The 57,671-nt window shown below is 71.8% G+C and carries 36 protein-coding genes and 1 pseudogene (2 of these 37 only partly in view); 21 read left to right on the top strand and 16 right to left on the bottom strand.

Features of this window, described 5'->3' with window-relative positions; all coding sequences use genetic code 11:
* Both WMF22_RS46535 and WMF22_RS46530 read right to left on the bottom strand, forming a co-directional pair.
* Positions 1 to 1,181: pseudogene (locus WMF22_RS46535) on the bottom strand (P1 family peptidase); it reaches 72 nt to the left of the window's first position.
* A gap of 330 nt (positions 1,182 to 1,511) precedes the next feature.
* Positions 1,512 to 2,126: an NAD(P)H-dependent oxidoreductase gene (locus WMF22_RS46530; RefSeq protein WP_437296261.1), complete on the bottom strand. Its 615-nt coding sequence runs from the start codon at positions 2,124 to 2,126 to the stop codon at positions 1,512 to 1,514.
* Positions 2,127 to 2,195: 69 nt separating this feature from the next.
* Here WMF22_RS46530 and WMF22_RS46525 point away from each other — a divergent pair, with 69 nt between their 5' ends.
* Together WMF22_RS46525 and WMF22_RS46520 are read left to right on the top strand one after the other, a co-directional pair.
* The gene (locus WMF22_RS46525) at positions 2,196 to 3,203 is read left to right on the top strand and encodes a LysR family transcriptional regulator (RefSeq protein ID WP_437296260.1); all 1,008 of its coding nucleotides are present in this window, start codon (positions 2,196 to 2,198) and stop codon (positions 3,201 to 3,203) included.
* A 213-nt stretch (positions 3,204 to 3,416) separates the two neighbouring features.
* Entirely contained in the window at positions 3,417 to 4,760 is a 1,344-nt protein-coding gene (locus tag WMF22_RS46520; protein ID WP_437296259.1) for a serpin family protein, read from the top strand.
* Between the two features lie 88 nt (positions 4,761 to 4,848).
* On the opposite strand, the gene WMF22_RS46515 is transcribed toward WMF22_RS46520, so the two are convergent.
* Positions 4,849 to 5,829, bottom strand: coding sequence for an HTTM domain-containing protein (locus WMF22_RS46515; RefSeq protein ID WP_438033932.1), 981 nt, complete (start codon positions 5,827 to 5,829; stop codon positions 4,849 to 4,851).
* Positions 5,826 to 6,527, bottom strand: coding sequence for a hypothetical protein (locus WMF22_RS46510; RefSeq protein ID WP_438033931.1), 702 nt, complete (start codon positions 6,525 to 6,527; stop codon positions 5,826 to 5,828). The genes WMF22_RS46515 and WMF22_RS46510 overlap by 4 nt, the downstream gene beginning before the upstream one ends.
* Positions 6,528 to 6,831: 304 nt before the next feature.
* Between WMF22_RS46510 and WMF22_RS46505 the strand changes: the two genes are divergently transcribed.
* From WMF22_RS46505 to WMF22_RS46480, 6 genes are all read left to right on the top strand, one after another.
* Positions 6,832 to 9,819 carry a beta-propeller domain-containing protein gene (locus tag WMF22_RS46505; protein WP_438033930.1) on the top strand — a complete coding sequence of 996 codons (2,988 nt, stop codon included), beginning with the start codon at positions 6,832 to 6,834 and terminating at the stop codon, positions 9,817 to 9,819.
* Positions 9,820 to 10,010: 191 nt separating this feature from the next.
* Positions 10,011 to 10,745 (top strand): hypothetical protein, encoded by a 735-nt coding sequence (locus tag WMF22_RS46500; protein WP_438033929.1) that lies wholly within the window; start codon positions 10,011 to 10,013, stop codon positions 10,743 to 10,745.
* A gap of 618 nt (positions 10,746 to 11,363) precedes the next feature.
* Entirely contained in the window at positions 11,364 to 11,900 is a 537-nt protein-coding gene (locus WMF22_RS46495; protein ID WP_437294639.1) for an IS630 transposase-related protein, read from the top strand.
* Entirely contained in the window at positions 11,839 to 12,594 is a 756-nt protein-coding gene (locus WMF22_RS46490; RefSeq protein ID WP_438033928.1) for a transposase, read from the top strand. The genes WMF22_RS46495 and WMF22_RS46490 overlap by 62 nt, the downstream gene beginning before the upstream one ends.
* 48 nt (positions 12,595 to 12,642) lie before the next feature.
* Entirely contained in the window at positions 12,643 to 14,229 is a 1,587-nt protein-coding gene (istA, locus tag WMF22_RS46485) for an IS21 family transposase (protein WP_438032050.1), read from the top strand.
* A complete protein-coding gene (locus tag WMF22_RS46480; protein WP_437296943.1) occupies positions 14,229 to 15,050 on the top strand; it encodes an ATP-binding protein in 822 nt (273 codons plus the stop codon). Before istA ends, WMF22_RS46480 begins: the two co-directional genes overlap by 1 nt.
* Positions 15,051 to 15,602: 552 nt before the next feature.
* On the opposite strand, the gene WMF22_RS46475 is transcribed toward WMF22_RS46480, so the two are convergent.
* Together WMF22_RS46475 and WMF22_RS46470 are read right to left on the bottom strand one after the other, a co-directional pair.
* Positions 15,603 to 16,841 carry a type I restriction endonuclease gene (locus WMF22_RS46475; protein WP_438033927.1) on the bottom strand — a complete coding sequence of 413 codons (1,239 nt, stop codon included), beginning with the start codon at positions 16,839 to 16,841 and terminating at the stop codon, positions 15,603 to 15,605.
* A 530-nt stretch (positions 16,842 to 17,371) separates the two neighbouring features.
* Positions 17,372 to 18,316, bottom strand: a complete 945-nt coding sequence (locus WMF22_RS46470; protein WP_438033926.1) for a hypothetical protein — start codon at positions 18,314 to 18,316, stop codon at positions 17,372 to 17,374.
* A gap of 764 nt (positions 18,317 to 19,080) precedes the next feature.
* On the opposite strand from WMF22_RS46470, the gene WMF22_RS46465 reads away from it, so the two are divergent.
* The 3 genes from WMF22_RS46465 (at position 19,081) to WMF22_RS46455 (ending at position 24,754) form a co-directional block, all read left to right on the top strand.
* A complete protein-coding gene (locus WMF22_RS46465; RefSeq protein ID WP_438033925.1) occupies positions 19,081 to 20,184 on the top strand; it encodes a glycosyl hydrolase in 1,104 nt (367 codons plus the stop codon).
* Between the two features lie 171 nt (positions 20,185 to 20,355).
* Entirely contained in the window at positions 20,356 to 21,825 is a 1,470-nt protein-coding gene (locus WMF22_RS46460) for a hypothetical protein (RefSeq protein ID WP_438033924.1), read from the top strand.
* A gap of 82 nt (positions 21,826 to 21,907) precedes the next feature.
* The gene (locus WMF22_RS46455) at positions 21,908 to 24,754 is read left to right on the top strand and encodes an AAA family ATPase (RefSeq protein ID WP_438033923.1); all 2,847 of its coding nucleotides are present in this window, start codon (positions 21,908 to 21,910) and stop codon (positions 24,752 to 24,754) included.
* Between the two features lie 9 nt (positions 24,755 to 24,763).
* Here the strand turns inward: WMF22_RS46455 and WMF22_RS46450 are convergent, their stop codons facing one another.
* From WMF22_RS46450 to WMF22_RS46440, 3 genes are all read right to left on the bottom strand, one after another.
* Positions 24,764 to 25,147, bottom strand: coding sequence for a nuclear transport factor 2 family protein (locus tag WMF22_RS46450; RefSeq protein ID WP_437296250.1), 384 nt, complete (start codon positions 25,145 to 25,147; stop codon positions 24,764 to 24,766).
* A 66-nt stretch (positions 25,148 to 25,213) separates the two neighbouring features.
* The gene (locus tag WMF22_RS46445; RefSeq protein ID WP_438033922.1) at positions 25,214 to 25,921 is read right to left on the bottom strand and encodes a hypothetical protein; all 708 of its coding nucleotides are present in this window, start codon (positions 25,919 to 25,921) and stop codon (positions 25,214 to 25,216) included.
* A gap of 50 nt (positions 25,922 to 25,971) precedes the next feature.
* Complete coding sequence (locus WMF22_RS46440) at positions 25,972 to 28,764, bottom strand: DUF4388 domain-containing protein (protein ID WP_438033921.1); 2,793 nt, start codon at positions 28,762 to 28,764, stop codon at positions 25,972 to 25,974.
* 281 nt (positions 28,765 to 29,045) lie between these two features.
* On the opposite strand from WMF22_RS46440, the gene WMF22_RS46435 reads away from it, so the two are divergent.
* The 7 genes from WMF22_RS46435 to WMF22_RS46405 all read left to right on the top strand — a co-directional run bounded on the left by WMF22_RS46435 (position 29,046) and on the right by WMF22_RS46405 (position 36,723).
* On the top strand, positions 29,046 to 29,252 hold the full coding sequence (locus tag WMF22_RS46435; protein WP_437296247.1) for a hypothetical protein: 207 nt from the start codon (positions 29,046 to 29,048) through the stop codon (positions 29,250 to 29,252).
* Between the two features lie 66 nt (positions 29,253 to 29,318).
* Positions 29,319 to 29,996, top strand: a complete 678-nt coding sequence (locus WMF22_RS46430) for a sterol desaturase family protein (RefSeq protein WP_438033920.1) — start codon at positions 29,319 to 29,321, stop codon at positions 29,994 to 29,996.
* A gap of 347 nt (positions 29,997 to 30,343) precedes the next feature.
* Positions 30,344 to 31,513 carry a hypothetical protein gene (locus WMF22_RS46425; RefSeq protein WP_438033919.1) on the top strand — a complete coding sequence of 390 codons (1,170 nt, stop codon included), beginning with the start codon at positions 30,344 to 30,346 and terminating at the stop codon, positions 31,511 to 31,513.
* A gap of 255 nt (positions 31,514 to 31,768) precedes the next feature.
* Positions 31,769 to 33,445, top strand: coding sequence for an ATP-binding protein (locus WMF22_RS46420; RefSeq protein WP_438033918.1), 1,677 nt, complete (start codon positions 31,769 to 31,771; stop codon positions 33,443 to 33,445).
* A complete protein-coding gene (locus tag WMF22_RS46415; RefSeq protein ID WP_437296243.1) occupies positions 33,442 to 34,611 on the top strand; it encodes a response regulator in 1,170 nt (389 codons plus the stop codon). Before WMF22_RS46420 ends, WMF22_RS46415 begins: the two co-directional genes overlap by 4 nt.
* A 186-nt stretch (positions 34,612 to 34,797) precedes the next feature.
* A complete protein-coding gene (locus WMF22_RS46410) occupies positions 34,798 to 35,829 on the top strand; it encodes a hypothetical protein (RefSeq protein ID WP_438033917.1) in 1,032 nt (343 codons plus the stop codon).
* Positions 35,830 to 36,072: 243 nt separating this feature from the next.
* A complete protein-coding gene (locus WMF22_RS46405; protein WP_438033916.1) occupies positions 36,073 to 36,723 on the top strand; it encodes a superoxide dismutase family protein in 651 nt (216 codons plus the stop codon).
* A gap of 117 nt (positions 36,724 to 36,840) precedes the next feature.
* Here the strand turns inward: WMF22_RS46405 and WMF22_RS46400 are convergent, their stop codons facing one another.
* From WMF22_RS46400 to WMF22_RS46375, 6 genes are all read right to left on the bottom strand, one after another.
* The gene (locus WMF22_RS46400; protein WP_438033915.1) at positions 36,841 to 38,808 is read right to left on the bottom strand and encodes a protein kinase domain-containing protein; all 1,968 of its coding nucleotides are present in this window, start codon (positions 38,806 to 38,808) and stop codon (positions 36,841 to 36,843) included.
* Positions 38,809 to 39,023: 215 nt separating this feature from the next.
* Positions 39,024 to 42,395, bottom strand: a complete 3,372-nt coding sequence (locus WMF22_RS46395; protein WP_438033914.1) for a protein kinase domain-containing protein — start codon at positions 42,393 to 42,395, stop codon at positions 39,024 to 39,026.
* Positions 42,396 to 42,462: 67 nt separating this feature from the next.
* On the bottom strand, positions 42,463 to 46,080 hold the full coding sequence (locus tag WMF22_RS46390; protein WP_438033913.1) for an FIST N-terminal domain-containing protein: 3,618 nt from the start codon (positions 46,078 to 46,080) through the stop codon (positions 42,463 to 42,465).
* A 120-nt stretch (positions 46,081 to 46,200) separates the two neighbouring features.
* A complete protein-coding gene (locus WMF22_RS46385) occupies positions 46,201 to 47,454 on the bottom strand; it encodes a PP2C family protein-serine/threonine phosphatase (RefSeq protein ID WP_437296237.1) in 1,254 nt (417 codons plus the stop codon).
* Positions 47,455 to 47,502: 48 nt separating this feature from the next.
* The gene (locus tag WMF22_RS46380; protein ID WP_437296236.1) at positions 47,503 to 48,525 is read right to left on the bottom strand and encodes a hypothetical protein; all 1,023 of its coding nucleotides are present in this window, start codon (positions 48,523 to 48,525) and stop codon (positions 47,503 to 47,505) included.
* Between the two features lie 231 nt (positions 48,526 to 48,756).
* Positions 48,757 to 49,620: a hypothetical protein gene (locus WMF22_RS46375; protein ID WP_437296235.1), complete on the bottom strand. Its 864-nt coding sequence runs from the start codon at positions 49,618 to 49,620 to the stop codon at positions 48,757 to 48,759.
* Between the two features lie 442 nt (positions 49,621 to 50,062).
* Here WMF22_RS46375 and WMF22_RS46370 point away from each other — a divergent pair, with 442 nt between their 5' ends.
* Entirely contained in the window at positions 50,063 to 51,787 is a 1,725-nt protein-coding gene (locus WMF22_RS46370; protein WP_438033912.1) for an ABC transporter substrate-binding protein, read from the top strand.
* 71 nt (positions 51,788 to 51,858) lie between these two features.
* Here WMF22_RS46370 and WMF22_RS46365 read toward each other — a convergent pair whose 3' ends face one another.
* Positions 51,859 to 52,950 (bottom strand): PEGA domain-containing protein, encoded by a 1,092-nt coding sequence (locus tag WMF22_RS46365; protein WP_438033911.1) that lies wholly within the window; start codon positions 52,948 to 52,950, stop codon positions 51,859 to 51,861.
* Positions 52,951 to 53,185: 235 nt separating this feature from the next.
* Here WMF22_RS46365 and hsdR point away from each other — a divergent pair, with 235 nt between their 5' ends.
* Positions 53,186 to 56,638 carry a type I restriction-modification system endonuclease gene (gene hsdR / locus WMF22_RS46360; protein WP_438033910.1) on the top strand — a complete coding sequence of 1,151 codons (3,453 nt, stop codon included), beginning with the start codon at positions 53,186 to 53,188 and terminating at the stop codon, positions 56,636 to 56,638.
* Between the two features lie 25 nt (positions 56,639 to 56,663).
* On the top strand, positions 56,664 to 57,671 hold the 5' portion of the coding sequence (locus WMF22_RS46355; RefSeq protein WP_438033909.1) for an N-6 DNA methylase. 417 nt of this gene lie beyond the right edge of the window; only the first 1,008 of its 1,425 coding nucleotides appear in the window; it begins with the start codon at positions 56,664 to 56,666; its stop codon lies beyond the right edge, outside the window.

The following is a 57,671-nucleotide window of genomic DNA, read 5'->3' as shown; positions in this document are numbered from 1 at the left end:
GGCGACGTTGTCGTCCTGTCCGAAGGTCGTCGTCGCCATGGTCATCGCGTTGAGGATGGCCTCTTCCACGGCCTCTTCGGCGCCCTGGAACATCGGGTTCAGGCGCGCGTCGTCCACCTCGCGGAGACTCCGTATCAGCCCGCCGGGCTCTACGGGCACCCGGTTGCCCGTCGCGAAGGCCAGGAACAGGTCTCCGCTCCCGTCGCGCGAGATCGTCCCTGTGCGCCCCACCGCGAGCGCGATGCGCCGCGCCATCCGCTCGAGCTGCCGCGCGGACAGGGGCGCGTCGGTCGCGACCACGGCGAGCAGCGAGCCTTCGCCGAGGAGTTCCAGCACGGGCAGGAGATCGCGGATCTCCAGCCCTACCGGCACCCCGTCGACCCGGAGCTCTCCGCGTGCCCTGAAGTTCGCCTGCACGATGGCGCCCACCGTGAACCCGCCCGCGGCCTCCGGCAGGACGCGCGACGCCGTCCCGATACCGCACTTGAATTCGTAGCAGATCACCCCCGTCCCGCCGCCGACCGCCCCTTCCTCGACAGGGCCACCCGCCGCGCGCTCCGCCGCCTCGAGGACGTCCTCGGCCGACACGTGCAGCCCGCGGATGTCGTTCAGCGCGCTGTCGTCGCACTCTCCGACGACCGGTGTCACCGTGGGCTCGTCCACGCCGATGCCCGGATAGCGCCGGAGCATGTACTGGATTGCCCGTCGAGCGCGCGCCCCACGGCGAGCGTGTTGGTGAAGACGATCGGCGTCTCCAGCACCCCGAACTCCCTCACATCATGGAGGCCGGTCATCTCCCCGTTCCCGTTCAGGACGAAGCTCGCGGCGGGGACCTTGTTGTGCCAGAAATCATCGGACGTCGGCAGGATGACGGTCACGCCCGTGCGCACCGGCCCCTTGCCCGGGTCGAGCCGGCCGGCGCCGCGGCGATGGGTCACGTGCCCGACCCGCACGCCGGGGACATCGGTGATCGCGTTCAGGCTCCCGGTGGGCAGGCGGCCTATCACGATGCCGAGATCCCGCGCGCGCCGGCGCGCCTCGCCGGCGGGCGCCGGGGGCGGCGGACCAGCGCTCGGCGCGGGAGGGGCGGGTCGAGCCGCAGGGCCGGCGCACGCGAGGAGCGAGGGCAGCAGGAGCGCCGCGGCGAGCGCAGCGCCAGCGGGGAGGCGGGGGCAACGCATCGGCGGGAGGATAGCTGACGGCGGTGTGCTCGAGCTCCGCTCAAAGAGCCGCAGAGGAGTCCTTACGCGATCTGCCCCTCCTGGATGAGCGACACCATCTCGACCCCTCATCCGCGCATCGAAGGCGCCACTTTCAGGTGGTGAGCATTCCCGCAGCTGCCGGAATGGTGAGGACGCCAGAAGACGCCAAAAGAAAACGCCAAAAGACGCCAGGATTATATAATTTTTATTCTCTTGGCGTCTCTTGGCGCCCCATGGCGTCTTTTGGCGTCCTCTGGCCTCTCGGGGCCCCAAAGACCCCAGCAACCCCCAACACCCCACAACCGACCTTCACGCCACAGCCAGCGTGCGGGACGATCTGGCGGGGAACTGCCGCGCGTCCCGCTCGCCGATGCGCTCCATCTCCCGGAGCCAGGCCGCTCGTTGCTCGGGGGTCCGCGTCTTCTGATCGAAGAAGGTGGTCTCGCGGACGGGCCCGAAGCCGACGAAGCGCAAGGTCGCGTTGATGAACGAGGTATGCACGGAGCGCCAGTGCCAGAATCGGTACCACCAGCCCGGGCTATCCATCGTGGTCACGACGCGCGCGCTGCGGCCGGCGAGCAGCCCCTCGGGCAGCGCGCTCCGCTTTCGGTAGGCGAACGACCATCCAGGCAAGAAGGTGCGATCGATGAAGCCCTTGACCAGCGCGGGTGGCGCTGCCCACCAGGTGGGGAAGAACCAGGCCACGTGGCTCGCGCGCTCGATGGCGGCCTGCGCCTGGCGGAGATCGGGCTCGAGCTCCTGCTGGCCGCTGAAGCCGGCGCGCAGGTGCGGATCGAAGGCGAGCGAGCGCAGGGCCAGGAGCTCGACGCGGGCTCCGCCTCTCTCGAGGCCGCTGGCGTAGGCCCGCGCGAGCGCGTCGCTCAGGCTGTCGGGGGCTGGGTGACCTTGGATGACGAGGTGCATGCGTCAAATCTTGGCCATGCAGCAGCGTCTGGGTAGACGGTTCTGCGCAGGCATGCCATGCGTGGGTGCATGGCACGCTCTCCCGCGCCGCCGCCCGCAGGCAGGCCGCTCGCCGACCTGGATTGGGCCGATCTGCGCCTCTTCCTTGAGGTGGCGCGCGCCGGCAGCTTCTCGGCCGCCGGCCGCAGGCTCGGCATCGAGCAATCGACGGTGAGCCGGCGCATGGCGACCTTCGAACGGACGCTCCGGGTGGCGGTCTTCGATCGGCTGCCGGGAGGCTCGATGCTCACCCCGCTCGGCGAGCAGCTCCGCCGCCACGTCGAGTCGATGGAGGCCGGCGCCGACCAGTTCGTGCGCGAGGCCAGCGGCCACGAGAGAGAGGCCGAGGGCCTGGTCCGACTGGCGCTCACGGAGTCGATCGCCGTGCACGGCGTCATCCCGCGCGTGCTCCCGGCGCTCGCCGAGAGGCACCCGCGCGTCTCGCTCCACCTGCTGACGAGCTACGAGGTGGCCGATCTGGGCCACCGTGAGGCCGAGATCGCCGTGCGCTTCTTCCGGCCGAAGAGCGGTGATCTGGTGGCCGCGCGGATCGTCACCCTGCCCACGGTGCCTATCGCCCACCGCAGGCTCTCGAGGAAGGGCCGCGACGAGCTCGACTGGGTCGGCGTCGATCTGGGCCGCACCCCCACCGTCGAGGACGACTACCAGAAGCGGCATGTAAAAAAGGCACCGAAGCTCATCGTGAGCAGCTACATCGCCCAGATCGAGGCCGTTCGCGCGGGGCTCGGCGCCGCGGTCCTGCCGTGCAGCGCGCTCGATCTGGACGACGACCTGGTGGAACTCGATCTGGGCCTGCCCGCAGGCCCGGTGCTCGAGCTCTGGCTCGTCACGCCGCGCGGCCTGCGCCAGGTGCCGCGCATCGCCGCCGTGTGGGGCGCCCTCGAAGAGCATCTCCAGTTCCTGAGCTCGCCGCGACGCGCGCGGGCGCGCGGGCGCTCGGCGGATCCTCAGCAGCGATCGCGGCTTCGGCCGGCAGGGCATGAGCCGGATGCGAGCAGAGGCCCGCCCGCCAGGTAACGTGTCCGCAGGCGAGCTTCTGCAGCGGGAACCCGTGGAAGAAAAGGGTCAGAGTCATGCTGGTCTTGTGCCAGAACGGGCCAGCTGTTCGCCGGATGTCAGGGTTCGGGGGCGCCCCGCGCGCGGCGGCTCGGTCGCTCCGCGCGTTTCGGCTCGGAAACACGAGCCCGCGATCGAGGCCGGCGCGGCACGGCCGATGCTGGACGGGGCGGCATGCGGCGAACCCTCCGAACCTGCGCTCCGCTCCTCGTCCTGTCTCTGACCGCGATCCTCGGTTGCGAGACGTCCACCGATCCCAACCCGGACTCGTACCTCGACCCTGAGGGCGAGGATTGCAGCGACGCCGACAAGCCCTTCTGCGTGGTCGCCTCGGACGAGCAGCGCATCTCGAGCCCGGACGTCCCTCCGGAGGACAGGACCGCGCTCGTCTCGGGCAACTCCGCGTTCGCGCTCGACCTTTACCAGCAGCTCCGCCAGGAGCCGGGCAACGTCTTCTACTCGCCCTACAGCATCTCGACGGCGCTCGCGATGACGTGGGCCGGCGCGAAGGGCGAGACGGAGACGGCCATGGCCGACACGCTGCACTTCGACCTCGGGCAGGACAAGCTCCATCCGGCGTTCAACTGGATCGACCAGGAGCTCGAGAGCCGCGGTCAGGGCGCCCAGGGCGCCGACGGAGAGGGCTTCCGCCTGAACGTCGTAAACGCGCTCTGGGGGCAGATCGGCTACCCGTTCGAGGCGCCCTTCCTGGACACGCTCGGGCTGCACTACGGCGCTGGAATGAACGTCGTGAACTTCTGGGACTTCCCGCAGGAATCGGCCGATCTCATCAACGGCTGGGTCAGCGACCAGACCGAGGGCAAGATCGAAAAGCTGGTACCCGTCGACGCGATCACCCCCGAGACGGTGCTGGTCCTCACGAACGCCATCTACTTCAACGCGGCGTGGCGCACCCCGTTCAAGGTCACCGCGACGGAGGACGGCCCGTTCGAGAAGGCCGATGGGACCGAGGTCACGGTACCCCTGATGCACGGCAACCTGGAGATGCCCTATGCCGAGGGCGACGGTTACCAGGCGGTCGCGATGCCCTACGACGGGGACGAGCTGTCGATGGTGATCATCCTGCCGGCGAAGGGCACGCTCGACGCGTTCGAGGCGTCGCTCGACGCGGCGAAGGTCGACGGCATCGCCGGCGCGATGAGCGAGCACCTGGTCGACACCACGATGCCCAGGTTCAAGTTCGACTACGAGCTGAGCCTGAAGAAGACGCTGGAGGCGATGGGGATGGAGATCGCGTTCACGCCGGGGGTCGCGGATTTCACCGGCATCAACTCCAGGGGACAGCCCTACATCCAGGACGTCCTCCACAAGGCGTTCGTCGGCGTGAACGAGGCCGGCACCGAGGCGGCGGCCGCGACCGCTGTCCTCGTCGGCGACAGGTCGGCGCCCCAGCCCGCGTCGCTCGCGCTCGTGAATCCCTTCCTGTTCCTCATCCGCGACAACGCGACGGGCAGCATCCTGTTCGTCGGCCGCGTCGCCGACCCCAGCGCGAGCTGACCCGCCAAGCCCGGTTCTGCGACGGACGCGGAGGCGTCCCCCGTGAGCGCGCCAACGTACGTGTGGCAGAGTGCCTGTACTGACGATGTCAGGCCTCGCCACGCCGAGCACAGCGTGCCGCAGCCGAGGGCGCTCGCGCCTGTCGCGGGTCCGCCTTCACGCCGAACGCGGCGATGGTGAACACCGACATGATGGCGCCGAAGACATCGAGCCTCATGAAGACCGCGATCCCGGCGTGCAATCCGACCGTGGCTGCCACCCAGAGCCGCCGGGTCCGGCGTGGCCAGATGAAGAACGGGTACCCGATCTCCACGAGCAGCACGAGCCACCCCGCGATCACGGCGATCCAGGCGTGGTGAGCGAGCCACGAAAAGTCGAACCGCCGGTACTCGGGCAGCATGAGCGAGCGCCATATCGCGTCGCCGTCCCACCACGCTGCGCCCAATGCCTTCTCCACGCCGCTCGAGAGGTAGACGAGGCAAAGGTGCAGCTGCACCACCCGCAGCGCGAGGCGCGCTGTCGCGCTCGGCTCGGGCGGCGCTCGCCCAGAGACACGATCGAGCGACAGCGCAGCGCCAGAAGGCATGAAGACGAGGTAGAACAGGAAGATGTTCGCGAATTGATCTGCTCCGTAGTTCGTCCTCTCCGCGGTCATCATCAACGTGAAATGCACGAGCCATGTGCACGCCGCGGAGAGCCTCGTCCTCCAGCCGAGCAGGAGGCCAGCCAGCGACAGCACGTAGAGCACACCCACGCCAGCGATGACCGAGCTCTCGCGGACCCCGAAGCGCGAGAATGCATCCACGAGGTGGCCGATCCGGGGGAAGCCGATCGCGCCAGACCCGTCGAGGAGCTGTCCCTGAACGATGCCCGAACGCGAGTACAGCTCCGAAGCGATGGGCGCGATCAGCGCCGCCTGCACCAAGAGCACCGCCGCGAGCCCTATCCGGAGCGCCGCCAGGGGCCGCGCCGACGCGGGCGCGAACGCGAATCGCCGCATCGGGCCCCACAGGCGCGCAGCTGCGTCTCTGGCGTTCGGCAGGAGCAGGGTGCAGGTCCGCAGCCTCATGGCGTCGTCTCTCTGTCGTTCTCGCCGGCAGCGAGCCGCGCCTTCAGGTTGAACTTGGCCTTGTATTCGACGTACCACCGCGGCTGTTTGCCCGCGCGATACTCCGCCATCGAGGGCAGGTCGTAGCTTTCGAGTCGGACGACGACGCTGTCCGCCGCTGGGTGCTTGGCGAACACCTTCGCTGCCCACGACGCAACCAGGGAGCGCCTTACGGCCGGGTCCTGCTCATCCCGGAACATGCCGATGATATTCTTGACGCGGAGGTCCGCTTCGCGGCTCGCTCCTGTCTCCAGCACCTCGGTCGTCAGCGCTCCCGCGCGATCCCTGACCTCGAAGGTGGCCCAGAGCAGGGGCCCGACGGTCGGAGCGAAGAAGGAATACGCGCTGCTGGCCCCGGAAAACGCGCCATAATAGCCCACCGCGCGCTCCACCCAGCCCTCGTACGGCAAGCGCACCTGCAGCACACCCAGCACGATCACCAGCCCGAGGTGGATCGCAGCGGCGGGCAGCACGAAGAGCGCGCGCTTTTCTATGTTTCCTGTCTCCTCCATGGAGCTCACCCCCATGGATCCGTCGTGCGCGCGGCGTGCCACCCGCTTTCGCCACGCACGTTTCCAATGGGTCGCCACCGGGCCGCAGAGCAGGCCGCGGTCGGACCGCTGCGGCATTGAGGCATCCGCGGCAATCCAGCCATTCATGGCCGTCGAGAAACTGCCCCAGCAGGGAGCCTCCAGGATCTCGGGAGACCCTGTTCAGGAACCTGCGCCGGCAGGTCAGGGGGCGGTCCGCAGGATAAGGATGTACGGCTGTGCCGACATGGGCCACCACTGCGGCAAGGATCCCGCGCGCACCGTGGCACAGGACGCGCTCACATCACCGAAATCACGCGGAATTCTCGCGAATGCGCCTGGCCCGCCGCTTGCTGATTGTGCCAGCGCGACGAGATTGCTGCGCTTTGCAGGGGCGCTGCGTCCTGCGTCTTGCTGTCAAGGAGAGGTGACCATGTCCATCCCGTTCAGAGCCGGCGCCAGCTGGGTCGTCCTCGCTGCGACCGCGGCATCGATCGGACTCGCCGGTTGCGAGCGTGGCGCTGGCACATCCAACCAGACCGGCTTCATCTCCGCCAATCCGACGGGTCCCCGCGGCGGCGATCCGGCGGGTGCTGGCTCGGGCGACGCCAGCTCGGGCACGGGAGAAGGCGAAGGCCCGGACGAGGAGCCGCCGGTGCCGCCGCGCGGCGGAGCCATCGCGGAGCGCGCTATCCGCGACGCGGACATCGTCCAGGAGAAGGACGGCAGGCTCTACGCGATGTCGAGGCACTCGGGGCTCAGCGTCATCGATGTCTCAGGACACGACGGGCCGCGCGTCCTCGGGACCCGCCGGATGTACGGCTCGCCCGCCGCGATGTACCTGCGCGACGGGCTCCTCTACGCCCTGTTCTCCTCCTGGTGGACGCCCGACGCGCCCGACGCGCAGGGGGGCGGGCCCATGAGCCATGTCGAGGTGCTGGATGTCTCCGATCCAGCGGATATCCAGCCCGTCGGCTCGTTCGATCTGCCGGGCAAGCTCACCGACGCGCGCCTCTCCGGCGACGTGCTCCACGCCGTGACCTACTCGCCCGGCTCCTGCTTCGACTGCGCCGACGCGCCGGACATCACCGTCACCTCCCTCGCCGTCGGCGACCCGGCGGACATCGCGGTCATCGATCAGCGGAGGCTCATCGAGAGCGCCCCTTCGGGCTACTGGGGATGGCCCAGCGTGAGCATCAGCGACGATCGCGTGTATGTCGCCAGCGCCGTGTGGAACGACGGCGAGGAGGAAGGGCGCGCCACCATCCAGGTCGTCGACATCTCCGACCCCAGCGGCGCCCTCGTCGAGGGCGCGCGCGTCGAGGTGGCCGGCCAGATCGCGAGCCCCTGGCAGATGGATGAGCACGACGGGGTGCTCCGCTTCGTCAGCCTGCCCGGCCCCTGGCAGCCCGACGCGAAGCCCGGCATCCAGACCTTCTCCATCGTGTCCTCCCAGGAAATCGTGCCCCTCGGCGCGACCGAGCTCGACGTGCATCCGGCGGCAAAGCTGCACTCGGTCCGCTTCGACGAAAACCGCGCTTACGTGACCACGAAGTACGCTTACCTGGTCGCGGAGCCCATGGACCCCGTGCTCACCGTCGACCTGAGCGACCCGGCGAGCCCCGCCCAGGTCGGCGAGATCGGGGGGCACCGCTGGATCAATCACGTGGAGCCGCGCGGAGATCGCCTGTTTGCCTTCGGGGCCCACCTCGACACCGGCGACGGAACCTCCCTGCACGTCGCGCTCTTCGACGTCTCCGATCTCGCGAACCCCGCGATGCTGGCGCGTGTCGACTTCGGCGGCCGTGGCGCGCGCGTCGTCGAGGAGCACGATCGCATCCACGAGGCGTTCGCGCTCTTCGACGGCCTCGGCACCCTCGCCGTGCCCTACAGTGAGCCGGGCCGCGAGGCCTCTTCTTGGGACTGCGGAACCCTCACGGCGGGCATCCAGCTCATCGATTTCACGCGCGACACCCTCGCGAAGCGCGGCGCCGCCGCCACACGCGGACAGGCGCGGCGCGTCCTCGCCAGCGGGGAGCGGCTCGTCGCCGCCTCCGACCTGGGCGTCGAGGCCTTCGGCATCGACGATCGCGGCGCCCCGGCCAAGGTCGCCGAGCTCGCGCTCGCGACGCTCGCCGACGGCACGGTCGCTGTCGACGACATCGTGGTCCGCATCAGCGGCACCTCGCTCGAGATCGCGCCGGCCGCGAGCCCGGGCCTCGCCGAGCCGATCGCCAGGCTCGACGGCGCGGCGCTGTACACGAATGCCCCCGGCTGCCAGCGCTACCTCGGCACTGCCCGCCTCTTCGCGCACGGACAGCACGTCTACGTGCTCGCGCAGACATCGAACGCCGCGCTCACGCGCCTCGCGATCGTCGATGTCGGAGACCCGGCCGCGCCGCGCGTGGTCGCCCAGCGCGATCTGCCCTTCAGCCCCGGCGCGCTGTACACGAATCCTTCCGGCGCTCTCGTGTCCGCGGGCGACTCCGTGGTTCAGGCCGGCAGCACCCTCGTGATCCGTGGCGTCAGCGATGACGGCTACTACACGTTCGAGGAGGACCGGCCGCCTCACGAGGCGTGGCTCGATCTGCTCGACCTCTCCGACCCGCTGAACCCGCGGCACAGCTCGCTGGCGCTCCCGGACGGCGCCGGCCACACGGGCCTTCAGCTCGACGGCACCACGGTGCTCGTCTCGCGCTGGACGCCGCTGCCCGGCGATCCCTCCAGGGCGCGCTTCTATCTCGATCGCATCGACGTCGCGGACCCGTCCTCGCCGGTGATACGGGCGCCGGTCAACGTGCCCGGCTCGCTGCTCGCGTTCGACGGCGCGTCGAGCAGGCTGCTCACGACGGATTACGAGACCGTCGAGACCCCGGTGGTGGGGAGGGAGGCGTGTGCTCACGCCTTCGCGTCGAACGCGGCGTTCACGCCGGCAGCCGCCGGCGATGATGCCGGTCCGGGCGTGTGCAGGGGCACGCGGAGGACGCTCAAGCTCCTCGATCTCGATGACACGGGCGCGCGGCTCCTGGACGAGAGTCCACTGGACGACACCGTGGCGGTCATGAAGGCGCTCGCCGGCGAGAACCGCGCCTTCCTGTCGGTGAAGGACGCCGCCCACGACGGAAGGTCCTCGATCCTCGTGGCCGGCGGGCTGCAGGAGGGCAGCCTGAAGACCGCGATGCAAGAGGTCGCGGGCTTCGACCATAGCGATGGCCCGCTGCTCCTCGCGGACGGAGCGCGCCTCCTCGTCGTCGACAACTACTGGCCCGCTCTCTCCATCCTCGACGCGACCGACCTCACCGCGCTCTCGTTCGAAAAGAAGAGCGAGCTCCCGGGGTATGTGGTCCACGTGACGCTCTCCGGCGACCGCGCGCTCTGCTCCTGGGGCTACGGCCTCGAGGCCGTGGACGTCGGCCCTTGATCCACGTCGCGCGGCCCGCGGCCGAACCGCGCCCGCGCCCGCCACACGAGGATCCGCGTGCTTCGGCCAAGCCGCGTCGACCCGCGCTGGTTCGCTTGAATGACCGTCCCAGTGGCATGTCTGGTGACAAGCCGAAGTGCATCGCGAGGAGGCGAACGATCATGCGCAGGGAATTGGAGTGTCTCAGGCCCATGAATGGACTTGCACAGATGCGAACGCTGGCGATGGGTTGCATCGCCGCGAGCGTCCTCGGCCTCGCCGCGTGCGGCGACGAGGGGCAAACGAGCAGCAACGCTGGAGGCGCGGGCGGGCAAGGAGGCGCTGGAGGCGCGGGCGGACAAGGCGGTGTCGGCGGCGCGGGCGGACAAGGCGGCGCTGGAGGCGCGGGCGGGCAAGGCGGGGTCGGCGGCGCGGGCGGGCAAGGCGGCGCTGGAGGCGCGGGCGGAGGGGGATCGAGCGCGTGCGAGCCCGGCGTTTCAGGAACGGCCACGCCCGTGACGATCCGCTTCCGAAACACAGGGGCGACCGAGCTCCTGGTCGGCGACACCCCGTGCATCTCGACGTGGATCGTGACCTCATCGAGCGGCGCCGAGGCCCCGAGGAACCTGGCAAGGCCGCTGTGCGACGACGGGACCCCGATCTGCCCCGCAGATTGCCTCGAGGCTGGCTATAAGCCGCTCCCGCCTCAAGGCGAGCTGACGTTCACCTGGAACGGCGTCATCTTCGAGAGCGTCGACGCAATGGCGGCGGGGTGCCCCGCGGCTCAGGCGGACGAGCTGTGCCCCGCGATGTGCGCGCGGCCCGTGGACGCCGCGCCGGGCAGCTATACGCTCAAGGCATACGCGTACGACGGATCGACGCCGATTGAAGAGACCGTCACGTTCACCTACCCCGAGTTGGCCGAGGTCGAGGCGGTGTTCCCATAGATTGAACGGCTCGCCGGCGGGTAGTGGTTAACTTTGCCCGGAGAGAGTCCAGATGAAGGCGGGAGGAACATCGAGCTTTCTTCCCACCTTCCCGCCTTCATGTTCAAACTTGACCACCACCCGCCGGCGCTCGCCGCAGACGCCGCCGCGAGGTGATCTCTCAGCCTGCGGCAGGGGCGCGGTTCCGGGAGCATCCGGGTGGCTTAGAAATTCAGCCTGAAAGCCCCGCATCCCCCGCGATTACGACAAGCTCATCTTTAGTTCCAGGGACGACGACGCCACTCGACGATCGGCGCTACGACCGGGTGCTCTACGTCCACATGGCGGCGCTCGCGACTGTGGAGGGGAGACCATTTACCGCCGAAACGCTGACCGGCAGCACGCTAGCCTAGGGCACCGGTCACGTTGAGCGAGCGAGAAGTGAACCGCCAAGGCGCCATAAGACGCCAAGATTTTTGTGATTCTCTTGGCGTCCTTGGCGCCTTGGCGGTTCGAATTCTGCTCTCTTCTGGCGGTTTCAACCCGTTTGTCGCTCTAGAGCGGCTTTCAGCCGAGTCTGCTACAGCCCGAGCTCGACCGCACCGGATCGTGGCACAGGACCTGCCCAAGGTCTGCCCCATGAGTCCGTACAGTCTCGATCTGCGCCGGCGAATCGTCGATGCCTACGTCAACGGCGAGGGGAGCATTCGCGAAATAGCGGAGCGTTTCTCGGTCGCGCCGAACACTGTGCAGAATTACCTCACCCAGGTGCGCGCGACAGGCAGCCTTGCGCCCTTGCCGCACGGTGGTGGAGTGGGGCCGAAGATCGACCGGGCGGGGCTGGATGAGGTGCGCAAGCTGGTCGAGGAAAAGAACGACCGGACGCTGGCCGAGTTGGCTGAGCAGTTCGAGCAGCGGCAGGAGGTGCGTGTCAGCATCCCGACGATGCATCGGGCGCTGCAGCGGCTGGGCATCACGAGAAAAAAAAACGCTTCGAGCGAGCGAGCAGTATCGGCCCGCCGTCCGCAAGCGCCGCGCTCAGTTCCGGCGGCGAGCACGAAGAGTAGGCGCACGCCGCATCACCTTCTTCGACGAGTTCGGTCTGCATCGCGGGATGGCGCGGCGGTGCGGTCGTGCGCGTCGCGGGCGTCGGGCGCACGGCAGGGTGCCGTGTAACACCGACCCGAAGATCACGCTCATCGTCGGGCTGAATCTCGGCGGCGCTGTAGAACCGATGGCCTTCGAGGGGTCCATGAACGGCGCCATCTTCGAGGCGTACATCCGCGACCGGATCGCTCCTCGAGTGCAGCCCGGCGATGTGATCGTTGTCGACGGGCTGGGTGCACACCGTGCTCCCGGTGCTCGCGCTGCCGTCGAGGAGCGCGGGGCAAAGTTCTGGATTTTGCCGCCTTATTCGCCTGACCTGTCGCCGGTGGAAGGCTGCGGCAGCAAAGTCAAGGAGCTCACCCGCGCCGCCGCCCCGCGCTCGGTTCCGCAGGTATACCGAGCCATGGGCCGAGCCATCGGTCTGGTAACTGATCGCGACGCCAAAGGTTGGTTTCAGCACGCCGGCTACATCCGTCCACCGCGTCGCCCACCTCCCTCGCGTGCCGGCGCAACCCGGAGGATGGCGCCGCCCGGCGAGCGCTCTCGCGCTCCGCCAGCGGGGATGCCCTGCAGCTGCCAGTTCGCAGGGTCATGGGGCCACCTGACGGCGTTTTTCGCAGGGTCATGGGGCCACCCCAATCGCAGGAGGATGGGGCCACCCGCGCGGGGGCGTGACCCAGTTTTTCGCAGGGTCATGGGGCCAGCTTTCGAGGTTTTTCGCAGCCTCATGGGGCCAGCTCGGGACGCCGCGGTCGGGATCTGAGACGGGCTCCTTCCGACGACGGCGCGGGTCGCCGTCGGAAGGAGCCCGATGCCCTACCGAGAGCTGATCATGGTTGACATCAAGGAAATGCTCCGCCGTCGTGCGGCGGGGCAGAGCGCGCGTCAGGTGGCGCGCGAGACGGGGTTCGATCGCAAGACGGTCGGCAGGTACTTCGAGGCCGCGGCGACGCTGCCACTGCCGCTCGACCGCGAGCCGACGGACGAGGAGGTCCATGCGATCGCCCAACGCGTGCAGGCGCGCCCGGTGCCCGACGCGAGCGACGAGAGGAAGCAGATCGACGCGCATCGCGTGCGTATCGAGGCCTGGCTCGCTCAATCTCGCCCGCTGAAGCTGCGGAAAATCCACACGCTGCTCCAGCGCGACCACGGCGTCACGGCGAGCTACGACACGCTCTGGCGCTTCGCCAAGGAGGAGCTCGCGTGGCGCAAGAAGACGCCGACGGTTCGTGTCGCGGATACCGAGCCCGGCGAGGTCGCGCAGGTCGACTTCGGCCTCATGGGCAGGCTGTTCGATCCTGCGACGCAGCGAGTTCGCAACCTGTGGGTGCTCGTGGTGACGCTCGCGTACAGCCGCTACCAGTTCGTGTGGCCGTCGTTCGAGCAGACCACCGTGGCGGTGTGCGCGGGCCTGGATGCGGCGTGGCGCTTCTTCGATGCGATGGCGCGCGTGATCATTCCGGACAACATGAAAGCCATCGTGCTGCGCGCCGACGAGGTCGCCCCCGTGCTCGCGCCGGCCTTCCTCGACTACGCTCAGACGCGCGGGCTGTTCGTGGATGCCGCGCGTGTCAGGTCGCCGAGAGACAAGGCACGTGTCGAGAATCAGGTCGCCTACGTGCGGGAGAGCTGGTTCGACGGCGAATCGTTCACGAGCCTCGACGACGCGCGCGCGTCGGCTGAGCGGTGGTGCCGCGACGTCGCCGGCGCGCGCGTCCACGGCACGACGCGCGAGGTACCGCGCGAGGTGTTCGAGGCGCGCGAGAGGAGCGCCATGAAGCCGGCGCCGGCAGCGCCGTTCGACGTGCCGCACTGGACCGACGCGAAGGTCCACCCCGATCATCACGTGCAGGTGCTCCGGTCGCTCTACAGCGTGCCCACCCGCCACGTCGGCAGCACGGTGCGCGTCCGCGCCGACAGCGCGTCGGTGAGGATCTACGCCGGCACGGAGCTCGTGAAAGTGCACGCGCGCGTCGCGCCGGGCAAGCGTTCCACCGATCCGAGCGACTACCCCATGGGCAAGGACGTCGCGGCGGTGCGCGACGTCGCCTCGCTCATCGCGAGCGCGAAGAAGTGCGGAGTGCACGTCGGCGTCTACGCTGAGCGACTGCTCGCGGTGCCATTGCCCTGGACGCGCATGCGGCTGGTCTACGCGCTGCTGCGTCTGTGCAAGAAGTTCGGTAACGGGCGTGTCGAGGCGATCTGCCAGAGCGCGCTCGCGTTTGATGTCGTCGACGTGCAGCGCGTGGCGCGCATGCTCGAGACGGCGAAGACGCCGGCGTCACCGTCCACGGGTCAGCGCACGGTCGTTGCGCTGCCCACGCCGCGGTTCGCGCGCAGCACGGAGCACTTCGCGACGCGCATGCCGGCGGCTGCCGCGACCAAGGAGGACTCGTGATGAGCGCGAGCGAAGTCGACCCTGCGCTCATCACGGCGCTCAAGCGCCTTCGTCTCGGCCGGATCGCGGCGACGCTGCGCGAGCGTCTCCTGGTCGCCGAGAAGCAGTCGATGGGACACGAGGAGCTGTTGCTCATGCTGCTCACCGACGAGATCGCGCGTCGCGAGGCCAGCGCGACGGAGAGCCGCGTACGCGACGCCGGGCTCGACCCGGCCATGCGCCTGGAGCTCTGGGACAAGACCGCGAAGGTCAGCTTCGACAAGCGTCTGCTCGGCGGGTTCACGAGCCTACGCTTCCTCGAAGAGCACAAGCACATCGTCATCCTCGGCTCTGTCGGCGTGGGCAAGACCTACCTCGCGAACGCGCTCGGACACCTCGCGTGCCAGCACGGCTACAGCGTACGCTTCTTGCGCGCGGACGCGATGCTGCGCAGGCTGCGCCAGAGCAGACTCGACAACTCACGCGACGCCGAGATGGTCGCGCTCACGACCGTCGACCTGCTCATCCTCGACGACTTCGCGCTCGAGGCGATGAACAAGGAAGAGAGCCGCGACGTGTACCAGCTCTTCCTCGAACGTACAGGCAACGCTTCGATGATCGTCACGAGCAATCGCGACACGGCCGAGTGGCTCGCGATGTTCGACGACGTACTGCTCGCGCAGAGCGCCGTCGATCGGTTCAAGAACGCGGCGTTCGACTTCATCATCGACGGCGAGTCGTACAGACCGCGGCTCAAGCCGAAGCTCGACGAGAGCACCACGGCCGCGCCGGTGCCCGCGCGCAGCAAGCCGCCAACCCACCCACGCGGCAGGCGGCGATGACCGCTGCGGCCTCGGCGAGGACGTCGAGCCCGGGGCCGCGCCTCTGACCCCTCGCTCCGATCGGCGTGCCTCGCCCACCCTCGTCGACGGGAGCGCGGGTGTCGCTGGGGGCGGGGTGAACCTGCCTGCTCCTGAGCGTCGCGGACCCTGCCGGGATCTGCCGGGGGCCTGGGTGGCCCCATGACCCTGCGAAAAGAGAGACGTCGCCGGTCGCTGCGCGCCCGGCTCCGGGGACCTCGACACGCTTCGCGGTCTCGGGCATGGTCGAGACCGATCACGGCGTCTCCCCCCTGGCCCCATGACCCTGCGACGGGGTGGCCCCATGATCCTGCGACGTGGCACTGCAGCATAGGGAATCAGTGAGCCCGAGCAGCAGCTTTTGTACCAGACCCAGCTGAAAACCGCTCTAGGGCACCGATCACGTTGAGCGAGCGAGAAGTGAACCGCCAAGGCGCCATAAGACGCCAAGATTTTTGTGATTCTCTTGGCGTCCTTGGCGCCTTGGCGGTTCGAATTCTGCTCTCTTCTGGCGGTTTCAACCCGTTTGTCGCTCTAGTGGGGCATGGCGACGCCAGCCGGCAACTCGTCTTCCTCGGGCACGTCGCCAGATTCGGCGCGACGAATCTCGTCCTCGAAGGCGAGCATCAGCAGAGGCCTCAGCCGCTCGAGGTCCTTCAGGCCACTAACATATACGCGGCTCTTCCCGACGTTTTCGCTCGGCGCGTCGACCTCAAATCCGGGCGCGAGCAGCGTTGCTCTGTCGGCGGGGACTTTGGTAACCACGGACTTGCGCTTGCCGTCGAAGAACAGGCGAACGAACCACTTTTTCGTGTTCCCGATGTTGATGCCGAAATAGTTAACCGCGTCTCGGTAGTGAACCTGGGCCTTGCTGGCCGCTGGAGAGTCGGCGCATATGCGACGAACGACCTCGTAGGCGTCCAACTCCTCTTGGGTCGTGACGACGCCTTTCCCGTTCTCCGGAGCTGAGTCTCTTGAAGGCGGCGCAGCCTGCGGGGGTGGTTGTGGTATGGGCGGGGGCGGGGGCGGCGCGGCCACTGCGATGTCCTGCGTCTCCTGCCTGATCGATCTGGTGGCCATGTCGAGCAGGGTTGTCTGGATAGCCTTGCGTACGATCGGTATGAATTTTTCGACGCGCTTCGCCGTGAGCTTGCCCGTCGTGATGTTCAACTCGCCGAGAATGAAGCGCGTGAACTCTTCTGTCGGGTTGCGTAGCACGTCGTTGATGTAGGCCGTCATTCGCCCGGTGAAGATTATGTCTTCCGCGCGCGTTCGCACAGTTCCAGCATCGAAGTTGTCCTTGGAGAACGCATCGAGCGTTTCGACGTCTCTTTCCGCGAATTCGAGCACATTGAACTCGAAGAACGGTCGCTCGCCCATGATGTTAGGTTCTTCAAGATCGGTGAAGAACATGTATCGAACGCCATTCGTGACAACCGCCACCTTGACGGACGGAGTCGAGTTGAAATACCGTGACAGCTGGCCGCTGTGCGTGTTCGGCTCCGCATCGGCCGGCTTGCACTCGATGAACATCACCGGCACGCCATTGATGTAGATCGCGTAGTCGACCTTCTCGAACTGACCGTTGCTTTTCTTCTTGGCGAAGTCGGCCACATACTCAGGGCGAACCTCCGTCGGGTCGAACACGTCGTAGCCAAGTGCTCCAAGAAATGGCATCACGAGAGCGTTCTTGGTCGCCTCTTCGCCGATCGTGTTTGGGAGCCTCTTCCGAACTTGCTCCGCAAGACGCCGCATGTTGTCAATAAGCGCCATCGTTGCCTCCTGCTCCAGCCGAGCCATACTTGGCTAGGAAGCCTGTAAGGCTACGCGCTCGGCGAGATGCCAGTCAACTGCGCGGTCTTGGGACAACGGTAGCCGTCGTGGTGGTGAAAGGTATTACCTGGGTTCCATTCTCCGCTTGCGCTCGGGCCGAACCAGCGGTTCCACTCGGGCGTCGTCCCGCTGGACCTCGCGCTCGCCGGCGGCTGCGCCGTATGGCTCCATGGGTTCGGCCGCGCGGAGGATCGACGCCTCGGCGGTGGTGGCAGAGGGGCGGGAGCTGTGGGGCGGGTGGGTGCGGCTCAGCGCCGAACGCTGGCCAGCGTGTCTCGTCGACGAAGATGGCCGACACAATCGGACGATAATGCAGATTTAATTTGAGGCTGCCACCGAAGTTCGAGCAGGAGCAGCAGAGGCGACGCCTGGAGCCGGCATGGCCCCACGACCCAGCGCCGTGCCAGCATGCACCAGCCCCGTCGCCGCTCATTCCTCGCGTGGGCTCGAGGCGGCTGGTGGCCCCCGGCTCACGAAGGGCTTCCCTCCACGCCCTCCGGGGAGGGCGTCTCCACCGCCTCTTCCCCGCCTGCCACGCGCCCGCTCCCGCCACCGTCGCTCTCCCGACGCCTGTCCGACGCACTCTCCTTCCTCGGTCGGCCCGAGTTCGGCCGGCCCGCGGCGAACAGCGAGGGGAACCGCTCCTGCACGCGCGCGCTCCTCCGCCACAGCCACAGCGCCGCCGCCCGCACCTCGTCGTAGCGCCGGCAGAGCAGCGTCCAGACCCGCACGTACCGGCCGTAGGCCTTTCGCGCCTTGGGCGTCATCGCCGTCGAGCGCCGCTGGGCCATCACCCCGGCCAGTTCCCGCGCGCGCGCCGCGTCCCCGGCCCGGTAGAGCTTCCGGTCGTCCTTCACCACGTCGGCGCGAAGCTCGTAGATCCGGGCGTATCCGAGCAGGTCGTTCGCGAGGTCGCGGTGCCCGGTGCCGGGCCGCAGACGATCGAGCTCCGGCCTGATCGCCGGGTCGTCCGAGAGGTGGTACTCGCATAGCGCCTGCATGCGCCCCTCGATCTCCGTCGCCTCGCTGACGATTTCGATGGGGAGCCGCGCGTCCGTCGTCGTGAGCGCGCCGGCGGCGCGGGCCTCGGCCAGCGCATGGAGCGCGGCGAAGCACACGAGCTCGAGCTCGTGGAGGTACGTCATGTCGAACTCCTCCCGGGGCAACAGCGCGAAGCGCGCACGAACGTCGGGCGAGGACACGAATCTGGCGACGCCGAGGGCCGCATACGTGGCCGCCTCGACGTCCAGCCTCACGGTCACGAGGTCGGCCTCGGCGAGGCGGTCGAGCGCCGGGGCGAGCGCCTCGAGCGCCTTCTTGCCGATCGCGGGAGAGTAGATGGGCGAGGGATACGTCGGCTCTCCAGCTGGCATGGCGGCCGCGGAGCGCTTCTTCGACTTGATCACGGCAGGCATATCTCTCCTCCTGAAGTCTCCTCGAAAAGGGAGTCTGTCGGCTGCGTTCGACCCGGGCCGTCGCCTCGCCACGCAAGCAGCGCGAGCGAACGATGGACCCGTGCCGGCGGGACCGAGCGCGCCGCGCGAAGGGGCTCCGTCGCCCGGCGTCCTTCCGTCCCGTCGAGGAGATAAATCGGGAGCTCGACCCCGATCGGGTCACGAAAATCGACCCGAGCCCGTCGTTTTCCTCGTCTCTCCGTCCGGCAGGCGCCCCTGCACGTCCGGAGATCCGTCGGCACGAGAAAGAGACGCCGGCGAGGCTCTCGGTGGGGGGCTCGGTCGACTGCGGTCAGGTCATCGTGCGCTACAGGCAATCTTGACCGTTGTGGGTCAACGTTGACCGTCACCCCCGGCAGCCTCCGTCCAGAGCTCGAGCTCTCCCCGGAGCCTCCCGACAGCTTCCAAGCAGAGTTTCAACTCACCCGGGTGGCTCCCGCCAACGTCCGGCCAGAGCTCGACATCTCCCCGGAGCCTCTCGACAGCTTCCAAGCAGAGTTTCAACTCACCCGGGTGGCTCCCGCCAACGTCCGGCCAGAGCTCGACATCTCCCCGGAGCCTCTCGACCGCTTCCAAGCAGAGTTTCAACTCACCCGGCGACTCCCGGTAGGCTCCGCTCTGAAGTTCACCACCTGCCGGTCGGCCACGACGTGCCGCGCTCGCGAGCAGCGCTCTATCCTCGTGCAAGCCCGGGATCGAACCCGAAGCCCCTTCACGAGGACCCGATGAAGCGCTGCACCCGCCTCCTCTTCCTGATCGCCGCGGCGAGCTTCGCCTCCGCGTGCGGCGGCGGCGACGACACCGGCAACGGCGGCGGCGATGGCGGCGATGGCGGCAACGGGAACGGCGCCCTCCTGTTCGGCCCCTACAAGGACACCGGCGTCCACATGAACTGGAACACCAGCGTGATCTCCACGAAGGTGTCAGGGACCCAGATCGTGTTCGCCGACGACTTCAAGGCCGCCGGCGGCGACGTCGTCAGCCTGGCCTTCGCCACCGGCGAGTGCGGCGACGAGCGCTGGGGCGACGTGCCCGGCGCGGCGATGGCCGCCGCCAACGTCCCGGTGCTCGAGGCCGCCGGCGTCGGCTACATCCTGTCGACCGGCGGCGCGGCGGGTTCGTTCACGTGCGGCTCCGACGCCGGCTTTGCGGCCTTCCTCGATCGCTGGGCCGGGCCGCAGCTGGTCGGCGTCGACCTCGACATCGAGGCCGGCCAGTCGCCACGGGTGATCGCGGCGCTGGTGCAGCGCCTCGAGGCCGCGCACGCCGCGTACCCGAACCTGCGCTTCAGCCTGACCCTGGCGACCCTCGCCAGCAACGAGGGCGCGCCGACGGCGCGCTCCCTCGGCAGCACCATCGGCTCGAGCCTCAACGCCCTCGGCGACACCGCCATGGCCGCGATCGCCGACGTCTTCGGCTTCGACGGCAGCGCGGCGACCTGGCCCAGCCACGTCACCGTCAACCTGATGACCATGAACTACGGCTCGCCCGGTCCCGGCGTGTGCGTCGTGTCCGGCGGCCAGTGCGACATGGGCCAGTCGGCGATCCAGGCCGCGTACAACCTGCACGATCACTTCGGCGTGCCCTACGCCAACATCGAGCTCACCCCGATGATCGGCGGCAATGACGTCCGCGGCGAGCTCTACACGCTCACCGACGTCGACGAGACCGCCGCCTTCGCCAGGTCCCAGGGCCTCGCCGGCGTCCACTACTGGTCCTACGACCGCGACGTCGACTGCCCGATCGGCGCCGCCTCGCCGGTGTGCAACTCCCTCGGAGACGCCGGCACCCGCGGCTTCCTCGCCCGGTTCCTCGCCGCGGGGCTCTGACCACAGCGCGACCGCGCGCGGCGGAGCGGCCGGAGTACGGGGTGAAGCGGCCCTGCGCCCCGGACGCCGCCCGGCCGTGGGGCCAGAACGACCCTCCCGATCCCGGAAAACGGGTGATGGCGGCGACGAGGTGCGGCCACACAGCCTCGACCATCACCTCGGAGGTACCGGATGCGATGCGGGACATGGCTGTCACTCTTCGCTCTCCCTGCGCTCGCGACATGCGCGGCGGTTCCAGACGAGCCGCCCGGCGCGCTCTCGGGGCAGGAACCGCCCGCGGCCTCCGGCGCCGGCGAGGCAGCCGCCTGCAGCGCCCTCGCGCCCGCGGGGCCCGTGCTGAGCCTCGCGCAGCCGGGCACGGACCTGCTCGATCCTCAGTGGGTCCTCGGGGCCAAGGACGCGCCGGTCTATCTCTACACCTCGGCGGCGACCCCGGCGGGGGATCGGATCGTCCAGCGCGTCACCCTGGATCCCTGGTCAGCGCAGCCGCCCGCCTTCAGCGAGCCGGCGCGGGTGCTGGACGCAAACCACCAGACCATCCCGGGCGATGCCTTCGCGGCGGCGCAGCTCTATCCGCTCGACGAGGATGACAACTTCGAGTCCGTGGTCGTTTACCGAGCGCGCGATACGACCCGCTTCCCGGATCCCCTGTCCCCAGGCGGCATTTTCAGGGTCGCGCGCGCCTGGAGCGAGGGCAGCGAGCCCTTCTCTTCATGGTCGCGGCACATCGGCATGCACTACGGCGAACGCATGGTGTCGTTTCGTTCCTCAGGGGCGCAACAGCTCGCGATCGCCGAGTTCCGCGAGCCGGGCCCGCGGTACTGGATGGTGGTCAACACCGTGTCGGAGGGGGTGGGCCGCTCGACGGGCGGGATGCACGTCGGGTGCGCAACAACGCCCGTCGCCTTCGATGCGGCATGGTGGAAGCGAGTGGATGAAGAGGATACGGGATGGGTGCTGCGCGACTGGCTCTTCGGCGCCGCGCTGGGCGCGCCCACCGATTGGAACCCCAAGGGGCCCCTCTGCGACGTCAGGTTTCCAGGCGTCGGACCGGCGACGACCATTTACCTGGGGCGGTATTCCGCAGATGGCATCGGCATCGGCTACAATGGCATCGCGATGGCCTCGAAGGAGGCGATCCACGAGGCCGCGCCGGTCGCGCGCCTCCGCATGGCCCCCCGCCCGGACGGCGCGTGGCTCGCCTGGACCCTCGCGCCGCTCGAGGACGCGCCGAGCGCGCTGCGCGTCGCGCGCATGACCCCTTCGGCGGAGGTCGCGCTGCCCCCCATCACCGTCCCCTCGTGCTCCACGCCCGTCGCGGAATCGCTGGCCGCCGAGCAGGTGGACGGAGACCTGGTGGTCGCGGTCGTCGAGACGAACACGCGCGGCCAGGACCGGATCGTGCTCCGCCGCCTCGACACGGAGGGCACGTTGACCTGGATGACCACCCTTTTCCCGGGAGGGAAGGTCGAAGGCAGCCTGTCGATGCTCGCGCAGCGCGGTCGCGGGCTCTTGATCGCGTGGGCGGAGCGGCCGTCGAGCTCGTCCGCCTCGCGGCTGCGCGCGGTGCGCCTCGGGTGCGCCGAGGGGTTCGCCGCCGCCACGCCCGTCTGCAAGACCGAGGAGGTGATCCCTCAGTGACGCGGCGCGCGGCCGCCGGCCTCCGAAATTTGGCCCGCCCTCGCCCGGCGTGCGAACCCCGAGCCCGGAGACCTCTGCAAGGATGACCAGCCCTCGCTCCCACGCCGAGCTCGTCACGCTGCGCAAGCTCGCGCAGGACCTCGCCGCCCAGCGCAAGGAGCGCCTGTCGAGCGTGCACCTCCTCGCGGCCATCGCCATGAGCGGAGGCCCCGCCGCGGATCTGCTCCGCGATCGGCGGCTCGACGACGAGGCCCTGCTCAAGGCGACCCGCTCGGTCGACGACGAGGGGCCCGACCCGATCGGCCGGGCGATGGGGGGCGCGCGCGACGTCGCGAAGCGAGCGACGGCGAAGGAGCCCGCGGCGCTCCACCTGCTGCTCGCGCTCCTGTCCGACCGCAGCTCGGCCGCGCACCGCGCGCTCACCCAGTCGGGGGTCGATCTCGCGCGGCTGCGGACCGCGGCGCTCCAGATCGCGCTCGGCGTGGTGCAGGCGCGGCGGACGCCCGCGCGGCTGCTCCAGGACGGCGGCGCGCCGGAGACGCCGCCCGCGCCCGGCGCGACGCCCACGGCCCGCCGCGCCCGCGGCGAGGCCGCCGATCCGGGGCGCTCGCCGCGCTCGCCGCGCACGTCCCAGGAGCTGCGGCCCGCCAAGGGCGCCGGCGTCGCCGTCCCGGAGCTGCGGCCCGCCAGGGGCGCCGGCGTCGCCGTCCCGGAGCTGCGGCCCGCCAGGGGCGCCGGCGCGCCGGAGTCGCGGCCCGCCAAGGGCGCCGGCCCGGGCGTCACCGTGCCGCTCTTCCCGCCGACGCCGCTGTTCCCGCCGGGGCGCCCCCGCCCCGCCGCGGCGCCGGCCGATGCGCTGGCAGCCGCCGAGCCGATCGCCCTCACGCCCACCCCCTCCCCGGCGTCCTCGGCCTCCCCTGCCCCCGCTCCCGCCGCCTCGCCCGCCGCGCCCGCGCCGGGGCGGCCGCTCCCGCCGCTCGCGCCGCCGACCGCCACGAGCGCCGCCGCGAGCGCCGCCCTCGCGGCGCGCTTCACCCTCGACCGCGCGCGCTTCCCGGCCCTCGCCTCGCTCGGGCACAACCTCTCGCTCGCGGCCGTGCAGGGGGAGCTCGAGCCGATCGTCGGCCGCGAGCACGAGATCGAGCAGGCGCTCGACGTCCTGGCCAAGCGCCACGCGAACAACCCCTGCCTCCTCGGCCCGGCGGGCGTCGGCAAGACCTCGGTCGCGCGCGGCGTGGCGCACCGGCTCGCGTTCGACGAGCGGGAGCCGCGCGTCGTCGTCGAGCTCGTGCCCTCGGAGCTCCTCGCCGGCACCGGCGCGCGCGGCGCGCTGAGCGAGCGCCTGTCCGCGCTCCGGTCCGAGGTCCGCGAGGCGGGCGGGCGGGTCATCCTGTTCATCGACGGCCTGTCGGAGCTCTTCGGCAGCGGCGCGCTCGACGAGGCGATGGCCGAGATCAAGCTCGCGCTGGCCCGCGGCGAGCTCACGCTGATCGGCACCGCCACGCCCGAGGAGTACAGGAAGAGCATCGAGGTCGACCCGGCGCTCGCGCGGCGCTTCACGATCGTCGAGATCGACGAGCCCGAGGAGGACGAGGCGTTCCTGCTGCTCCAGAGCGTCGCGGTCGGGCTCGGCGCGCACCACGGGCTCGCGTTCACGGACGAGGCGCTGGCCTCGGCCGTCGCCTGGTCCGTGCGCTACCTGCCCGGGCGCGCGCTGCCCGACAAGGCGCTCTCGATCCTCGACCTCGCGGGCGCGCGCACGCGGCGGCGCGCGTCGTCCGCGTCGTCGACGTCAAACGCGCCAGGCGCGTCGCGCGCGTCAGGCGCGTCGCGCGCGGCGCTCCGTGAACCCGCGCAGCCCGCGCGGCAGGTGGGCCCCGCCGAGGTCGCCGAGGTGGTCTCCGAGCTCGCCGACCTGCCGGTCGAGCGGCTGCTCGAGACCGACCGCGAGCGGATGCTCTCGCTGGAGACGCTGCTCGCCGAGAACGTTGTCGGCCACGGCGAGGCGCTCTCGCGCATCGCGCGGGTGCTCCGCCGGAACGCGGCCGGCCTGCGCGCGCGCCGCCCGATCGGGTCGTTCCTCTTGCTGGGGCCGACCGGCGTGGGCAAGACGGAGACGGCGAAGGCGATCGCCGAGGCGCTGTTCCACTCGCCCGACGCGATGACGCGGCTCGACTTCTCCGAGTACGCGGAGTCGCACGCTGTCGCGCGCCTCGTCGGCGCGCCGCCCGGCTACGTCGGCCACGAGGCCGGCGGCCAGCTCACCGAGGCGGTGCGGCGGAGGCCGTACCAGGTGGTGCTGCTCGACGAGATCGAGAAGGCGCACCGCGACGTGCTCGAGGCGTTCCTCCAGGTCTTCGACGAGGGCCGCCTGACCGACGGACGAGGGCGGCGGGTGGACTTCACGAACACGGTCCTCGTGATGACCTCGAACCTCGGCGCGGCGGAGGCCGGCGCGCTCCGGTCCGAGCGCTCCGTCGGCTTCGCCCGCGCCTCCTCGGCCGTGTCGCCCGAGCGCCTCGGGGAGACGATGCTCGCCGCGGCCCGCGCCGCGCTCCCGCCCGAGCTCTACAACCGCATCGACGAGGTCCTCTGCTTCGCGCCGCTCACGCGGGCGGACGTCGCCGAGATCACGCGGCGGCTGCTCGGCGGCCTGGAGCGCGAGCTCGAGGCGCGCGGCGTGGAGCTGGAGGTCGAGCCCGAGGCGATCGACGCGCTGCTCGACGCCGGGGGGTTCGACCCGGAGCTCGGCGCCCGGCCGATGAAGCGCACGATCGCGCGCCTCGTCGAGGCGCCGCTCGCGGAGCTCATCCTGCGCGGCCAGCTCGAGGAGGGGTCGGCGGCGCTCGTGGGCGTCGAGCAGGGCGAGGTCGTGGTGGACGCGATCGCGCGGGCCGGCGAGCGGCGTTACGCCGCGTGCTCCAGCTGAAGCGCGGCGCTACGCCGCGTGCCTCAGCGGCAGCCCGAGCGACCTCGGGTCGAAGTACGCCCTGAACCGCGCGATCGCGCCGGCCGGGTGCTCGAGGACGCTCACGCCCTCGTACGAGAACTCGGCCCCGCTGGGCAGCGTCCCGCGGCTCGTCCACTCGAGGAGGGAAGCCGCATCCGACTCGGCGACGCACCGGAACTCGGACCGCACCTCGCCGAACGCGTGGCGGTAGCTGCGCCAGAAGTTGCGGGCGCCGTCGGGGCCGTGGAGCGGCCTCGAGATCGCCGGGTTGCTGAGCACGGCGTCGGGCGCGAACAGCCGCGCCATGGGCTCGACGTCGCCGCTCTCCTCGATCCGACGCAGGGCTTCGATGAACTCGCTCGCCTTGGACATGGTGCCTCCTGCGGTGCGTGTGCGTGCAAGGGGCGGACCTCTCTCAGTCAGTGCGCGGCAGAGCGCTCAGTGCGCGGCAGGGCGCTCGTGCCGCCGCCCGAAGACCGCGATGGCGACGGCGAGCAGCGCGGCGAGCAGGAACCCCCCGCCGAACGCGAGGCCGATGATCCAGGGCTGCATCGCCCTCCCCAGGCCGTCCGCGAAGCCCGTGGCGGCGGCGCGGCTCGCGCGCTCGATCGCGGCGCTCGAGCAGCCCGGGTCGCCGGCGGGGCACCCGGCGAGCTGCTCCATGAGCTCTGCCGTCCCCTCGCGCGCCGCGGCCCTCGCCGCGGCGCCCGTGCCCTGCTCGACGAGGGTGACGAGCGCCCTGTCGTGCTGGAGGGCGCCCTCGACGACGGCGCTGCTGACCGCCTCGCTCGTCTGCGCGATGACCGGCTCCAGGCCCTCGGCCTGCCGCCCGATCTCCGCCGCGCCGGCCCGGACCGCATCGTGGACGATGGCCCCCACGAGCGGCCGCTCGCGCTCGCGCGCGCCCTCGGCCGGCCTCTCGGCCGATCGTCCGGCGGGCCCGGCCCCGTCCTGCGCGCCGCGCTCGAGCGCCTCGAGCGTGCCGTGGGTCGCCTCCTTCGCCGCCTCGCGGACGCACCCCGGGGCGAGCGCGAGGGCGGCGATCAGCGCCGCCGCGGCCGATCGACCGGAGCGCGCCGGCTCGCCCGCGCGCGGCGCCGCCGGTCCGGGAGAGAGCGCGCATTGCACAGCCGCGCCGGCTTTCATCAACCGTGCCCGCCGCGCGCCGTACCGAGCGCGCGCTGCCCCGCTCCCCGCTACGGCGGCCCCGCCTCGATCGCCCGCCGGTACCGCTCGCGCCTGTGCGGCTCGCGCAGGATCTCGTAGGCCTCGTCGAGCACCTCGATGACGAGCCGCACGTCGTCGAGCAGGTCCACGGTCGCGGCGGTGAGCAGGGTGGACGGCTCGAAGGCCTTCCTCAGCGCGAGGTACGCGCGGCGGATCTCGTAGTTCGTCGCGTCGCGCGGGATGCCGAGGATCGAGAAATAGTCCCCGTCCTCCACCAGCGCGAGCCGCGCCCGGACGCGCTGCCGGATCGCCTCCTCGTCGAGCGGATCCTCCACCGGCGGGGGCGGCGCCTCGGTGATCGACGGCGGGATGAGGACGTCGAGCACCTCCAGGCAGACGAGCGCGTAGAGCACGCTCGCGTTCTCGGGCTCCGCCACGCTCACGAGCTCGCCCACGCTGCGGCCGCGCGCGGTGCGCACGAGCTCCTCCTCCTCGCGCCGCAGCGCGCACTCGCCGAGCAGGTTGCGCCGGACGCCGTCGTCGAGGCGCGCCCCCGGGCCGCCGAGGCGGCGCAGGGCGACCTCGGGGGCGATCACGCGGCGGATCGTCTCGACGAAGACCTCGGCGCCGGTGGCGCCGCCGAAGACGTTCGGCTCCGCCTTGAGGCGGCCCGGCGGCTCGGGCTCGAGGTCGCACGTGCCGGCCTCGACGAGCACGACGTGGCCGATGACCCACTCGGCGTGCGCGCGCAGCACCGGCCAGAGGTCGTCCTGGCCGAGGTGGCCGTGCGCGATGAGCGCCGCGCCCGCGTGCCGGCCCGAGGCGGGCAGCTTGCCCGCGAGCCGCGCGGCGACCTCGCGCTCGAGGTCGCCGCGCCCGACCAGGAAGGCGAGCAGCGTCTCCTCGGGGATGCTCGAGCCGGCGGTGACGAGATCGCCCTCGTGCAGGACGATGCGCCGCGCGCCCTCCTCGGTCGTGATCGCGAGGGCGCCGGAGGAGCGGCTGCCCACCGCGCGGGCCAGCGCGCGCGGGGCGTCGCCCGGGCCGAGCACCGTGGTCGAGGACACCCCGCCGGAGCTCGGCGCCTCGTCGATCGGCTCGAGCGCCATGGCGCGGCCGAGCCCGGCCGCTGTGACCGTGGCGGGCGCGGGCGGCACGAGCGGCAGCGGAGGCGGCGCGGGCCCACGCAGGGCCGCGCCGGAGATGGCCATGGACGGCGGCGCTGGCAGGGGCCCGCGGCCGAACGCGGCCGCGCTCGGCGCGGCAGGCGGGCTCGGCGCCAGGAGGCCGCGCCCGAGCGAGCCGGCGCCCGCGCTCGCCGGGACGGGCCCGCCAGCAGGCGCCGCGGCGCGCCCCGCCGGGGCGGAGCGGGCCGGGGACGGCACGGGCGGCAGCGGCTCGGGCTCGGCCCTTCCGACCGGCGACAGCAGCGCGGTCCTCACCTCGACCGAGGGAGGCGACACGAACGCGACGCCAGGCGACGGCGGAAAGCCAGGCGCGCGGGCGTCGCGGGCCTCGCGCGACCGGGGCGGCGGCGGCTCGGTGACGCGCTGGCGCAGGCTCGGCTCGACGCGGCCCGACGGAGCGCGCGCCCAGTCGACGTCCTCGCCGCCGCGCGCAGGGCCGGCGCGGTCCCACGCGGGCTCCTCTCGCGGCACGGGCGAGGGCGACCGATCCCACGCGGGCTCGGGGCGCGGCGGCGGCGACGCGAAGGCGTGGGGCCGGCCCGCGTCGCGCGGGGTCGGCGGCGCGGCGTCGCGGCCGCCGCTCCGGCGCGCGGGACCGCCGAGATCGCGATCCTCCCTGCCGTGCGGGTGCGCCTCCCTGTCGAGCGAGAGCGCCGCGAGCTCGGGGCCGGCGCGCTTCGTCGCGTGCGCCCCGTCGAACGCGGGCTCGCCGTCGCGGTCGTCCTCGTGCTCGTCGCCCGGCTCCGCGAGCTCGACGAGGGAGTCGCCGGGCCCTGTGTGCTCGGCGCCGGTGGCCGCCGGCTGCGGCGCGGGCGCGACGCCGTACGGGCCTTCGCTCGCCCTCGGCTGCGAGGGCGACCCGGTCGGCACCGGGGCGACGGCCGCGCTCGCGCCGGTCCGCGGCTCGTCCTCCTCCGGATCCAGGGGCTCGTCGAGGGCGGAGAGCAGCTCCGACGACAGCATCAGATCGACCTCCTCCTCGGCCGCCGGGATGCTCGACGGGTGCGCCTTCGCCGTGACCCGCTGCTCGGCGGCGACGAGGATCTCCTCGAGCTCCGGGCTGATCCGCGCCGGCAGGAGGCGCGGACCGACCTCGTCGCCGTCCTCCTCCGGGGGCGGCAGCACCGAGCCGACGTCGAGCGGGTCGAGATCGCTCGCGAAGTCGGGGTTCGACGGGACGTCGTTGTCGAGCGGCAAGCCCGCCGCGAGGCGCGCCTCGACGGCGTGCTCCCCGCGGAACCGCCCAGGCTCCGCGACCGCGCTCACGTGCGCGGCGAGCTCGGCGGTGTCGACCGGGCGCTCGAACACCTGCCCGAACAGCTGGGGATCGAGCTCCGCCGAGCGGACCGGATCCCCCACGAGGAGCACGGACGCGGCGAGGCCGCCCGGCCGCAGGTAGAGGCGCTCGAGCGCCTCGATCGCGCCGGGCTCGTCGATGTCGACGATCACGACGCGCGGCGCGTCGCTCGCGAGGCGCGCGTCGAGCTCGGCGATGGGCGCCGCGATCACCTCGAAGCCCCGGCCCCGCAGCGCCGCGCCGATCGCCTCCCCGTCCGCGGACGCGTCGGCCAGCAGGATGGCGCCTTCGCGCGGGCGCGCCTGCACTGCTTCGTAGTCGTCGCGGGGCTCGGACACGGCGGTCATCTCGTGGCGGCGGCCCGGCGGAGCAGCGCCCAGGGGCCCGCATCGACTGGACTCTCGACGGTCGTCGGCGGGCTGTCAAACGCGATCGCGGCCCGCTCACGTTCCCGCCGCGCAGCGCAGCTCCCTCCACGACCGCCCCGCCGGAGCGGCGAGGTCTCCACCCCTGCCGCGCTGGGGGCGCCCGGCCGACATCACCTCCGCGACGCGAGCGCGAGGTCGGCGCCGCCGCGCGTCGCCCCCCGCTGTGTGCGCCGCGTGGTAGACGTCGGTGCATGGTGCTCGGCGCTTCCCACAACGAGATCGCCCTGACGGCCTTCCTGCTCATCGTCGTGCTGCTCGCCGCGAAGATCGGCCGCATCGGCGAGGCGATCGGCGGGCTGTTCGAGCGGGACGCGCCCGCGACGGACGGCGGCGCGCCCGGGGACGGCGCGGAGCAGGCCGAACACGCGGAACAGAAGGAAGAACGCCAGGAAAGCTGAGCGCGCCCCCTCGCCGGCGGCCTCGCCCGCGCTTGCGTTCTGTTTTTTTGGAATTCATAGTTTCCGATGCTCGTGAACGAGCCGGCCTCGCCGCGGTCGCGGCGGCGCGCGGAGATCGCGGCGCGGATCCCGCGCGGGTACCGCCCGGCGCTCCACGTCGCGGCGCCCACGCTGCTCGGCGCGCTCGTGCTCGCGGCGGCGGTGCGCCTCCTCGACGCCGTCGATGCCGTCGAGCTCGTCGCGGTGCCGGCGACGCTGCTGCTCGGCTTCGCCTTCGAGTGGTGGGCGCACAGGTCGGTGCTGCACCGGCGGGCGCCGCTGCTCGGCGCGCTGTGCGAGCGGCACGAGCGCGAGCACCACCTCGCCTTCACCGCCGACGACATGGCGCTGCGGAGCGCCCGCGAGCTCTGGCTGGTGCTGACGCCGCCGGCCTCGGCGCTCCTGGTCCTCGCCTCGCTGCTGCCGCTCGCCGCGGCGGCGGGCGCGCTGTTCTCGCCGGACGCGGCGCTGCTCGGGCTCGCGACGGCGATGGTGTTCTTCGTGAGCTACGAGTGGCTGCACCTCGCGTATCACCTGCCGCCGGACAGCCCGGTGTACCGGCTCCCGGGGCTCACGCGGCTCCGCGAGCACCACCGCAGGCACCATGATCCCCGGCTCATGAAGCGCTGGAATTTCAACGTGACCGTGCCCGTGTTCGATCTCGTCCGCGGGACGCGCTGGTCGCCGCCGCGCAAGGGCGCGTAGCCGCCCCACAAGGGCACGTTGACGCCCCACAAGGGCACGTTGACGCCCCACAAGGGCACGTTGACGCCCCACAAGGGCACGTTGACGCCCCACAAGGGCACGTTGACGCCCCACAAGGGCACGTTGACGCCCCACAAGGGCACGTTGCCGCCGCGCAAAGGGCACGTCGCCGCCGCGCAAGGGCACGTCGCCGCCCCACAAGGGCACGTCGACGCCCCACAAGGGCACATTGCCGCCGCGCAAGGGCACGTCCGGGCGCAGCGCCATCCTCGGCCACGTGCCGGCGCGCGCGAGGGGGCGCGCGCCCGCCGGGGCGTCCGCCGCGGCCGTGTGCTAACGGGTCGCGCGTGCAGCCGCGGACCAGAGACGGCCTCGTCCTCCTGCTCGCCGGGGTCCTGCTCGGCGGCGGCGCCGCCTGGCTCCTCGGCCGCCGGCGGGAGAGCCCCCCCGCCGCGCCGCGCGCGCTCGACGCCGTGCCCGCCGGCGCGATGCTCGTCGCGACGCTCGATCTCCCGGCCCTGCGCGCCTCTCCCGCGTTCGCCTCGTTCCTGCGCGAGGAGCGCGAGATCCCCGGGCTCGGCAAGGTGCGCGACGTGTGCGGCTTCGACCCGGTGGCCGCGTTGACCGAGGTCGCGATCGCCATCCCGGCGGCGGGCGAGGGCGGCGACTTCGGGCTGGTCGCGGCCGGCGCCGTGCAGGACGAGGCGCTGCTCGCGTGCGCCTCCAAGGTCATCGAGGCCCGCGGCGGGCGGCCGGTCGTCTCCGCGATCGGCAGCTTCCGCGCGGTGCGGGACTCGAGCGCCGAGGGCCACGGCGAGATCGCCGTGCGCCCCGGGGGGCCGATCCTGCTCGGCGGGGGCGCGTACCTGCGCGCCATGATCGACGCCGCCGAGGGCCGCGGCGGGAACGTCGGAGGGAACGTCGGCGCGAGCGCCGCGCACGACGACATCGCCCGCGCCGTGGGCGAGGGGGCGGCGCGCGTCACGGTGGTGCTCACGCCCGAGCAGCGCGCCGAGATCGGGCGCGAGCTCGCGCTGAGCGGCTCCAGCCGATCGCCCGCGGCGTCCCTGCTCTCCGGCGGCGCCAGCGTCGCGCTCGGCCCGGAGATCGCCGTCCACGCCGCCGTCCTCTGCGACGCGGAGGCCCCCTGCGCCGCGCTCGGCGCGGAGCTGCGCGCGGCGCGAGACGCGCGCGCGGCGGACTTCACGACGCGGCTCATCGGCTTCGGGGCCGTGCTCGAGCGCATCGCGATCGCGGCCGAGGGCAAGGCGCTCCACGCGCGCGTCAAGCTGTCGGCCGAGGAGGCCGGCGTCCTCGTCGATCGGCTCGCCTCGCTGCGCGGCCTCCGCCAGCCCGCGCTCGCGCCCGCGCCCAGGCCGCCGCCCGCGCAGGCAGACAGCGACGCGCCGCCGCGCGGGGACGCCGCCCCGCCGCTGCGCGGAGACGCCGCCCCGCCGCCGACCGATGAGGTCGTCACACCCCCGCGACGAGCGAAGCCGGACGGCGGCGCGCCCTAGCGCGTGACCCCGCGCCGTGGAGCAGCGCGTGAACGCGCCGGGGAGGACCGACCGCCGCGTCGCGCTGCCGCGGCGCGGCTCCGTCGATTCCGTGGTCTGCCTGACGAGCGCGCCGCACCGCCGCCCGAAGCCGCGCGGCGCGGCCGATCGGGCCCCCACGGGCTGCCCCGAACTCCTGTAACCTGATCGGTGCCTTCCGACGGGATCGGCGCTCCGGTCTTTCCCGCCGCGCAGGAGGCGGGTGGGGCACATCGAATGCAGGTCGTCGGGATCTCCGCCTCCGTTGTCGTCGGGACCCTCCTTCTGGTCGCCCTCTGGGCGCTCCGCCGGCGGCTCCACGCCAGCGAGCGCGAGCTCGATGGGAAGGCGCGGGAGCTCGCGACGAGCCGCGCCGCGGAGCAGCGCCTCGTCGAGGAGCTCGCCGAGGCGCGGCGGGCCGAGGAGGAGGCGCGCAGGGCGAGGGACGAGGCCGTGACCGCGAGCCGGTCGAAGAGCGCGTTCCTCGCCAACATGAGCCACGAGCTCAGGACCCCGCTCAACTCGATCCTCGGCTTCGCGCAGCTCGTGGAGCGCGACCCCTCGCTTGCCGACCGGCACCGCGAGAACCTCGCTGTCATCTGCAAGAGCGGCGAGCACCTGCTCGGCCTGGTCAACGACATCCTCGAGATGGCGAAGATCGAGGCCGGCCGCATGACGCTCGTCGACGCCGAGTTCGACCTCCACGACACGCTCTCGGGGCTCTCGGAGATGTTCGCGGTCGAGGCCCAGAAGCGGGGCCTCACGCTCAGGGTCGAGCGGGAGCAGGACGTGCCGCGGCACGTCCACGGCGATGAAGGGAAGCTGCGGCAGGTGCTGATCAACCTGCTCGGCAACGCGCTGAAGTTCACGCCGCGCGGGTCGGTCACGCTGCGCGCCTCGTCGCGGCGCTCTACCGGTGTGCGTGAGGGCGGCGCGCCCGACGGCGCGGCGGCGGGGCGGGTGCGGGTCTCGTTCGAGGTGACGGACACCGGCCGGGGCATGGCCAAGGCGGAGCTCGCGGAGCTCTTCGAGGCGTTCGGGCAGACCGCGACCGGGCGGCAGTCGCGCGAGGGCACGGGCCTCGGCCTGCACATCAGCCGGCGCATCGTGCGGATGATGGGGGGCGACATCCGGGTGGAGAGCCAGGTCGGCCGCGGGACGACGCTCCGCTTCGACGTGCGCCTGTCGCTGGCCGACGCGCCCGACGCCCGCGCCGGCGGCGCGGCGCGCCACCCGGCGGCGCTCCGGGCCGTGGGGCTCTCGCCGGGCCAGCCGAGGTACCGCGTGCTCGTCGTCGACGACCGGTGGGACGTGCGCCACTGCCTGCTCAAGCTGCTCGACTCGGTGGGCGTCGAGGCGCGCAGCGCGACCAACGGGCTCGGCGCCGTGGCGCAGTGGGAGACGTGGGCGCCGCACCTCGTCCTGCTCGACCTCCGCATGCCGCTGCTCGACGGCTACGAGGCGGCGAGCCGCATCAAGGCGAGCGCGCGGGGGCACGAGACGGTCGTCGTGGCGATGACCGCGAGCGCGTTCGAGCAGAACCGGGCGCTCGCGGCGGAGGCGGGGTGCGACGACTTCGTGAGCAAGCCGTTCCGCGACGCGGACATCCTCGGCCTCCTGACGAAGCACCTCGGGGCCCGCTTCGAGTACGAGGAGCGCGCCGCCGAGCCCGGCGCCGCCCAGGGGGCGCCGGCCGTCGACCTCGCCCGGGCGGCGGCCGGGCTGCCCGCCGCGCTCCGCAAGGACCTCCGGCGGGCGGCGACGCGGCTCGACGCGAAGGCCGTCCAGGCGACGCTCGATCGGTTCCGGCCGGAGGACGCGGACCTCGCGGGCGCCGTGGCCGAGCTCGCGCGGGGGTATCGCTTCGACAGCATCTTGGCGCTATCGAGCGCCGACGAGGAGGAGCCGTCATGACGGACACCGACGCAAAGCCAGCCCCCCGCGGGGCGGCCCCGGGCGCGCGGCCGGAGCGCCCCAGGGAAGAGCCCCCGAGCATCCTGATCGTGGACGACATGCCGGCGAACCTGTCGCTCCTGACCTCGATGCTGACGGCGCAGGGCTACGAGGTGCGGGCGGCGATCAGCGGCGCGATGGCGCTGATGTCGGCGGCGGCGGCGCCTCCGGACCTCATCCTGCTCGACGTGAGCATGCCCCACATGGACGGCTACGAGGTGTGCCGCCGGCTCAAGGGGGATCCCGGGACAGCGGACATCCCGGTCATCTTCCTGAGCGCGATGACCGGCATCGGCGACAAGGTGATGGCGTTCGACGCGGGCGGCGTCGATTACGTCACGAAGCCGTTCGAGCTGCGCGAGGTGCTGGCCAGGGTCGGGACGCAGCTGCTCTTGCACCGGCAGCGCCGGGAGCTCGAGCGGCAGCGGAGGGAGCTCGAGGAGCGCTACGCGCAGGTGCGCCAGATGCAGGCGGCGCTGCGCGGTTACCTGTCCGACCGGGCGTGGGAGAGCATCGAGGAGAGCGTGTCGTCGAACCGGCCGAGCCCGCCGGCGCGCGAGGTGCTGACGGTGCTGGTCAGCGACATCGAGGAGTTCGTGCGGCTCTCGGAGAGCGAGGATCCCGGGCCGCTGATCGCGGATCTCAGCCTCTACATGGCCACGGTGGCGCAGATCGTCTACGACCACGCGGGCGAGGTCGACAAGTACGTTGGCGACGGCATGCTCGCGTTCTTCCGGGGCGCGAGCGACGCGCTCGCGGCGGCGCAGCGGATCCAGCGGAGCATCGCGGCCTTCAACGAACACCAGCGCTCGCGGGGCCGCCCCGCCTTCCCGACGCGGCTCGGGCTCTCGACAGGGCCCGTCCTCCTGGCGAGCATCGGGTCGAGCGGCAGGCGGGAGTTCACGATCATCGGCGATCGTGTGAACACAGCGTTTCGGATCCAGGCGCAGGCGAAGGCCGGCGGCCTGCTGATGGATGAGGCGACGTTCACCGCGGCCGGGAGCCCGGGAGAAGCGATGCCCGCGCTCGTGCGGATCCGGGGAAAGCAGGGAGAGGAGAGGCTCTATGCGATCTCGCCGGAGGCGATGCTTTCGGGCGCGGAGGGGAGCGGGGCGGACGGCGGTTGAGCGCTCACGCTCGCTCCCGGCCCGATAGGCGGGCTGTTCAAGGCTGCTCCCGGGCCTTTTCGTGCTGCCCCGCACCGCCGGGCCATTCGAGTTCGAGCGCCTGGATCGTGCGATCTGCCGAAAACGTTCGTTCTTGAATCACGCGATGACCTCGTGCAATAGTCGCCGCGGAGGATGGAAACGAACATGAATCTTCGAATTAGCGTTACTTTGCTTGGCCTGCTCGCGACCTTTGCGGCGGGCGCGGTTGCGTGCTCGGATGACGATGGGGGCACGACGTCGGCAGCTTCCTCGACCACCGGCACGGGCGGCGGCGCCGCCAGCAGCGGCGCAACCGGCGGCGGCGGCGCAGGCGAGGGCGGCGCCGCCACCACCAGCAGCGGCGCAACCGGCGGCGGCGGCGCAGGCGAGGGCGGGGGGGACGGCGGCGGCACGGCCTGTGCGGGGCTGCTCTGCGACGACTTCGAGTCGTACGAGGGCGAGGGCGCGAACGGCGAGAAGCTGGGCGCGTGGACGGTCTATACGGCGATGGCGGGCTCCACCGTGTCGGTCGACACAACGAAGCATTACAGCGGCACCAAGTCCATCAAGGTGACCACGCCCGCGAGCACGGGAGACAACAACTACAAGTCGGCCATGATCAAGTTCACGGACGCCGACGCCCTGCCCACCGAGGCGAACGTCATCCATGGTCGCATGATGTTCTTCCTCGAGGCTGCGCCGACGGGGGATGTGCACTGGACCATCATCGACGGTTCAGGGACCATTCCTGGCAGCGATTTCGAGGGAATGCCCTACGCGGCACAGTATCGCTACGGCGGGCAGCACCCGACCGCGGCCGGCAGCCAGCTCATGGCGAACTACGATACGCCCGGGTTCTGGAGCGATCCGAAGACCGGCCCGGAGACGGACTGCTGGCACCACGCGGAGGAGACGACGGTGGTCCCGACCGGCGCGTGGACCTGCGTCGAGTTCAGCTTCGACGGGCCGAAGAACGAGATGCGCTTCTGGCTCAATAATGAGGAGCTGACCGATCTCAAGGTGACCGGGACGGGCCAGGGCTGCGCCAACGACGTGGAGAACTACGAGTGGAAGGCGCCGGCGTTCGACAGCATCGGCCTCGGCTGGGAGTCCTATCAGGCGGACTCCGCCCGCTCGATGTGGATCGATGACGTCGTGATCGGCACCGGGCCCATCGGCTGCCCGCCCGCGCAGTGAGCGCGCGCCGCTGAGCTCGGCGAGGCGCGGCGGCGGACTCCGCGCCTCGCTGATCCCTCTCCAGGGGTCGGGCGCGCGCTGCCCGCGGCGCCGAGGCCGGCGCGAGCGACGCAGGCCGCGCGCCGGCGCGCCTCACGCCGGCGCACCTGACGAATGTCGGGTTCGCCGATTGATCGCTCGCCAGGACCGCTCTACGAGACGGCGGAGGTCCAACGCTTCACGAACCTGGAGGTCTCCGCTGTGATGAAACCGGCCTATCGTCTCTCGCTGCTCGCCTCGTTCGTCCTGGGCGCCACCGCTTGTGGCGGCGCGCCCGAGCCGGCCCCTGCGGTCCCCGACGTCCCCGCCCAGCCCGCGCAGCCTGCGCCGGAGGCGCCCGCGGCGCCCGAGGCCAGCCCGCCGGCCGCGCCGGAGGCCGCTGCGCCGCCGGCGCCGCCTGCGCCGCCGGTCAGCGTCTCCGTGCCCATCGAGGCGCGGACCAAGTCGAAGCTCAAGGGCACCGCGACCTTCACCGAGGTCGAGGGCGGCGTGAAGGTCGCCGTCCAGGTCTCGGGCGCTCCCAAGGGCAAGATCGCCGTCCACGTGCACGAGACCGGCGATTGCAGCGCGCCGGACGCGAAGAGCGCGGGCGCGCACTACAACCCCGAGAACCACCCGCACGGCCTCCCCGACGCCGCGGCTCGCCACCTCGGCGATCTCGGCAATATCGAGGTCAAGGCCGATGGGACCGGCACCCATGAGATCATCGCCAAGGGCGCGAATCTCAAGGAGGGCGCTCCGAACACGTTCCTCGGCCGCGCCATCATCGTCCACGAGAAGGCGGATGACGGCGGCCAGCCCGCCGGCAACGCCGGTGGCCGCATCGGCTGCGGCGTCATCTCGCAGGGCAAGTGACGCGCGCGCGGCGCGGCCCGCCGCTCCGCGCTCACGACACGTCGACTCCACCTCACCGCCTGTCCCGAGAGGGCCTCTCCCCGAGCGCCCGCAAGGCGGGAGTCTCCGCCTCCGGCGTCACCGGGGCGGAGCGCTGACCGGAACGCCCTTTCCCCCCGGGGGCGAGCCCGGGCTCGGGAGGCTCCCGCTCGCGGGGAGCCTCGGCGCGGCCGGGGGACGCCGGGGCTCCTGCTCCGTGCGCCGGCTCGGCTCTCGAAGCGCCTCGCGCTCGATGTCCGCCGCCGGCTCGGACGACCGCGGCAGGGACGCGGAAGACGCCGCGGCCGCCGGGACGACCTGACCGGCTGGCTCGGCGTTGCGCGCCTCGCTCAACGTGGCGCCCGCGAGGGGCCCGGAAGCGCTGGAGCCCGACGGCCGCTCCTCGGGCCGCGTCCCGCTGACCAGCAGCGCGACGACGATCGCCGCCGCCACCGCCGCCAGGACGAAGCTCGCCCTGACGGGCGAGCGCAGCCGCCGGAGCGTGTCCGCGAGCGTCGTCTCGTCGGCGTCCTCCTCGACGCGCGCCCTCTCCGGAGCCGGGCCGGCCGCGCCGAGCCCGACACGGCCAGCTTCCACCCGGGGCTGCGGCCCGTCCGAGCCGGCCGCAGCCTCGCTCCGCTCCGCGGGGCTGGCCTCCGCCCGGACGCCCGCGTGGTCCGGTACCGCGACGCCCTCGCTCCGCGCCACCGGATCCGCCTCCGCAGGGGCGCGCGGGCGGCCCGAGACCGTCGCCCCCTCGCTCCGCTCCGCAGGGCTGGCCTCCGCCCGGGCGCGCGGGCGCTCCGAGACCGTGACGGCCTCGCTCCGCTCCCCCGGATCCGCCTCCGCAGGGGCGCGCTGGCGGTCTGACACCGTCGCCGCCTCGCGCCGCTCCACCAGGTCGGTCTCCTGCCGGGCGCGCGAGCGGTCCGAGACCGTCACGGCCTCGCTCCGCTCCACCGGATCCGCCTCCTCAGGAGCCGCGGAGAACACGGGAGGTGGCAGCTCCGGGCGAATCTCGATCGCCATGCCGCCGGTGGACGGGCCCGAGCCCATGGTGGTGGGGATCGAGCCGCGCTCCCCCGCGTCGATGCCGTCCACGCCGGGGCGCGCCCCGGACAGCGAGTCGCGCAGGCCCCCGCGCAGCATGCGCTGGATGCGGTCGACGAGCGGCTGCGCCGCGGGCGGCGCGAACGGGCGGAGCGCCATCGTGAGCTCCGCCAGGTCGGGCCAGCGCTTGTCGCGATCCCGCTCGAGGCACCGCATGATGATCGGATCGATGTCCGGCGAGAGCCCGCGGCAGACCTTCGACGGCAGCTCCGGCACGAACTTGCCCCCGAGCACGAGCGAGACCGTCTGGACGGAGCGCGCGTGCATGGGATACCGGCCGGTGAGCAGCACGTAGAGGAGCGACCCGACCGCCCAGATGTCCGCGCGCGCGTCGACGTCGCGCTGCCCGCGCATCTGCTCGGGGGGCATGTAGTGGGGCGTCCCCAGCATCTGGCCCGTGCTCGTCCGCATCTCGGCGACGCCGAGGAGCGCCGCCTGCGACACCTTGGAGACGCCGAAGTCGAGCACCTTGATGCACGGCGTCCCCTCGCGCGTGTGCGTCAGGAAGAGGTTGGCCGGCTTCACGTCGCGGTGCACGAGCCCGAGCGCGTGCGCCTCGGCGAGCGCGTCGCACGCCTGGATGACGTAGAGCGTCGCCTCCTCGACCGGCAGCGGCCCCCGCTGCTTGCGGATGACCCGGAGATCGCGGCCGTCGAGGAACTCCATCACCATGTACGGCAGCCCGCTCTCGAGCCGCCCGACGTCGTGCACCTTGACCGCGTGCTCGCTCCTGAGCCGCGACGCGATCCGCGCCTCCTGCAGGAAGCGCCCGCACATCTCCGGGTCGGCCGCGGTCGCCGGCAGCAGCACCTTGATCGCCCGGAGCTCGTCGAGATCGACGTGGGTCGCGGCGACGACGGCGCCCATCGCGCCCTTGTCGAGCAGCCGGTCCACGCGGTACTTGCCGGCGATCAGCGTTCCGGCCTCCAGCCCTTCGATCTCTTCCAGGCCGCGCATGTTCGAAACCTCCGACGGAGAACGCCGCGCCGCGGCAGCCAGCATAGCGCAGCCGATCGTCGGCCGGACAGGCGATGCCGCGGAAGCGACGCTCCTCTGCCCCGCCGCTGGCCTGCGCGACGCTCGCGCGCCGGCGCGGCGCGATGTCGCGGACGCCCTCACCGCGCCCCGCGCCGCTCGCGGGAGCGCACCACGGCGGCGCGGCCCGCCCTGGCTCAGCCCCCTTCCGGCGCCCCGCTCGGCCTCTTGATCGCGACCGTCCGCCGCGCGCCGCCCGACTCGAGCGTGAGCTCGAGGGTGGCGCCCTCCTGCGCGCTCGGCAGCGCATGACGCATCGCTTCAAAGCTGGCGAGCGGCCGGCCGTTGATCGCGACCACCGCGTCACCGACGCGGACGCCCGCGGCGGCGGCGGGGCCGCTGTCTTCCACGGCGACGACGACGGCGTCTCCGCTCGTCTTCAGCGCGCCTTCGAGCAGCGGGAAGAGGGGCGCCGCGGTCAGCCCGAGCGCGCTGACCGTCCTCCCGTAGCTCTGCACGGCCGCGTCGAAGCTCTCCTTGCGCATGCGGTAGCGCGCGACGGCCGCCACCGCGCCGCCGCGCTCCTGGAAGCGCGCGTCGACGCGCTCGGGGGTGGCGAACGCGCCGACCTGCTTCAGGTAGCGGCTCGCCTCGGCCTCCGCCATGCCGGCGCGGCGCGCGCCGCCGCCGTGCGCCTGGATGAAGGCGTACGCCTGCGACCCCGCGAGCGCCGGCAGGACGTTGCTCGCGAGCCGGGAGATCGCGTCGGCGCGCGCGACAGCGAGCGCCGCCTCTCGGCTGGCGCCCGAGCCCTCGCCGACAACGAAGATCGCGTCGCCCTCGGCGGTGAACGGCCGGTCCATCCACGGAGGGCTCTCCTCGGCCGGCGGCGCCGCGCGCCACCCCGAGCTCGGCGCGGGCGGCGGGTCCGCCCCGGCGGCGGTGCGCGGGCGTCCCCGGCCCTGGTAGGCGAAGGCCACGGCGAGGACGAGCAGCGCTCCCGCCGCGAACGCCGCGAGCACCCCGCGCGAGCTGGAGCCACCGGCCGCCGAGACGGCCGCGGCCGGCGGAGACGCCCCCGCCGGCGCCGCTGCGCCCGCGGGCGCCCCTGCCCCCGCCCCCGCCGGCGCCGCTGCGCCCGCGGGCGCCCCTGCCGGCGCCGCTGCGCCCGCGGGCGCCCCTGCCCCCGCCCCCGCCGTCGTCACGTGCCCCCCCGCGGCAGAGCGCTTCGTCGCCGGCTCGGACGCTCCGGTGAGCGTGGGCGCCGGCTCCGGCGCGGCGCCGAGGCGCCTCAGCGCCGGCCGGAGCCACGGGAACGCGAGCGGCGCGTTGCACCGCTTGCACGGCACGTACGGCTCCCGGTCCTCGCGGGCGGCCTGCGCGGCCTCCTTCACGTCGAGCAGCGTCTGCCGGGGCGCGTCGCACCGCTCGCAGGAGCCCTCGACGATCGCCGAGACCACCTCCGCGCGCAGCGGGGGGCTCTCGGAGGCGAGGTGCTCGAGCAGCACCACGGGACAGCCCTCGATCTGGATCGACGTCACCTCGCCGCCCAGCGCGCGGAGCGACAGCGCGAGCGCCCTCGCGCCCTCGGACGTCACCCCCGCCGCGCCCGCGAGATCGAGCACCAGCGCCCCCTCGATCCCGTCGAGCGCGCGCTTCCACCGCACGTGCGCGTCGAGCTTGCAGCGCACGCGGATGCGCGTCCCGCGCTCGTCGACCGTCTTCTCGATCGCCTCGTGGGTCCCCGCGTCGAGCCGCGCGAGCTCGTCGAGCGCGGCCCGCACGTCCTCCGGCAGATCGATCCCCGCGTGGATCGCCGCGAACGCGAAGTAGCTCTCGGCGTCGTCGTCGAACACCGCCGCCGCGCCGCAGCGCGGGCAGGGGCTCGCGGGCGGCTCGTGCGTCCTGACGAGGTGCGCGTCCCTGTCGCAGTCGAACAGCCGATCGAAGGCGGCGCCGCAGCGCTCGCACCGGTACGGGCCGTAGAACGACGCGACGCGCCCGTCCCCGAAGAAGCGGCGGATCATGCTGATCTGGTTCACGATCGGCTCGGTGCAGCGGCCGATGTAGATCTCGGACGCGCTCCGCGACACCTCGGCCAGCATCGCCATCCACTCGCGCACGCCGAACGACGTGACCCGCTGCACCCCGCCCAGATCGAAGAGCACGCGGCCGGAGATGCCGCGCGCGACCGCGAGGCCCTGGAGCTCCTCGGTCATCCGCCCCGACAGCGAGACGATCAGCAGGCTGCCCAGCCTCCGCTTGGTCACCGTGAGGGCCCGCGGCCCGTGCCCGTGCGCCCCCTCCGGCTCCGCGCCCTCCACGCCGGCGCCGGCGTCCGCGAGCGACAGCGCGGGGAGCCTCCTCGATCGCGGCGGCGTGTCCAGATCCCCCGCGGCGTCGGGCCGCGACGCCGCGAAGAGCGGCGCGGAGAGCTTCGTGGCGACCCCGCCGGGGCGCCCGGTCTCGGCGGCCTGCGGCTCCGCGCCCATGGCGTCGAGCGCGCCCGCGAAGGAGTCCTCGTTCTGTATCGATTCCTCCTTCTTGACGATGTGTGATTCGAGGTCCGCCCCCGAGGCGAGCGCGCCCCGCCACACCTCCACGCGCTGGCCGAACAGCTCCGACATGAACGACGACAGCGCGAGCGCCGAGGTGGCGAGCCGCTCCTCCCGGGCGAACGCCTCGAGGTCGATCTGGAGATCCCTCGCTGTCGCGTACCGCTTCTCCCGATCCCGCTCCAGGCACTTGAGCAGGATGCGCTCCAGCCTTGGCGGGTAGTCGGAGCAGACCTCGCTCGGCGGCATCACGGGGTCCTCCACGATCGCCCGCATCAGCTCGAACTCGGTGGCGCCGCGCCGGAACATCCGGCTCCCCGTCGACATCTCGTAGAGCAGCAGGCCGACCGAGTAGATGTCGCTCCGGCGATCGAGGTGCTCGCTCGTGCACTGCTCGGGCGACATGTACGGGACCTTGCCCTTGAGCGCGCCGTCGCGCGTCTCGTTGACGCGGTTCGCCGCCTTCGCGATCCCGAAGTCGAGGATCTTCACGGCCCCGTCGTAGGTGACGATCACGTTGTGCGGGGACACGTCGCGGTGGACGATGTCGAGCGGCTTGCCGTCGAAGCCGACCTTCTCGTGCGCGTAGTGGAGCCCCGCCGCGACGCCCGCCGCGATGGTGATCGCGTGCTCGATCGGCATCCGCCGGTTCGCCGACCGGAGCGACTTCCGGACGGTCCTGAGATCCTCGCCGTGGAGGTACTCCATCGCGATGACCGGCACGCCGTCGACGTCCTCGATGTCGTACATCTGGACGAGGTTGGGGTGGTCCAGGGTGGCGGCGATGCGCGCCTCGTCGAGGAACATCCGCACGAACTCGGGGCTGTCGACGAGGTGCGGGAGGATGCGCTTGACCACGCAGATCTTTTTCACGCCCGAGATGCCCGCGACGGAGGCCACCCAGATCTCGGCCATACCGCCCATGCCGATCTTCTTGATCAGGCGGTACCTGCCGAGCGTGGTGGGGTGGCGCGCGCCGACGCTCATCGGGCCGGCGGCGTGGCGCTCGGTCATTCGACCGCCTCCATCGCGCGAGCCGGCGGCGTCACTTCGAAAGGAGCGCGGCGGGCGGTCATGGTGCTCATCGAGGGCCTTCGGCCTGGGATTTCGCGAAGCTCACGCTGCGGCGCTCACCGCGCGACTCGATCTGGAGGGTCATCGTACCACCGGCCGGCGCGCGCGCCCACGCGTCCGCCGCGGCCTTCCCGAAGATCTCGACCGAATGGACGGGGCGCTCGTTGACCGCGAGCACGACGTCCCCCGCGACGACCCCCGGATCCGCGCCGCGCCGCGGGCGCTCCGCCGCGACGACGACGAGCTCGCCGGAGGTGCGTACCCGCGCCTCGAGCTGCGGGAAGAAGCGCGCCACGGTGAGCCCCTGGAACGTGGCCGTCTGGCGGTAGAGCGCCGCGGCCGCGTCGAAGCTCTGCCGGGACAGCCTGTACCGCGCGAAGGCGAGCACGCCGCCGCCTTCCCGCCGCACGACGGCGTCCACGCGCTCGGGCGTCGCGAACGCGCCGGCCTGCGCGAGGAAGCGCCCGGCGATGCGCTCGACGACCTCCGCGCGCTGCGCCGCGCCGGCCTCGGCCGGCGGCTGCGCGACGAGGAGCTCGGCCGCGGGAGAGCCCGCGAGCTCCGCGGCGAGGCCGGACGTGAGGCGCTCGATCGCGCCGTTGCGCGCCGCCGCGAGCGCGCCCGACTCGCTGGCCGCGGGGCCGCCGCGGCCGACGACGAGCACGCTCTCGCCCTCGACGACGAACGGCCGCTCCACCCACGCGGGCGGGAGGTCGTCCATGACCGACCAGCCCGCCGTGCCGGGGCCGCTCGCGGGCGGCGCCGGCGCGCGCGCCTCGCCCGCGCGCGCCGCCGAGGCCGCGGGCGCCGCCGAGGCCGCGGGCGCCGCCGAGACCGCTGGCGCCGCGGCGGGGCCGACGCCGCCGCGCCAGGCCGCGAAGCCGGCGGCCGCGAGCGCCACCCCGCCGAGCAGCGCGAGGAACGCCGCGTTGCTGCCCGCGCCGCGCGGCTGCGCCTCGGGCGCCGCGGCCGGCTGCTGCTGCGCGCTTGCCGCGGGCAGGGCGGGCGGCAGCGGGACCGAGGGGGCGCGCGTCGCGTGGGCGCCGAGGACGTAGAGCAGCGAGCGGGAGCCGTCGAAGGCGAGCGGCGTGTTGCAGCGCTTGCAGGTCACGCTCGGGTCCTGGCCGCCGCGGAGCAGGGGCGCGTGCCGATCGACCTCGACGAGCACGGTCCGGGTCGCGCTGCAGGACGCGCAGCGGCCCTCGACGACCGCGGACTCGATCCGCGCGAGCTCGGGCCACGAGGGGCCCGCCGTGCGCTCGGCGAGCAGCCGGGGACAGCCCTCGATGCGGATCGCCTCGACGGCGCCGTCGAGCTTGCGGAGCGCCGACTCGAAGCGCGCCGCGCCGTCGGCGGTGACCGCGGGGACGCTGCTCAGATCGAAGACGACCTGGCCCTCGAGGCCGTCGATGATGCGGCTCCAGCGGATCGTCGCGGTCAGCTTGCTGCCCACCTTGAGGCGCGTGACGCGCCCCTCGACGGACTTCTCCACCACGTCGCCGACGGCGGGCTCGTCGGCCTTCTCGAGCTCGAGGAGGATCTCGCGCACCTCCGGCGGGATCGCGCCGGCGCCGTGCTGGGCGACGAACCCGAAATACGTCTCCGCGTCGTCGTCGAAGGCGCCGGCGCCGTCGCAGCGGGGGCACACCGCGTCGGGCGGCTTGCCCTCCGCGAGCGAGGCCGCGTCGTGGGCGCAGTCGACGAGGCGCTCGAACTGGGCGCCGCACGACTCGCAGCAGTACGGCGCATAGAACGAGACGACCCGCCCGTTGCCGGCGAACCGCCGGATCATGCTGAGCTGGTTGATGACCGGCTCGGAGCAGCGCGCGAGGTAGAGGGCGCGGAGGCGCGGCTGGGCCGCGTGGATCATCTGGAGCCACTCGCGGACGCCGAACGACGTGATCCGCTCGACGCCGGCGAGGTCGAGCAGGACCTTGCCCTCGAGCTCCCGCGCGAGCGCCGCCCCCTTGAACGCCTCGGTCATGCGCCCGGCGAGCCGGACGACGAGCACGTCGCCGATCGCGCGCCGATCGAACGCGAGGCTGTCGAGGCGGCCGGCGGCGCCGGCGGGCGGCACGCTCCGCGTCGGCGCGGCGCGGAGCGCCCAGGCGGCGGGCGGCGGCCGGTCCACGGTGGTGGGGCTGTGCCCCGACGAGACCGGCCCCGAGGCGGGCTCGGCGCTGTGTGGGCGCGACGCCCTGCGGCCGTTCGGCGGCACCCGGATGGTCGGCCGCGGCTCCTCGCCCTCGCGCCCCGGCGACAGCGGCGCCGGCCCCGGCGTCGCGCTCGACGCCGACGCCGGCGCCGGCGCGTCGAAGGAGGTCTCGGACGTGAAGGTCGAGTCCGACGCGATCTCGAGCTCCTCGAACTCCGCCATCCCGCCGGCCGGCTGCGCGACGACGCGCGCCGCCACGGCCGGCGCCCGCTTCGCGGCGCGCGGCCTTCGCTCCCGCGGGCCTTCGCTCCTGGCGAGCGGCGTGGGCGCCTCGGAGAGGACGGTGAGGGTCATGGTCTGGTTGTGCAGGTCGCAGTGGCCGGTCGCGTACGGCGAGATCTCCCCGTACGAGTAGAACCCCGTCACCTGCGTGCCCTTCGGCAGCACGTCCGCCACCGCCTCGACCTCCTCCTCGGTCCGGTCGCCCAGCACGATCCGGCGCCCCACGCAGCTGATCGCGATCGCCAGCGCGCTGTCCCCGCCCGCCCTCCCCGCCTCGCTCGCCGCCCTCGCCGCCTGCTCCGCGCCCCCGATCAGCCGCTCGAAGTCCGCCTTCATCAGCTGCACCAGGTGCCCTCTCGGCACGTCCCCCGCGAACGTCAGCGACTGCGCGTCGTGGTCCACCGCCAGCACCGTCCGCACGAGCGCCTTCTCGTCCTGCGCCGTCGCGCGCAACGCCAGCGGGAACAGGAGCGCCGACGCCGGCAGCTCCGCCGCCTTGTCCCCGAGGTACTCCTTGTACAGCGAGAGCGCCGGGCGCCCGTCGACCTCGTAGAGCACGTTGCCCTCCGAGCGGGTCACCACGCGCTCCGGCCCGAACTTGTCCCAGCCCCCCTTCGACCCGTGCTGGATCACCACGTGCTCGCCGTACAGCCCCACGGCCGCCACGAGCCCGCTGCGCACCACGTCCCCCGCGCACACCCACGTCCGCTTGAACTGCGTCCCGTCCCCGGACAGGCCTCCGGTCACCACCACCGACTCCGGCAGCACCGCGTTCAGCCCGCGCACCAGCTGGCTGCCGTTCACCCCGAGCCCCTCCGACAGCACGAGCACCCCGCGCAGCCCCGGCCGCTCCAGCTTGCGCGCCAGCGCCTGCCCCGCGGCGAACGACCCCGACGCGCTCGCCACCTCCACCTGCGCCGTCGCCAGCGTCGTCCGCTCGAACCGCGCCACCGCCACCGTCAGCGTCCCGTCGCGCACCGACGTGCCCGCGATCTCCCCCGCGCTCGAGCACCCCACCACGTGCGACCGCGGGTACGCCCGCCGCAGCTCGCGGATCGCCCCGGGGTCGTCGAGGAGCTCCGGCGCCCCGAACGCCAGCACCAGCGTCCGCTCGCTGTCGAGCACCGGCAGCACCCGCACGGACCACTTCTTGGTGTCCCGATCGTAGTGGAATGTCTCGAGGATCATGGAGCTCCGCGCTCTCAGGCTACAGCACGCGGGCCACGGCGGGCGTCGGGACGTGGTGAGCCGGGCGCCACGACGGGGCGGTCGAGCTCGCTCGCACTCCCCTGGCCCCCTACGAAGCCCTCACGACACGCGCGCCACGACGAGCGTCACGTCGTCGTCGAAGGAGCGCTCGCCGCGGAACCTGGACACCGCCTCGACGATCGCGTCCCTCGCCTCCTCGGGCGGGCAGGCGGCCACGCTCTGGAAGAGCGATCGCAGCCGCTTCTCGGTGAACTGCTCGCTCGACTCGTTCTCGCACTCGGTCACGCCGTCGGTGAACCAGAGCAGCGCGTCGCCGCCCTCCAGGGCGATGGTGCTCGACGTGTACTCGGCCGAGCTCGCCGCCCCGAGCGGCTCGCCCTGCGCGGCGAGCTGCCGGAGCGCGTTGTTCCTGACCAGATAAGGGAACGGGTGCCCGGCGTTCGCGAGGGTCATCGAGCCGGCTGCGGGGTCGAAGATGCACGCCGCGCACGTCATCAGGAACTTCTGCTGCCCTGCCTCGAAGATCGAGCAGTTCATGACCCGCAGCAGCTGCGCCGGGCCGATCGCCTCGCGCGCGAACGTGCGCACGACGTCGCAGGCGGCCTTCGCCGCCCCCGTGATGATCGCGGACGAGATGCCGTGCCCTGTCACGTCGCCGACGACGGTGAGCAGCCTGCCGTCCGGCAGATCGTGGAACGTCCACCAGTCGCCGCCGCACTCCGCCGCGGGCTGGAAGTGGCTGGCGAGCCGCAGCGAGGGCCGCTCGATGACGTTTTCGCTCGGCACGAGCATCTGCTGGACGGCGCGCGCGACCTCGAGCTGCTTCTTCAGCGACGCCTTCTCCGCCGTGTCGTAGAGCAGCTGCACCAGCCGGTCCCCGAGCGCGACCAGCTGCACGCGGACCTCGTTGATCGCCTCGTCCGAGCCGCTCGCGCCCGCGGCGTCCTGGGCCGCGCCGCCGGGCGCCGCGCCGCTCAGGGAGAAGAGCTCGCCGAGCTTCGACGCGAAGCGCCGCTTGGCCGTGGAGATCGTCGAGCCGACCTCGATCGGCCGCGACGGCTCGACCTGCGAGCTCGCGGCGTCGTGGAAGATGGTCAGCGCGTCCCCGATGGCCACGACGACGCTGCGCAGGCGGTCCCGCTCGGCCAGGAGCTGCCGGTGCAGCGCGCCCATCTCGTTCGTGGAGAGGTCGAGCGAGCGGGTGAGCAGGCTCCGATCGTCGGCGACGTGGCGGTAGTGCTCGCTGATGCGCGCGACCACCTTGTGCCAGGTCTCCTTGTCGGGCGGCGCGTCGAGGTCCTCGATCCCGAGGCGCCGGAGCTGCCGCGCGAGGAGCGGATCGATCTCAGCCATGGCGCCCGCCTCGGCCGGCTCGCCGTCCTCTTGCGCCGCGCGCGGGCGTCACCACCCGGTCCGCTCCAGCGTCTCGATCGCCGGCGTGGAGCGCTCGAAGAAGTGGAGGGACGCCGGGAGCGAGCGGAACTCCCGCGGGTTGACGTCGAGGTCCCAGAAGGAGGTGACCATGGTCGAGGCCATGGGCGAGACGTCGACGACGAGCACGGCGCCTGCCGCGTAGATCTTGAGCATGCCGAGCCCGGCGCCGCCGCGCGACGTGTCGAGCACGGGGGCGCTCGTCGAGTCGGCGCCGCGGGCGCTCAGGCCGCGGGTGATGCCCTCGAAGACGTGGTGCCGCCGGAGGCCGCCGAACGGATCGTGGGCCTGGAGGGCGAGGTACGCGCCGTCGGTGCCGAGGCGCAGGGTGGGGATCTCGTTCTCCTCGAGCACGAGGTCGCGCCGCCTGTCGTGCGCGTAGCGGGGCCGGCCGCGGCGGTCGACGGGCGCGTCGTACATCGCGTTCATGAGCAGCTCGTGCGCGAGGGAGGCGATCCGCTCGGCGACCCGCGCCGGGGCGCCGGAGCGCTCGGCCCAGTGCGCGACCTCGGCGACGGTGCGGTCTCGGTCGTCGCTCGTGCGGGGGCGCCATTTCACGATGGTGGCGCCCCAGGAGAGCAGGTCGGAGAGCCGAGGCGGCAGGGCGAGCGGCTTGAGGATGCGGCGGACGGCGAGGGCGATCTCCCAGGGCCGCGGCATGGAGGCGAAGCTCGGCCAGCCGACGATGCTGGAGAGGCGGGGCTCCTTCAGGGCGGCGTGGAGGATCGCGTCGGTGCTGCCCGAGGTCCACACGAGCAGGTGCATGCTGGGGTATCGCTCGGCCGCCCACTCGAGCGCGAGGTCGAGATCGGCGGCGTCGCAGCCGAGCAGGAGGGGCCGCTCGGACAGCCGGGCGCGCAGCTCGGCGGGATCGCTGGCGACGGGCACGTCCTGCAGGCCGGAGGCAGCGGACATCGCGCGGGCGATGCGCTGGCCGACGACGCGGTTCCGCTCGAGGACGGCGATCGTCGCTTTGGGAGGAGAAGCGCTCAAGGGCTCACCGCGGGTTATCCCCCTGGGCAGCCGCTGCCCCGGGGGTGGACACGGCCCATTACATCACAGCGCGCGTCCGAGAGGTGCCGTGAAGACGCCGAGCCGCCGCGTGGGCGTGGAGGCGCGGGGGACGCTCGCCCCCGCAGACGACCGCACATGCGGAGCCGGCGGCGCCGCCGAGCGCCGGATCCGGGCCCTGGACGGCATTCCTCCGTCAAGCCGCCGTGCCGGTCACCGGACGCACTGAGACCAGGCCGTCTTGTTGTTGACGGTGTGCTGCTCCCAGTCGAGCGTCGTTGGATTGTACTCGAGCCAGACGCCGTCGGTCCAGTTGTTCGAGGTGAAGGGCCCGCCCAGCCCTGTCATGCCGCACGCCACCCCGCCGACCGAATTGCTCGCCAGAAGATCGACGCGATGGTTGTTGCCGGCGAGCCACTGCCATGCGCCGTAGTTTTGCGGCACGTCCACGCAGATGGCCTTCACCGTGGCCGTCACCGGGGTATCCACGCCCGTGGTGCTGACGCCCTCGAGGAACCATTCGCCCGAGGCGTCCTTGCGCACCTTCGCGTAGTCCGTGATCCAGTTGTTGAACCTGAACGCGCCGTCGCTGATCACCTGCGTGAGGAAGCACCGCCGTGACGACGTGCCGAATCCCATGCTCGTCGGCAGGCCCTCCCCCGGTCCCCAGGTCCAGGTGTATTGACCCGTCCTGTTCTCCGCCGTGTTGACGCACACGGCGTTGGCGCCCAGGTTCTGGCCGCTGGCGGCGTCGACCTCGAGGATCCAGTCGCCGCCGGACCGCTGTACGCGCACCGAGGCCTGAGAGCTGGCCCCGAGCTTGCCCCAGACGCCTGCGAGGAAGCACGTCCGGTCGACGTCCGTCCCCAGGTTGAGGTCGCAGCTCCCGCCGCATCCCCAGCTGTACCCCGACCAGCCGATCGCCGCCTGGGCCTCCCCGACGGCCTCGTCCAGGGTCCCCTCGCCCTCGTCGCCCATCTCGCTCACGCAGCCCAGCGAAAGGGGAGCGACGATCAGCGCCAGCGCCGAGCCGAGATGAGCGCTCCACGGCTTGTTCATCAGCGGATTCGATCTCATGGGAGGAGCTCCTTGGCAGAGGGGAAGTGAGTCGATTTCAAGCTCAGGACAACACTACGACCTCTATCGTTTTCAACGATGGTTTGTCAACATGGTTAACTTTCGAGCAGCGCCTCCTCTGCGACATGAAGCATGAAGGAGGAGGTCCGGAATCAGCGGGCACCACGCGCGGGTGAGCCCCCTGCTCGCGTGTCCCTGTCCGGCTCCGGCTCCGGCTCCGGCTCCGGCGCGCGCGGGCCCGCGACCCGCTCGACCAGGCCACGTCTGCGCGTTGACACCCACATGACTTAACCGGTAAAGTGTTCCATGCCATGCCGAGCCCGGCATGGAGGACCTCGCGCGGCCGTCCGTCGTCCCCTGTCTGCCGGGCGACGGCGCCGCGCGCTGTCACGGGGATGGAGCGTCGCGGGGACCCGGCGTCGCCCGCGCGGAGAGGCTTGTCATGAAGACTGGACTTATGTCGCGTCGCATCTTCTTTCTATCGGCGCTGATGCTTTCCGCCGGCGCCGCCGCGGGCTGTTCTTCCAAGGAGAAAGCCGAGGCGGCGCGTGGCGCGCCGGAGGGGTCGGCCGCGTCCGCGTCGAAGCCTGCGGCGAAGGGCGCTTCGATGGTCACGATCTCGAGGGAGCAGCAGGCTTCCTGGGTGCGGAGCTTCAACCCCCTGCTCGCCGAGGGGAGCGTGCGATTCCCGACGCTCGCCGGCATCTACGAGCCGATGCTCATCTTCAACACGATGAAGGGCGAGTACACGCCGTGGCTCGCCACGAAATACGCGTGGAGCGACGGGAACAAGAGGCTCACCTTCACGACCCGCTCCGGCGTCCAGTGGTCGGATGGACAAGCGTTCTCGGCGAAGGACGTCGTGTTCACGTTCGAGCTCCTGAAGAAGCACGCCGCGCTCGACCTCTCGGGGGTGTGGAAGTTCGTCGAGTCCGTGAAGGCGACGGACGACACGACGGTGGAGTTCGCGTTGAAGCGGCCGTACGTCCCGGGGCTCAGCTACATCGGCCACCAGCCGATCGTGCCGGAGCACAAATGGAAGGACGTCGCCGATCCGGTCACGTACGCGAACGAGAACCCCGTGGCGACGGGGCCGTTCACCGAGATCAAGACCTTCCAGAACCAGGTCTACGAGCTCGGCAAGAACCCGAACTACTGGCAGAAGGGGAAGCCGGCCGTCGATGGGCTGCGCTTCCCGGCGTATCCGGGCAACGACCAGGTCAACCTGGCGATCATCAACGGCGAGGTCGACTGGGCGGGCGCGTTCGTCCCCGAGATCGAGAAGGTCTATGTCGCCAAGGATCCGGCGAACCACCATTACTGGTTCCCGCTCGTCGGCGGCATGGCCACGCTCTACCCGAACAGCACGAAGAAGCCGTTCGACGACGTGCGTGTGCGCAAGGCGATCAGCATGGGCATCGATCGGGCGCAGATCGTGAAGATCGCGTCCAACGACTACACCCAGCCGGCGGACGCGACGGGGCTCGACGACTCCTACGAGCGCTGGCGCAACCCGAAGGCCGTGGCGGCGGGCGACTGGGTGAAGCTCGACGTGGAGAGGGCGAAGAAGCTGCTCGACGAGGCCGGGTACGCGCCGGGCCCGGACGGGATCCGGGTGAAGGACGGCAAGCCCATGCGCTTCGAGATCAACGTCGTCACCGGCTGGTCCGACTGGGTCCGCGCGGTCCAGATCATGACGCAGAACCTCAAGCAGCTCGGCATCGACGCCTCGCTCAAGGCGTACGATTTCAGCGCGTTCTTCGAGGCGCTCCAGAAGGGCACGTTCGACATGTCGATGGGGTGGACCACCGTCGAGCCGACGCCCTACAACTACTACCGAGATCTCATGTCCGCGGAGCTCGTGAAGCCCGTCGGCGAGGCGAGCGCGCGCAACTGGCACCGCTACGGCGACAAGGAGGCCGACAAGCTGTTCCAGCAGTTCGAGGCGGCGACGGAGTCAGCGGAGCAGAAGCGCATCCTCGACGAGGTGCAGGTGCTCTACGCGCAGAACGCGCCGGTGATCCCGCTCTTCAAGAACCCCTCCTGGGGCGAGTACAGCACGAAGCGCTTCACCGGCTTCCCCACCAGGGAGAACCCGTACGCCAAGCTGTCGCCGAACAACCCGCCGGAGTACCTGCTCGTCCTCACCGAGATCAGGCCGAAGTGACGCGCCGCGGGCCTCCGCGGGGGACACCGCGAAGGCCGCGCCGACGGTGATCCCCGTCATGGGTGGCGGGCTCACCACGCCCCGAGCGCCACAACGCCGATCTGCTGGGCCGTCGTCACCGGCAAGACACGGAGGGCGGCCGGCGCCGCATTCGCTCGCGGGGACGAGGAGCCCGCGAAGAAGGACACAACGGTCGCAGCGCCAACGACGACCCCCGTCGCGACAAGGGCGGCCCCGAGGGCGCGGGACGTGTCGCGCTGGACGCGCAAGCGGTGGAGCTCGGGGCATGCGGAGGGCTGCGGCACCTGGCGGCACGCGTCGGAGGTCCATGCTGGATCGCGGTCGAGGCCGTCGCCGCGCTCATCGATGTCTCCATCGAGGACGTTCGCCCGGAGCATGAAGACAGTCCCCGAGGAGATGGCGGCCGTCGTGACGGCGATCCCCGCGATCCGCAGTGTTCCCGGCCACGACGTCCAGGGCCCAGGCGGGGCCGCGGCCGGCGCGACCGGTTCGCTCTTCTTGGCGCTCGGCTCGGGGGCGGGCGGGGGCGGCGGGGCCACGCGAGAGAGCGTCAGCGCCGCGCCGACCGTGCCCCCAGCGGCGATCTCGACCCGCTGCGAGAGCTCCTCGTACCCCGACAGTCGGGCCAGGACCGTGTGTTTCCCCGGATCGACGAACAGCTCGAGGACCGTGGCCCCTGTGCCGATCGGCTCCCCGTCCAGGAGGACCTCGGCGTCGGGCGGGGCGGCAGCCACGTAGATCCTTCCGACGTGCTCCAGCGCCTTGTTGAAGGCGCTCGTGAACCGGCGGACGAGCGCCTCCTTCAGGGCGGCGTCGTGCTCGAGGCTCTCCCCCAGGTGCTCGGCGGCCTCCCGGTGCTTGCCCTGCTCCAGCTCGGAGAGCCCGAGATACCCGAGGACCTCGGCCAGCTGCGCCTCGGTCATCCCCGCGGCGTCGGGCGCCGCCAGGGCGGCCTCGAAGCGCGCCTCGGCGTCCGCCCACCGCCGCCCGAAGAAGGCGATCCGCGCCTGCTGGCGCAGCGCCGCGGCCGCCGGCGGCGCCCCTCCGGGCGGCGGCGCCGCGCGCGAGGGCGCCGTGGCGCCGATCAACGCGCCGAGAAGGCAGCACCGCAACAGGACCGACCGCAAGCGCAAGCGCGTCATGGATAGCCCACTTTATCAACGGCATCGCCGGCCCGGCAACGGCGCGCGCCCGCGCCGCTGCATGCGTTTTCACGACGATTTGACGTCGTCTCGACGTGCCCGTCGACCGCGCGCGCACCTGAACGTCTGCTCCTCGCGCGATACCGCCCGGCACGGCGGGTCGTTCCACTTCCATCCGCACCCCGGGCTGGTGTTCCATGGAACGGTCCCCCCCACCCACGCGCGAGCTCGATCCATGCCCCCTGCCGCCTCGCCCAACTTCGCGTTTCTCGCCCACCACGACCCGCGCCTCGTCGTGCTCGGGACGCAGGCGGAGCGCTACTTCGCCGAGGACCCGAACACCTGCCTGGTGAAGCTGCGGCAGTTCGGCGAGATCCTCGCTCAGCGCGCCGCCGCGCGCCTCGGGCTCTACATCTCGCCCGAAGACAACCAGGCCACGCTGATCGGCCGCCTCCGCGACCGGGGCGCGCTCGACGCGACGACACGACAGCTCTTCCACGACCTGCGCGTCGTCGGAAACAAGGCGACCCACGAGCTCCGCGGCGACCATCACGAGGCGCTTCACCAGCTCAAGATGGCGCGCGAGCTCGCCGTCTGGTTCCAGCGCTCGTTCGGGAACAACAGGAAGTTCGACCCTGGGCCCTTCGTGCCGCCCCCGGATCCGGCGAAGGAAGACGCCTCGCTCGCCGCCGAGCTCGAGCGGCTGCGCGGAGAGCTGGCCAGGAGCAAGGTCGACATCGAGGCCGTCCGAGCCGCCGCCGAGGAGGAGGCAAGGAAGCGCCTCACCGCCGAGGAGCGCGCCCGGAAGGAGGCCGAGGACCGGGCCCTCTGGGAAGCGCTCGCCACTGAGGCCGAGCAGAAGCGCTCGAAGGACGTCGAGGCCTTCGAGCGCCAGAAGGCGCAGCTCGCCGCGCAGCTCGCCGCGGAGCTCGCCGCCCTCCAGGCCCAGGCCGCGGCGGCGCCCGCCGCGGAGGTTCAAGCCTTTGTCGACCGCGCCGCGGAAGCAGCGCAGGCGATCCACCTCGACGAGGCCGCGACCCGCCGGCTCATCGACAAGCAGCTCCGCGACGCCGGATGGGAAGCGGACTCCGAGCAGCTCCACTACAGGCGGGGAACGAGGCCGCAGAAGGGAAAGAACCTCGCCATCGCCGAGTGGCCGACGGAGACTGGCCCTGTCGACTACGCGCTGTTCGTCGGGCTCGAGGCGTTCGCCGTCGTCGAAGCCAAGAAGATGAGCGTGGACGTGGCCAACGTGCTCAAGCAGCAGACCACGCGTTATAGCCGTGGCTTCCAGGTGGAGGGCGACGCCAGGTTCGCGGGTGGTCCATGGGGAGGGGCGCACAAGGTGCCGTTCCTCTTCGCCACGAACGGGCGGGCGTATCTCAAGCAGCTCGAGACCAAGAGCGGTATCTGGTTCCGCGACGCGCGGCGGCCAGCCCACCTCACGCGCCCGCTCCAGGGCTGGTACACGCCGGAGGGGCTCGTCGCGCTCTTCAAGCAGGACATCGACGCCGCCCACGCCAAGCTGGGGAGTGAGCCCACGGGCTACCTCGATCTGCGCGACTACCAGATCAGCGCCATCCGGGCCGTGGAGGCGGCGATCGAGAGCGGGCAGCGGGCGTGCCTCGTGGCGATGGCCACGGGGACGGGGAAGACGCGCACCGCCATCGGGCTCGTCTACCGGCTGATCAAGGCCCAGCGGTTCCGGCGCGTGCTCTTCCTCGTCGACCGGAGCGCGCTCGGGGAGCAGACGGTGGACGCGCTCAAGGACGCGCGGCTCGAGAACCTGCAGACGTTCGCGGAAATCTACAACATCAAGGGTCTCGACGACGTGCGGCCCGACGCGGGCACCAAGCTGCATGTCGCGACCATCCAGGGCATGGTCAAGCGCGTCCTCTCGCCGAAGGAGGAGGGCGACAAGGAGAAGAGCGACGTGCCGCCGGTCGACCAGTACGACTGCATCGTCGTCGACGAGTGTCATCGCGGGTACACGCTCGACCAGGAGATGAGCGACGTCGAGCTGAGCTTCCGCAGCCTGGACGACTACGTCTCCAGGTACCGGCGCGTCCTCGATCACTTCGACGCGGTGAAGATCGGCCTCACGGCCACGCCCGCGGCGCACACGGCGGAGATCTTCGGCAAGCCGGTCTTCCTCTATTCGTACCGTGAGGCGGTGATCGACGGTTGCCTCGTCGACCACGAGCCGCCGGTGTCCATCGTCACCGAGCTCGCGAGGAAGGGGATGATCTGGAAGAAGGGCGAGCAGATGCGGCGCATCGACCCGCGCACCGCCGCCGTGGAGCTCGTCGACGTCAAGGACGAGGTGAAGATCGACATCGACGGATTCAACAGCAAGGTCATCACCGAGAGCTTCAACGAGGTCGTGTGCGCCGAGCTCGCCAGGCACATCGACCCCACGCTCCCAGGGAAGACCCTTATCTTCTGCGTCAACGACGCTCACGCCGATCTGGTCGTCAGGTTCCTGGAGGCGGCGTTCGCCGCTCAATACGGCAGGGTCGACGAGGGGGCGGTGGCCAAGATCACCGGCCACCCCAGCGTCGATCGCCCGCTCCAGCTCATCCGGCACTTCAAGAACGAGCGCCTCCCCAACGTGGTCGTCACCGTGGATCTCCTGACCACGGGCGTCGATGTCCCGGCGATCTGCAACCTCGTCTTTCTGCGGCAGGTCAAGAGCCGCATCCTGTACGAGCAGATGCTCGGCCGGGCCACGCGCCTGTGCCCGCAGATCGACAAGGCGAGCTTCCGCATCTTCGACGCGGTGGCGCTGTACGAGAACTTCGAGCGCCTCACCTCGATGACGCCGGTGGTGAACGACGTGAGCTTCTCGTTCGAGGCGCTCGTGGGCGAGCTCCGGACGGTGAAGGACGCCGAGGCGCGGGCGGCGGTGCTCGAGCAGCTCATCGCCAAGCTCCAGCGCAAGCGGCAGGTGCTCAAGGGGGATAACCTGTCCCGGTTCGAGAACCTCGCAGGAATGTCGCCGGCCGAGGTCGCGCGCCTGCTCAAGGCGGGGACGCCGGAGGCTGCGGCGGAGTTCTTCGCCCAGCACGGGTATCTCGTCTCATTCCTGGACAAGAAGAGCGAGGCTGGCCGGCCGATGATCGTCTCGGAGCACCCCGACCGGGTGATCGAGGTGGGGCCTGGCCACGGCAAGGTGGCGCGGCCGGACGATTACCTGGAAGGCTTCGCGGCGTATCTTCGCGACAACGGCAACGCGCTCCCGGCGCTGATGCTGGTCACGCAGCGGCCGCGCGACCTCACGCGCGAGCAGCTCCGGGAGCTCAAGCTCGCGCTCGACGGGGCCGGCTACAGCGAGGCGGGGCTGCGGGCCGCGTGGCGGTACAAGACGAACGCCGACATCGCCGCCTCCGTCATGGGCTTCATCCGGCGCGCTTCGCTCGGTGATCCGCTCGTGCCTTATGGCGAGCGGGTGGACCGGGCGGTGGCGAAGATCGGCCAGGGCCGCGCGTGGACGAGCGTGCAGCGAAAGTGGCTCGAGCGCATCGGCAAGCAGATCAAGGCGGACGAGGTCGTGGACCGGGCGGCGCTCGATCGCGGGCAGTTCCAGGCCGACGGCGGCTTCCAGCGGATCGACAAGATCTTCGACGGGCAGCTCGAGCAAGTGCTGGGCGACCTGAAGGAGGCGATCTGGGAGAAGGCGGCCGGCTGACTGTGGTAGGTGGAAAGCGCCGACCATGACGACCGCTGACATCGTCCGCAAGCTCTGGGATCTGTGCCACGTCCTGCGGGACGACGGCATCACCTACCACGAATACCTCACCGAGCTGACGTACCTGCTCTTCCTCAAGATGGCGAAGGAGACGGGCACGGAGAAGGAGCTGCCCAAGGGGTACCGCTGGGACGACCTCGCTGCGAAAGAGGGTGTCGGGCTGCTCAACTTCTACCGCGCCACGCTGCTCCACCTGGGCACCGAGGCGTCAGGGCGCGTGCAGGCGATCTTCGTCAACGCCAAGACGTCGATCAAGCAACCGAAGAACCTGGGAACGCTGGTGAAGGAGATCGAGCGGCTCGACTGGTACTCGGCGCGCGAGGAGGGCCTCGGCAACATGTACGAGGACCTGCTCGAGCGGAACGCGAGCGAGAAGAAGTCGGGCGCAGGGCAGTACTTCACGCCGCGGCCGCTCATCGACTGCATGGTGCGGCTTGTCCAGCCCAAGGCGGGGGAGCTGGTGCAGGATCCGGCGGCGGGGACGGCGGGGTTTCTTATCGCGGCGGATCGGTTCATCAGGGCGGATGACAAGATCTATGAGCTGAGCCAGCGCGAGCAGGATTTTCAGAAGAAGAAGGCGTTCTACGGGATCGAGCTGGTGGAGGACGCGCACCGGCTGGCGCTGATGAACCTGATGCTGCACGGCATCGAGGCGAACCTGGTGCGCGGGGACACGCTCGCGTCCGACGGCGAGCGGCTGGCGCCTGCGGATGTGATCCTGACGAACCCACCCTTCGGGACGAAGAAGGGGGGCGGGCTGCCGTCGCGGAAGGACTTCACGTACCCGACGTCGAACAAGCAGCTCGCGTTCTTGCAGCACATCTACCGAGGGCTGAAGCCGGGCGGGCGGGCCGCGGTGGTGCTGCCCGACAACGTGCTCTTCGAGGAGAACACCGGGGCGCAGATCCGGGCAGATTTGATGGACAAGTGCGATCTGCACACGATCCTGCGGCTGCCGACGGGGATCTTCTAC

This window comes from Sorangium sp. So ce204 (genome assembly GCF_051526795.1).
Taxonomy (GTDB): domain Bacteria; phylum Myxococcota_A; class Polyangia; order Polyangiales; family Polyangiaceae; genus Sorangium; species Sorangium cellulosum_B.
The sequence above is the reverse complement of the archived record's forward strand: the minus strand, read 5'-3'. Positions and strand labels throughout refer to the sequence as shown.

Bases quoted from the DNA above. Each gene is read 5' to 3' on its own strand.
- WMF22_RS46400 (WP_438033915.1), bottom strand. From the start codon at position 38,808: ATGCGCGGCCTGGAAGAGATCGAAGGGCTGGAGGCCGGAACGCTGATC.
- WMF22_RS46430 (WP_438033920.1), top strand. From the start codon at position 29,319: ATGCTCGTGAACGAGCCGGCCTCGCCGCGGTCGCGGCGGCGCGCGGAG.
- WMF22_RS46375 (WP_437296235.1), bottom strand. From the start codon at position 49,620: ATGAGATCGAATCCGCTGATGAACAAGCCGTGGAGCGCTCATCTCGGC.
- WMF22_RS46370 (WP_438033912.1), top strand. From the start codon at position 50,063: ATGAAGACTGGACTTATGTCGCGTCGCATCTTCTTTCTATCGGCGCTG.
- WMF22_RS46450 (WP_437296250.1), bottom strand. From the start codon at position 25,147: ATGTCCAAGGCGAGCGAGTTCATCGAAGCCCTGCGTCGGATCGAGGAG.
- WMF22_RS46405 (WP_438033916.1), top strand. From the start codon at position 36,073: ATGAAACCGGCCTATCGTCTCTCGCTGCTCGCCTCGTTCGTCCTGGGC.
- WMF22_RS46530 (WP_437296261.1), bottom strand. From the start codon at position 2,126: ATGCACCTCGTCATCCAAGGTCACCCAGCCCCCGACAGCCTGAGCGAC.
- WMF22_RS46385 (WP_437296237.1), bottom strand. From the start codon at position 47,454: ATGGCTGAGATCGATCCGCTCCTCGCGCGGCAGCTCCGGCGCCTCGGG.
- WMF22_RS46420 (WP_438033918.1), top strand. From the start codon at position 31,769: ATGCAGGTCGTCGGGATCTCCGCCTCCGTTGTCGTCGGGACCCTCCTT.
- WMF22_RS46515 (WP_438033932.1), bottom strand. From the start codon at position 5,829: ATGAGGCTGCGGACCTGCACCCTGCTCCTGCCGAACGCCAGAGACGCA.
- hsdR (WP_438033910.1), top strand. From the start codon at position 53,186: ATGCCCCCTGCCGCCTCGCCCAACTTCGCGTTTCTCGCCCACCACGAC.
- WMF22_RS46455 (WP_438033923.1), top strand. From the start codon at position 21,908: ATGACCAGCCCTCGCTCCCACGCCGAGCTCGTCACGCTGCGCAAGCTC.
- WMF22_RS46500 (WP_438033929.1), top strand. From the start codon at position 10,011: ATGAATGGACTTGCACAGATGCGAACGCTGGCGATGGGTTGCATCGCC.
- WMF22_RS46520 (WP_437296259.1), top strand. From the start codon at position 3,417: ATGCGGCGAACCCTCCGAACCTGCGCTCCGCTCCTCGTCCTGTCTCTG.
- WMF22_RS46525 (WP_437296260.1), top strand. From the start codon at position 2,196: ATGGCACGCTCTCCCGCGCCGCCGCCCGCAGGCAGGCCGCTCGCCGAC.
- WMF22_RS46475 (WP_438033927.1), bottom strand. From the start codon at position 16,841: ATGGCGCTTATTGACAACATGCGGCGTCTTGCGGAGCAAGTTCGGAAG.
- WMF22_RS46365 (WP_438033911.1), bottom strand. From the start codon at position 52,950: ATGACGCGCTTGCGCTTGCGGTCGGTCCTGTTGCGGTGCTGCCTTCTC.
- WMF22_RS46490 (WP_438033928.1), top strand. From the start codon at position 11,839: ATGGCGCGGCGGTGCGGTCGTGCGCGTCGCGGGCGTCGGGCGCACGGC.
- WMF22_RS46465 (WP_438033925.1), top strand. From the start codon at position 19,081: ATGAAGCGCTGCACCCGCCTCCTCTTCCTGATCGCCGCGGCGAGCTTC.
- WMF22_RS46495 (WP_437294639.1), top strand. From the start codon at position 11,364: ATGAGTCCGTACAGTCTCGATCTGCGCCGGCGAATCGTCGATGCCTAC.
- WMF22_RS46390 (WP_438033913.1), bottom strand. From the start codon at position 46,080: ATGATCCTCGAGACATTCCACTACGATCGGGACACCAAGAAGTGGTCC.
- WMF22_RS46435 (WP_437296247.1), top strand. From the start codon at position 29,046: ATGGTGCTCGGCGCTTCCCACAACGAGATCGCCCTGACGGCCTTCCTG.
- WMF22_RS46445 (WP_438033922.1), bottom strand. From the start codon at position 25,921: ATGAAAGCCGGCGCGGCTGTGCAATGCGCGCTCTCTCCCGGACCGGCG.
- WMF22_RS46480 (WP_437296943.1), top strand. From the start codon at position 14,229: ATGAGCGCGAGCGAAGTCGACCCTGCGCTCATCACGGCGCTCAAGCGC.
- istA (WP_438032050.1), top strand. From the start codon at position 12,643: ATGCCCTACCGAGAGCTGATCATGGTTGACATCAAGGAAATGCTCCGC.
- WMF22_RS46415 (WP_437296243.1), top strand. From the start codon at position 33,442: ATGACGGACACCGACGCAAAGCCAGCCCCCCGCGGGGCGGCCCCGGGC.
- WMF22_RS46505 (WP_438033930.1), top strand. From the start codon at position 6,832: ATGTCCATCCCGTTCAGAGCCGGCGCCAGCTGGGTCGTCCTCGCTGCG.
- WMF22_RS46395 (WP_438033914.1), bottom strand. From the start codon at position 42,395: ATGACCGAGCGCCACGCCGCCGGCCCGATGAGCGTCGGCGCGCGCCAC.
- WMF22_RS46460 (WP_438033924.1), top strand. From the start codon at position 20,356: ATGCGATGCGGGACATGGCTGTCACTCTTCGCTCTCCCTGCGCTCGCG.
- WMF22_RS46510 (WP_438033931.1), bottom strand. From the start codon at position 6,527: ATGAATGGCTGGATTGCCGCGGATGCCTCAATGCCGCAGCGGTCCGAC.
- WMF22_RS46410 (WP_438033917.1), top strand. From the start codon at position 34,798: ATGAATCTTCGAATTAGCGTTACTTTGCTTGGCCTGCTCGCGACCTTT.
- WMF22_RS46470 (WP_438033926.1), bottom strand. From the start codon at position 18,316: ATGCCTGCCGTGATCAAGTCGAAGAAGCGCTCCGCGGCCGCCATGCCA.